The organism is Embleya sp. NPDC020886 (assembly GCF_044333915.1).
Classification (GTDB): domain Bacteria; phylum Actinomycetota; class Actinomycetes; order Streptomycetales; family Streptomycetaceae; genus Embleya.
On sequence record NZ_JBIRRX010000020.1, the window covers coordinates 43,331 to 99,724 of the forward strand.

At 72.6% G+C, this 56,394-nt stretch carries 53 protein-coding genes, 2 pseudogenes and 1 riboswitch (1 of these 56 running past the window's edge); of the genes and pseudogenes, 21 read left to right on the forward strand and 34 right to left on the reverse strand.

Translation table 11 applies throughout. The annotated features are described in order from the left end of the window. Positions 1–142: 142 nt before the first annotated feature. Entirely contained in the window at positions 143–727 is a 585-nt protein-coding gene (locus ACH4U8_RS40880; RefSeq protein WP_360323019.1) for a TetR/AcrR family transcriptional regulator, read from the reverse strand. Between the two features lie 126 nt (positions 728–853). Here ACH4U8_RS40880 and ACH4U8_RS40885 point away from each other — a divergent pair, with 126 nt between their 5' ends. Continuing rightward, positions 854–1,159 (forward strand): hypothetical protein, encoded by a 306-nt coding sequence (locus tag ACH4U8_RS40885; RefSeq protein ID WP_395783271.1) that lies wholly within the window; start codon positions 854–856, stop codon positions 1,157–1,159. Positions 1,160–1,198: 39 nt separating this feature from the next. On the opposite strand, the gene ACH4U8_RS40890 is transcribed toward ACH4U8_RS40885, so the two are convergent. Beyond that, positions 1,199–2,458, reverse strand: coding sequence for a glycosyltransferase 87 family protein (locus ACH4U8_RS40890; RefSeq protein WP_395783273.1), 1,260 nt, complete (start codon positions 2,456–2,458; stop codon positions 1,199–1,201). A gap of 248 nt (positions 2,459–2,706) precedes the next feature. Between ACH4U8_RS40890 and ACH4U8_RS40895 the strand changes: the two genes are divergently transcribed. From ACH4U8_RS40895 to ACH4U8_RS40920, 6 genes are all read left to right on the forward strand, one after another. Continuing rightward, positions 2,707–4,128, forward strand: a complete 1,422-nt coding sequence (locus ACH4U8_RS40895) for a glycosyltransferase family 2 protein (RefSeq protein ID WP_395783275.1) — start codon at positions 2,707–2,709, stop codon at positions 4,126–4,128. Positions 4,129–4,245: 117 nt separating this feature from the next. Continuing rightward, positions 4,246–5,379: a non-hydrolyzing UDP-N-acetylglucosamine 2-epimerase gene (wecB, locus tag ACH4U8_RS40900; RefSeq protein WP_395783277.1), complete on the forward strand. Its 1,134-nt coding sequence runs from the start codon at positions 4,246–4,248 to the stop codon at positions 5,377–5,379. 141 nt (positions 5,380–5,520) lie between these two features. Further along, the gene (locus ACH4U8_RS40905; protein ID WP_360323009.1) at positions 5,521–5,847 is read left to right on the forward strand and encodes a nuclear transport factor 2 family protein; all 327 of its coding nucleotides are present in this window, start codon (positions 5,521–5,523) and stop codon (positions 5,845–5,847) included. Between the two features lie 429 nt (positions 5,848–6,276). Further along, a complete protein-coding gene (locus ACH4U8_RS40910) occupies positions 6,277–6,804 on the forward strand; it encodes a hypothetical protein (protein WP_395783279.1) in 528 nt (175 codons plus the stop codon). A 138-nt stretch (positions 6,805–6,942) separates the two neighbouring features. Continuing rightward, a complete protein-coding gene (locus ACH4U8_RS40915) occupies positions 6,943–7,512 on the forward strand; it encodes a hypothetical protein (protein ID WP_395783281.1) in 570 nt (189 codons plus the stop codon). Beyond that, positions 7,509–8,879 (forward strand): cytochrome P450, encoded by a 1,371-nt coding sequence (locus ACH4U8_RS40920; protein WP_395783283.1) that lies wholly within the window; start codon positions 7,509–7,511, stop codon positions 8,877–8,879. The genes ACH4U8_RS40915 and ACH4U8_RS40920 overlap by 4 nt, the downstream gene beginning before the upstream one ends. Before the next feature lie 58 nt (positions 8,880–8,937). Here the strand turns inward: ACH4U8_RS40920 and ACH4U8_RS40925 are convergent, their stop codons facing one another. Beyond that, a complete protein-coding gene (locus ACH4U8_RS40925) occupies positions 8,938–9,546 on the reverse strand; it encodes a hypothetical protein (protein ID WP_360323003.1) in 609 nt (202 codons plus the stop codon). Positions 9,547–9,595: 49 nt separating this feature from the next. Then, entirely contained in the window at positions 9,596–10,510 is a 915-nt protein-coding gene (locus ACH4U8_RS40930; protein WP_395783285.1) for an aldo/keto reductase, read from the reverse strand. 137 nt (positions 10,511–10,647) lie between these two features. Between ACH4U8_RS40930 and ACH4U8_RS40935 the strand changes: the two are divergent. The 3 genes and pseudogenes from ACH4U8_RS40935 to ACH4U8_RS40945 form a co-directional block, all read left to right on the forward strand. Then, positions 10,648–11,235, forward strand: a pseudogene (locus ACH4U8_RS40935) (DUF5937 family protein); the annotation flags it as partial. Between the two features lie 157 nt (positions 11,236–11,392). After that, positions 11,393–11,455: pseudogene (locus ACH4U8_RS40940) on the forward strand (hypothetical protein); the annotation flags it as partial. A gap of 224 nt (positions 11,456–11,679) precedes the next feature. Then, a riboswitch (guanidine-III (ykkC-III) riboswitch) is annotated at positions 11,680–11,742 on the forward strand. A 14-nt stretch (positions 11,743–11,756) separates the two neighbouring features. Continuing rightward, the gene (locus ACH4U8_RS40945; protein WP_360322995.1) at positions 11,757–12,071 is read left to right on the forward strand and encodes a multidrug efflux SMR transporter; all 315 of its coding nucleotides are present in this window, start codon (positions 11,757–11,759) and stop codon (positions 12,069–12,071) included. 61 nt (positions 12,072–12,132) lie between these two features. Here ACH4U8_RS40945 and ACH4U8_RS40950 read toward each other — a convergent pair whose 3' ends face one another. From ACH4U8_RS40950 to ACH4U8_RS40960, 3 genes are all read right to left on the reverse strand, one after another. Further along, positions 12,133–12,456 carry a putative quinol monooxygenase gene (locus ACH4U8_RS40950; protein ID WP_379992340.1) on the reverse strand — a complete coding sequence of 108 codons (324 nt, stop codon included), beginning with the start codon at positions 12,454–12,456 and terminating at the stop codon, positions 12,133–12,135. 9 nt (positions 12,457–12,465) lie between these two features. Further along, positions 12,466–13,311, reverse strand: coding sequence for an SMP-30/gluconolactonase/LRE family protein (locus ACH4U8_RS40955; RefSeq protein ID WP_360322991.1), 846 nt, complete (start codon positions 13,309–13,311; stop codon positions 12,466–12,468). 121 nt (positions 13,312–13,432) lie between these two features. Then, positions 13,433–14,287, reverse strand: a complete 855-nt coding sequence (locus ACH4U8_RS40960; protein ID WP_395783287.1) for an alpha/beta hydrolase family protein — start codon at positions 14,285–14,287, stop codon at positions 13,433–13,435. Between ACH4U8_RS40960 and ACH4U8_RS40965 the strand changes: the two genes are divergently transcribed. After that, on the forward strand, positions 14,286–14,609 hold the full coding sequence (locus ACH4U8_RS40965; RefSeq protein WP_395783289.1) for a hypothetical protein: 324 nt from the start codon (positions 14,286–14,288) through the stop codon (positions 14,607–14,609). The two genes, ACH4U8_RS40960 and ACH4U8_RS40965, sit on opposite strands and share 2 nt — an antisense overlap. 108 nt (positions 14,610–14,717) lie before the next feature. Here the strand turns inward: ACH4U8_RS40965 and ACH4U8_RS40970 are convergent, their stop codons facing one another. From ACH4U8_RS40970 to ACH4U8_RS41000, 7 genes are all read right to left on the reverse strand, one after another. After that, positions 14,718–15,161, reverse strand: coding sequence for a GNAT family N-acetyltransferase (locus ACH4U8_RS40970; RefSeq protein WP_395783291.1), 444 nt, complete (start codon positions 15,159–15,161; stop codon positions 14,718–14,720). 59 nt (positions 15,162–15,220) lie between these two features. Beyond that, positions 15,221–16,828, reverse strand: a complete 1,608-nt coding sequence (locus ACH4U8_RS40975) for a glycoside hydrolase family 13 protein (RefSeq protein WP_360322985.1) — start codon at positions 16,826–16,828, stop codon at positions 15,221–15,223. 102 nt (positions 16,829–16,930) lie between these two features. Continuing rightward, positions 16,931–17,782 (reverse strand): sugar ABC transporter permease, encoded by an 852-nt coding sequence (locus tag ACH4U8_RS40980; RefSeq protein WP_360322983.1) that lies wholly within the window; start codon positions 17,780–17,782, stop codon positions 16,931–16,933. Next, positions 17,779–19,395, reverse strand: coding sequence for an ABC transporter permease subunit (locus tag ACH4U8_RS40985; RefSeq protein WP_395783293.1), 1,617 nt, complete (start codon positions 19,393–19,395; stop codon positions 17,779–17,781). The genes ACH4U8_RS40980 and ACH4U8_RS40985 overlap by 4 nt, the downstream gene beginning before the upstream one ends. Positions 19,396–19,418: 23 nt before the next feature. After that, on the reverse strand, positions 19,419–20,678 hold the full coding sequence (locus ACH4U8_RS40990; RefSeq protein ID WP_395783295.1) for an extracellular solute-binding protein: 1,260 nt from the start codon (positions 20,676–20,678) through the stop codon (positions 19,419–19,421). Then, positions 20,675–22,078: an alpha/beta hydrolase gene (locus ACH4U8_RS40995; protein ID WP_395783297.1), complete on the reverse strand. Its 1,404-nt coding sequence runs from the start codon at positions 22,076–22,078 to the stop codon at positions 20,675–20,677. The genes ACH4U8_RS40990 and ACH4U8_RS40995 overlap by 4 nt, the downstream gene beginning before the upstream one ends. Positions 22,079–22,137: 59 nt before the next feature. Beyond that, the gene (locus ACH4U8_RS41000) at positions 22,138–23,883 is read right to left on the reverse strand and encodes a glycoside hydrolase family 13 protein (protein ID WP_395783299.1); all 1,746 of its coding nucleotides are present in this window, start codon (positions 23,881–23,883) and stop codon (positions 22,138–22,140) included. Between the two features lie 256 nt (positions 23,884–24,139). On the opposite strand from ACH4U8_RS41000, the gene ACH4U8_RS41005 reads away from it, so the two are divergent. Continuing rightward, positions 24,140–25,156: a LacI family DNA-binding transcriptional regulator gene (locus ACH4U8_RS41005; protein WP_395783301.1), complete on the forward strand. Its 1,017-nt coding sequence runs from the start codon at positions 24,140–24,142 to the stop codon at positions 25,154–25,156. 65 nt (positions 25,157–25,221) lie between these two features. Here the strand turns inward: ACH4U8_RS41005 and ACH4U8_RS41010 are convergent, their stop codons facing one another. From ACH4U8_RS41010 to ACH4U8_RS41020, 3 genes are all read right to left on the reverse strand, one after another. Next, the gene (locus ACH4U8_RS41010; protein WP_395783303.1) at positions 25,222–27,213 is read right to left on the reverse strand and encodes a GTP-binding protein; all 1,992 of its coding nucleotides are present in this window, start codon (positions 27,211–27,213) and stop codon (positions 25,222–25,224) included. A 434-nt stretch (positions 27,214–27,647) separates the two neighbouring features. Further along, a complete protein-coding gene (locus tag ACH4U8_RS41015; RefSeq protein ID WP_395783305.1) occupies positions 27,648–29,474 on the reverse strand; it encodes a hypothetical protein in 1,827 nt (608 codons plus the stop codon). Between the two features lie 4 nt (positions 29,475–29,478). Continuing rightward, complete coding sequence (locus tag ACH4U8_RS41020; protein ID WP_395783422.1) at positions 29,479–30,435, reverse strand: helix-turn-helix transcriptional regulator; 957 nt, start codon at positions 30,433–30,435, stop codon at positions 29,479–29,481. 544 nt (positions 30,436–30,979) lie between these two features. Between ACH4U8_RS41020 and ACH4U8_RS41025 the strand changes: the two genes are divergently transcribed. The 3 genes from ACH4U8_RS41025 (at position 30,980) to ACH4U8_RS41035 (ending at position 33,761) form a co-directional block, all read left to right on the forward strand. Then, positions 30,980–31,504 carry a GNAT family N-acetyltransferase gene (locus ACH4U8_RS41025; RefSeq protein WP_395783307.1) on the forward strand — a complete coding sequence of 175 codons (525 nt, stop codon included), beginning with the start codon at positions 30,980–30,982 and terminating at the stop codon, positions 31,502–31,504. A gap of 210 nt (positions 31,505–31,714) precedes the next feature. Beyond that, a complete protein-coding gene (locus tag ACH4U8_RS41030) occupies positions 31,715–33,358 on the forward strand; it encodes a GMC oxidoreductase (protein WP_360322963.1) in 1,644 nt (547 codons plus the stop codon). Positions 33,359–33,449: 91 nt separating this feature from the next. Then, positions 33,450–33,761 carry an NIPSNAP family protein gene (locus tag ACH4U8_RS41035; RefSeq protein ID WP_360322961.1) on the forward strand — a complete coding sequence of 104 codons (312 nt, stop codon included), beginning with the start codon at positions 33,450–33,452 and terminating at the stop codon, positions 33,759–33,761. Positions 33,762–33,768: 7 nt separating this feature from the next. Here ACH4U8_RS41035 and ACH4U8_RS41040 read toward each other — a convergent pair whose 3' ends face one another. The 12 genes from ACH4U8_RS41040 to ACH4U8_RS41095 all read right to left on the reverse strand — a co-directional run bounded on the left by ACH4U8_RS41040 (position 33,769) and on the right by ACH4U8_RS41095 (position 44,008). Continuing rightward, entirely contained in the window at positions 33,769–34,860 is a 1,092-nt protein-coding gene (locus ACH4U8_RS41040) for a lanthionine synthetase LanC family protein (RefSeq protein ID WP_395783309.1), read from the reverse strand. Positions 34,861–34,950: 90 nt separating this feature from the next. After that, positions 34,951–35,085, reverse strand: coding sequence for a hypothetical protein (locus ACH4U8_RS41045; RefSeq protein ID WP_360321648.1), 135 nt, complete (start codon positions 35,083–35,085; stop codon positions 34,951–34,953). Between the two features lie 3 nt (positions 35,086–35,088). Then, positions 35,089–37,692, reverse strand: coding sequence for a class IV lanthionine synthetase LanL (gene lanL / locus ACH4U8_RS41050; RefSeq protein ID WP_395783311.1), 2,604 nt, complete (start codon positions 37,690–37,692; stop codon positions 35,089–35,091). Between the two features lie 271 nt (positions 37,693–37,963). Further along, positions 37,964–39,067 (reverse strand): glutamate--cysteine ligase, encoded by a 1,104-nt coding sequence (locus ACH4U8_RS41055; RefSeq protein ID WP_395783313.1) that lies wholly within the window; start codon positions 39,065–39,067, stop codon positions 37,964–37,966. 263 nt (positions 39,068–39,330) lie between these two features. Next, positions 39,331–39,552 carry a hypothetical protein gene (locus ACH4U8_RS41060; RefSeq protein WP_360321657.1) on the reverse strand — a complete coding sequence of 74 codons (222 nt, stop codon included), beginning with the start codon at positions 39,550–39,552 and terminating at the stop codon, positions 39,331–39,333. 214 nt (positions 39,553–39,766) lie between these two features. Then, the gene (locus ACH4U8_RS41065; protein ID WP_395783315.1) at positions 39,767–40,597 is read right to left on the reverse strand and encodes a SigB/SigF/SigG family RNA polymerase sigma factor; all 831 of its coding nucleotides are present in this window, start codon (positions 40,595–40,597) and stop codon (positions 39,767–39,769) included. A 107-nt stretch (positions 40,598–40,704) separates the two neighbouring features. Continuing rightward, positions 40,705–41,100 (reverse strand): GNAT family N-acetyltransferase, encoded by a 396-nt coding sequence (locus ACH4U8_RS41070; RefSeq protein WP_395783317.1) that lies wholly within the window; start codon positions 41,098–41,100, stop codon positions 40,705–40,707. 111 nt (positions 41,101–41,211) lie between these two features. Further along, positions 41,212–41,715 (reverse strand): hypothetical protein, encoded by a 504-nt coding sequence (locus ACH4U8_RS41075; RefSeq protein WP_360321666.1) that lies wholly within the window; start codon positions 41,713–41,715, stop codon positions 41,212–41,214. Further along, a complete protein-coding gene (locus tag ACH4U8_RS41080) occupies positions 41,712–41,999 on the reverse strand; it encodes a helix-turn-helix domain-containing protein (RefSeq protein ID WP_360321673.1) in 288 nt (95 codons plus the stop codon). The genes ACH4U8_RS41075 and ACH4U8_RS41080 overlap by 4 nt, the downstream gene beginning before the upstream one ends. A gap of 198 nt (positions 42,000–42,197) precedes the next feature. Continuing rightward, positions 42,198–42,722, reverse strand: a complete 525-nt coding sequence (locus ACH4U8_RS41085; RefSeq protein WP_395783319.1) for a hypothetical protein — start codon at positions 42,720–42,722, stop codon at positions 42,198–42,200. Continuing rightward, on the reverse strand, positions 42,719–43,198 hold the full coding sequence (locus tag ACH4U8_RS41090; protein ID WP_360321679.1) for a SigE family RNA polymerase sigma factor: 480 nt from the start codon (positions 43,196–43,198) through the stop codon (positions 42,719–42,721). Before ACH4U8_RS41090 ends, ACH4U8_RS41085 begins: the two co-directional genes overlap by 4 nt. A 273-nt stretch (positions 43,199–43,471) precedes the next feature. Continuing rightward, positions 43,472–44,008: an LAETG motif-containing sortase-dependent surface protein gene (locus ACH4U8_RS41095; protein WP_395783321.1), complete on the reverse strand. Its 537-nt coding sequence runs from the start codon at positions 44,006–44,008 to the stop codon at positions 43,472–43,474. Positions 44,009–44,366: 358 nt separating this feature from the next. On the opposite strand from ACH4U8_RS41095, the gene ACH4U8_RS41100 reads away from it, so the two are divergent. Beyond that, positions 44,367–45,713, forward strand: coding sequence for an MFS transporter (locus tag ACH4U8_RS41100; RefSeq protein WP_395783323.1), 1,347 nt, complete (start codon positions 44,367–44,369; stop codon positions 45,711–45,713). Positions 45,714–45,755: 42 nt separating this feature from the next. On the opposite strand, the gene ACH4U8_RS41105 is transcribed toward ACH4U8_RS41100, so the two are convergent. Next, the gene (locus tag ACH4U8_RS41105) at positions 45,756–46,526 is read right to left on the reverse strand and encodes a LysR family substrate-binding domain-containing protein (RefSeq protein WP_360321688.1); all 771 of its coding nucleotides are present in this window, start codon (positions 46,524–46,526) and stop codon (positions 45,756–45,758) included. 58 nt (positions 46,527–46,584) lie between these two features. Here ACH4U8_RS41105 and ACH4U8_RS41110 point away from each other — a divergent pair, with 58 nt between their 5' ends. Continuing rightward, the gene (locus ACH4U8_RS41110; protein ID WP_360321691.1) at positions 46,585–47,025 is read left to right on the forward strand and encodes a DUF5997 family protein; all 441 of its coding nucleotides are present in this window, start codon (positions 46,585–46,587) and stop codon (positions 47,023–47,025) included. A 49-nt stretch (positions 47,026–47,074) separates the two neighbouring features. Here the strand turns inward: ACH4U8_RS41110 and ACH4U8_RS41115 are convergent, their stop codons facing one another. After that, entirely contained in the window at positions 47,075–47,890 is an 816-nt protein-coding gene (locus tag ACH4U8_RS41115; RefSeq protein ID WP_395783325.1) for a phosphatase, read from the reverse strand. 252 nt (positions 47,891–48,142) lie between these two features. On the opposite strand from ACH4U8_RS41115, the gene ACH4U8_RS41120 reads away from it, so the two are divergent. Together ACH4U8_RS41120 and lanL (ACH4U8_RS41125) are read left to right on the forward strand one after the other, a co-directional pair. Beyond that, on the forward strand, positions 48,143–48,313 hold the full coding sequence (locus ACH4U8_RS41120) for an SflA family class IV lanthipeptide (protein ID WP_360321697.1): 171 nt from the start codon (positions 48,143–48,145) through the stop codon (positions 48,311–48,313). Positions 48,314–48,601: 288 nt separating this feature from the next. After that, on the forward strand, positions 48,602–51,217 hold the full coding sequence (lanL, locus tag ACH4U8_RS41125) for a class IV lanthionine synthetase LanL (RefSeq protein ID WP_395783327.1): 2,616 nt from the start codon (positions 48,602–48,604) through the stop codon (positions 51,215–51,217). On the opposite strand, the gene ACH4U8_RS41130 is transcribed toward lanL (ACH4U8_RS41125), so the two are convergent. Then, entirely contained in the window at positions 51,196–51,480 is a 285-nt protein-coding gene (locus ACH4U8_RS41130) for a hypothetical protein (protein WP_360321703.1), read from the reverse strand. The two genes, lanL (ACH4U8_RS41125) and ACH4U8_RS41130, sit on opposite strands and share 22 nt — an antisense overlap. Positions 51,481–51,623: 143 nt before the next feature. After that, positions 51,624–52,079: a hypothetical protein gene (locus ACH4U8_RS41135; protein ID WP_395783329.1), complete on the reverse strand. Its 456-nt coding sequence runs from the start codon at positions 52,077–52,079 to the stop codon at positions 51,624–51,626. Between the two features lie 204 nt (positions 52,080–52,283). Here ACH4U8_RS41135 and ACH4U8_RS41140 point away from each other — a divergent pair, with 204 nt between their 5' ends. Next, positions 52,284–53,387 carry a hypothetical protein gene (locus ACH4U8_RS41140; RefSeq protein WP_395783331.1) on the forward strand — a complete coding sequence of 368 codons (1,104 nt, stop codon included), beginning with the start codon at positions 52,284–52,286 and terminating at the stop codon, positions 53,385–53,387. Positions 53,388–53,528: 141 nt separating this feature from the next. After that, positions 53,529–54,701 carry a serine hydrolase domain-containing protein gene (locus ACH4U8_RS41145; RefSeq protein WP_360321712.1) on the forward strand — a complete coding sequence of 391 codons (1,173 nt, stop codon included), beginning with the start codon at positions 53,529–53,531 and terminating at the stop codon, positions 54,699–54,701. A 220-nt stretch (positions 54,702–54,921) separates the two neighbouring features. Here ACH4U8_RS41145 and ACH4U8_RS41150 read toward each other — a convergent pair whose 3' ends face one another. Next, positions 54,922–56,394: the 3' portion of an AAA family ATPase gene (locus ACH4U8_RS41150; protein ID WP_395783333.1), read on the reverse strand. 486 nt of this gene lie beyond the right edge of the window; only the last 1,473 of its 1,959 coding nucleotides appear in the window; its start codon lies off the right edge, out of view; its stop codon occupies positions 54,922–54,924.

Sequence of the window (56,394 nt, forward strand, 5' to 3'; positions counted from 1 at the left end):
GCCCACTGCGCGGGCGCCCTGCGCGGCGGGGCCCCTGGGGGGCGGCGCCCGCCCGGGGGGGCCGGGGGGCGGGGGGGGGCCGGGCCCCCCCGGGCGGGGGGGGGGGCCCCCGGGGCCGGGGGCCCCCCCACCCGCCGTCCGCTCAGTCGCCGTTCGCCGGTGCCGGCTCCAGCAGGGTCAGCATGTCCTTGACCGCCTGCTCCATGTCGATCGAGCGATCGTTCAACCACTGCAACTGGATGCCGTCCGCGATCGCGATCAACAACACCGCGAGCCGCTCCGGCGGGATCGCGCTCGCGATGGCGCCCTCCCGCACCCGCTCCTCCATCACGTTCAGCACCGACTGCCGCGCCCGCGGATACCGCTCGGCGAAGAACGCGTGTGCCGGATGCTCGGGATCGCTGCCCGCCGCGGCCATCGACACGTACAGCTCGATCAGGCCGGCCGCGCGTGCTCCCGCCCGGACCATCTCCAGGTGCGGATCCGACCCCTGGTAGCCCTCCCACAACCGGCGATTCTCCTCGTCGCGGGCCCGCAGCACCTGGGTGAGCAGGTCCTCCTTGGAGGCGAAGTAGTGCATCAGGCCCGGCAGACTCAGGTTGCAGCGCGCCGCGACCTTGCGCAGCGAGGTGCCCCGGTAGCCCTCCTCCGCGAAGACCTCCAGGGCCACCCGCAGGATCTCCCGCCGCTTCGCCTCGCCCTTCTCGTACGGGCCCCGTTTTGCCATGCCGCCCACCTTAATGCGCGCCCGCAGACCCCCCGCGCCACCGGTGGGAGTGACACAAAGGCAGTCGATCGGATGGTGTGCCGGCGCACGCCGTTGCGAGCGACGGTGGGGGCTCGTTGATCCGTCATGACCACATCCGCGTCGTTCGACGAGGCATTGGGCACACTCGCCACGGCGATCGAGGACATCCTGGACCTCCTCGCCCCCTCCTCCACCGCCGCGCCGGCGTCGGCGCCCGAGCCCGCTCCCGCACCCGAGCCCGCTCCCGAACCGGAGCCTGCTCCCGCGCCCGCGCCTGCACCCGCGCCTGCAACCGCGCCGGCCCGGTGCGAGCCCGATGCCCCCGAGCGGACCGTGCCGGTGCTGCACCTGGACCCCGGGATCGACCCGAACGCCCTCGTCCAAGCCCTCCGACACGCCCTGCACCGGTAGTTCGAGTCCCGTTGCGGCGGGCCCGAGTTCGCCGTCGGTTCAGCCGGAGAGGGCCGCCGCCGACCTCGCCCGCCGGGCCGGCTCGGCTCCGGGGCGCGCGGCCACGAGCAGGAAGGCCACCCCGAAGGCCACGTAGCACGACGAGCGCAGCAGTTCGAAGCCGGTCAGGTGCCATTCCTGACCGGGCAGGTGCGGTACGGACCAGACCAGGAAGCTGGGGAAGACGAACAGACCCGCGGCCGACAACGTCTCGGCCCGCGAGTGTGCACCCCGCAACCCCGCCCACAGCAGGATCGCGATCGGCACGCACCACACCCAGTGGTGGCTCCAGGAGATCGGGCTGGCCAGCAGCCCGGCCACCGCCGCTCCGGGCAGCCCCCACGCGTCCCCGCGCCGACGGTGGGCGATCACCGCGCACAACATGCCGAGCACCCCCGCCGCGACGATGGTCGCCGTCCCGCCGATGCCGGGATCGAACAATCGGGTCACCCGGGTGAGCAGCCCGCGCACCGACTGATTGGCGGCGTTCTCCACCCGCCCCACCCGCTCGGGATCGAACACCAGGTCGGTCCAGAATCGCCGGGTGGCCCCGGGCAGCAGCGCGGCCGAGAGCGCCACGGTGCCGGCCGCGGTGCCGATCGCGGTGAGCGCCGCGCGGCGGCGTCCGGTGAGCAGCAGATAGGCGATGAACACCGCCGGGGTCACCTTGATGCCGGCCACCAGCCCCAGCGCCACGCCGCGCAGCCGTGCGCCGGGTGGGCGGGTGAAGTCCCACAACACCACGGCCAGCACCGCGAGGTTGACCTGTCCGTAGCGCATCGTGGTGAACACCGGCTCGCACCAGATGGCGAAGGTGGTCGCGGCCGGCAGCGCCCACGGCGGCAACCGGCTCCCGTCCGGGTCCACCAGGCGCATCGAGAGCCGGACCACGATCGCCACGAGCAGCAGGTTCGCCGCCACCCCCAGCCCGAGCAGCAGTTCCTCGGGCAGGTAGGTCAACGGGACGAACAACAACGCGGCGAACGGCGGATAGGTCGCCCGGAGGTCGTGCGGCGTGTCCAGCGGGCCGTACAGGTCGATCCCGTCCCGCACCGCCAGCCCCTCCGCGCGGTAGACCACCAGGTCGACCATCGACGGGTGGCTGAGGTGCCGGACGAACAGGTAGACGCCGATCGACGCGGCGCAGGCGAGGGTCCACAGGCACACCCGGCGGGCCGTCGGGGATGCGCTCGGGGTGTTGCCGACGACACCCCGCAGCGGCGTACGAGATCGGCCGCCGAAACCGCTGGGGCGTCGCATACGACGACGCTAACCCGCGCGCCGGCCCGTCCCCGGCGCTTGTGGCTGGGCCATCAAGGTGGTGTCGGACGCCCGGTCCGGACCACCCGTCGGGCCGGCGAGGTGAGGCTCGCCACTGTGGATTGGGTTTCATTTTGTCCGGATTTACCTTAGATTCGATGGCCTGATAGGTACTTTTCTCACCTATCGGCAAGCACAAGGGCCGAGGCGCCTTTGATCCATGTGGAGGTTGTTCCATCCCCGGCGCTGTGCGTGAGTACGTCCTGGCCCATCAGAGCGGCATCCTGTGGTTCGCCACCGCGCTCTCGCTGGGGCTGCTGGTGTACATGCTGTTCGTCTTCGGCCGCTTCCTGATCTATTGGGCCGGCACCCGGCACGCCTTCCGGCACAACCGGCCGGACCGACCCGGCGACCCGGCCGCCTTCACATGGCACCTGGTGGTGCCCTGCCGCGACGAGGAAGCCGTGATCGCGCAGACCCTGACGGGACTGCGCCGCGCCGCCCCCGAGGCGCACGTCTGGGTGGTCGACGACGACAGCTCGGACCGCACCCGCGAGCTGGTCCTGGCCGCCGCCGAGCACGACGAGCGGGTGCACCTGGTGCAGCGCCGTCGGCCCGACGCCCGGATCGGCAAGGGCGCCGCGCTCAACGCCGCCTACCGGCGGATCTCCGCGTGGTTGCCCGCCGACACCGACCGCTCCCGGGTGATCCTGGGCGTGGTCGACGCCGACGGCAGGCTCGACCCGGGCACCCTGGCCCGGGTCTGCGCCGAACAGGCGATGGGCCGGCCGGACACCGGCGCCGTGCAGATAGGCGTCCGGATGCGCAACGCGGACGACCGGCTGCCGCTGCCCGAGCGAGGCCGCCTCGCCAACGCCGCGGCCCGGGCCCTGGTGCGCATGCAGGACATCGAGTTCCGCGCCAACAACGCCGGCATGCAACTGTTGCGCCGCCGCACCGGCAGCGTGGGACTGGGCGGCAACGGCCAGTTCGTCCGACTCGTCGCCCTCGACGCCCTGGACGCGCCGGCCGGCGCCCAGGGCCGACCCTGGCCCGAGCGAGCGCTCCTGGAGGACTACGAGTCCGGGCTCGAACTGCGCCTGAACGGCTGGCGGCTCACCCACATCACCGAGGCCGAGGTCTCCCAGGAGGGGCTGATCTCGCTGCGCCGCTTCCTGGCCCAGCGCACCCGCTGGGCCCAGGGCAACATGCAGTGCCTGCGCTACACCCGCCGGGTCCTGACCTCGCCGCACTACCGCTGGTCCGGCCGGGCCGAGGTGCTCTACACCTTCCTGCAACCGGTGGTCTGCGTGCTGCTGGTGCTGCTCACCCCGCTGTCGATCGGGATCACCGCGGTCGGCCTGATCCTGTTCCCCGAACAGACCGCCGACTTCCAGTTCCGCTTCGGACCGTTGATGGCGGGCGTCTTCGTACTGGCCGCGCTGCCGATGGTGGGCTGGGCACTGGCCTACCGCAAGATCGTGCACCCGGACCGGTCCTGGTTCACCGGGCTGATCTGGGGCCTGCTGATGTGGTTGTACACGTACCACCTGTTCGTGGTCGCCGTCCGGGCCGCGACCCGACTCGCGCTCGGGCGCAACGGCTGGGCCAAGACCCGCCGCAACGCCGAGGTCGGCATCGCCGGCGTACCCACCGCGTTGGAGGTCTGACCGCGCCGGGTACCGGCCTCCCGCCGCGATCCGCCGCACCGCGGTCCGCCCCCGAGCCCGTCGTCCCGACTTCCCACACCCGCCGGCCGCCCACCGGGCCGGCACGGAGAACCACACATGAGCACCGCCCACCTGCCCCCCGCCAGTGTCGCCGTCGTCCTCGGCACCCGCCCCGAGCTGGTCAAGCTCGCCCCACTGATGCACGAACTCGGCCCCGCCGCACGGCTGTTGCATACCGGCCAACACTGGGACGAGGCGATGTCCGGGCGCTTCCTGCGCGAACTCGCGTTGCCCGATCCCGAACTGCTCACCGGTGTCGGCGGCCGACCCCGCGCCGGGCAGATCGCGCACTCCCTCGACCAGCTCGACGACGCGTTCGTGCGGCACCGCCCGGTCGCCGTCGTAGTCCAGGGCGACACCAACGCCACCCTGGCCGGCGCGCTGGCCGCCAACGCCCGGGACATCCCGCTCGTGCACGTCGAGGCCGGGCTGCGCAGCTTCGACCGCGCCATGCCCGAGGAGCACAACCGGGTCATGGTCGACCACGTCTCCGACCTGCTGTGCGCCGCCACCGCGACCAACGCGGCCAATCTGCGCGCCGAGTCGGTGGACGAACACCGGATCACCGTCACCGGCAACACCGTGGTCGAGGTCGTCCGCGCGCAACTGCCCACCGAGCCGGCCCGCGCCGCGCTGGTGGCCGGATACGGGCTGCGGCCCGACGGCTACGTCCTGGCCACCGTGCACCGTCCGGAGAACACCGACACCGCCGCGGCCCTGCGCGCGGTGCTCACCGAACTGGACACCATCGCCCGCTTCGGCACCGAGGTGCTCTTCCCGATGCACCCGCGCACCCGGGCCGCCGTGGAACGCTTCGACCTGACCTCGCTGACGACCCGGATCACCACGATCGAGCCGGTGGGCTACGCCGAGTTCCTGGCCCTGGCCCGGCACGCCGCGTTGCTGGTCTCCGATTCCGGCGGCATCCAGGAGGAGTGCACCGTACTGGGCCGCCCGCTGCTGGTGGTGCGTCGCTCGACCGAACGCCCGGAGGCGGTGGACGCGGGCTTCGCCGCGCTGGTCCGGCCCGGCGCCGAGCTGGGCGAGACGGCGCACGCCTGGCTGGCCGACAGCGCGGAGCGCCTGGCCCGCCTGGCGACCACGCCGAGTCCGTACGGCGACGGCCTGGCCTCCGCCCGGATCGCCCGACTGACCGCGCAACTGGCCGAATCGCCCGTGCTCGCGGCCTGATCGTCCGCGCGACGGGGGCGGACCCGCCGCCCGAGGCACCCGGACACGCCGTCCTGCGGCAAACGGGTGAGGGTCGGCGACCTCGGGCCGGCCGTGTTGTTCCCTGGTGGGGCAACCCGCCCATCCCTCCAGGAGGTTCCCGTGGCCATCGCCCCCGGCAAGTTGTCAGAACCCGCGGTAGGCGCGTTCGTCGCCGCCGTCAACGCGCACGACAAGGCCGCCTTCGACGCGCTCCTGACCCCCGACGCGACGATGTCCGACGACGGCTCGGACCGCGACCTGCAGGACTGGGCGGATCGGGAGATCTTCTCCTCCAACGGCCACATGGACGTGGTGACCGAGTCCGACGGCGGGCGCGCCCTGGTGGTGGGCTACCGCAACGACACCTGGGGCGAGATGCGCACCGCCTGGCGCTTCACCATCACCCCCGACGGCCGGATCAGCCGCTTCGAAACGGGCCAGGGCTAGGACCGGGCCAAGACCCTGGCCCCCCGGCCGGGGTCGCATCCGCACCGAGTCGACACCCATCGCACCTCACTCGGCTCGGCCGGACGCGTGGTCCTCGTCGAAGACCAGGCCCGGCAGGTGCGCCGTGACGAAGCCGGGGTGGGACAACGCGGGGCGGACCTGGCGATCCGCGCCGCCGGGCAACCGTCGTCGGCGAGCATGCCGGTCGCAGTCGACACCGCCGCCACCCGGCGGATCGCGCCGGGCGGCCCGGTCCGTCCCGCACCCGGACCACCCCGAGCCCACCGCCGGCGTCGACCCGGCCGGTCGAGGGCCGAGCCACCAGGGGTGGGTCCCGCGAGCCGCGGCGCCGAAGCCGCTGTGGCGAGCCCCGCGCGGCTCCTCGTCCGCCCGGATCCGGGCCGGGGTCGGCGCGTGCGCTGAGCCGCCATGAACCCCGAAGCCGACGACCGCGCCCGGGCGTTGCGCCGGGAGGTGCACGCCGCCACGTCGGCGCGGCGCAACGCGCTCGCGCTGATGTCCGCGTGCTGCCTGATCCTCATACCCTGGACCGGCTACCTGCTCGTCAGCCTGCCGATGCACTGCGAGGCCCGCCGTTGGCGGGACGCGTGGGCGGGCTTCGACGTCGGCCTGCTCGTCGCACTGGCCTGCACCGCGTACCTCGGGTGGCGACGCCGCCAGGCGCTGATCCCCGCCGCACTGATCACCGCGACCCTGCTGGTCTGCGACGCGTGGTTCGACGTGATGCTCGCGTGGGGCACGCCCGACCTGTGGCCGAGCATCGCCTCGGCCGTGCTGTGCGAACTGCCGCTCGCCGCGTTCCCGGCCACCCGCGCCCGCCGGCTGCTGCGCTACACGTTGCGGGCACACTGGTACGAACTCGGCCTGCCCGGCGAGCCACCGCCGCTGTGCCGCCTGCCGCTGCTCGGCCTGCCCGACCCGCGCCATCGGCCGTAGCCCCGCCCCGCGCCCGGGTGGCACGGCGCGCGTCGTGCCACCCGGGCGATCGGATCGGACGGCGTCACGCCTGGGCCCCTGGCCTCGAACACGCTGGGCTCGGCCCTGTTCGAGCAACCCGAGCGCAATCTGCTCCGGTTGCTCTTCCTGGATCCCGACGGCCGGGCGTTCTACCCCGATCGGGAGAAGGCGGCACGCAACACCGTCGCGTCGTTGCGCTCGGGTGCGGGCGACGATCCCGGCGATCCCGTGCTGATCTCGCTGGTCGGCGAACTGAGCGTGCGCAGACCGGACTTCGCCCGGCTGTGGGCCCGGCACGAGGTGCGCGCCAAGAGCGCCGAGGCGAAGCGATTCCGGCACTCGAAGGTGGGCGAACTCGTCCTCTCCTACGAGTCGTTGACCGTCAACAGTGCCCCCGGTCAACAACTGGTCGTCTACCAGGCCGAGCCGGGCAGCCCGACCGAGGAGTCCCTGCGCCTGCTGGGCAGCCTGTCCGCCACACCCCCGAACCGACCCTGCGGCCCGGCGGATCGGCAGAACGGCGGAACGGCGAATCGGCGAACCCGCGGGGGCGACACGCCCTCGATCCGGGAAACGTCCCCCCGCGCCCGGCCCGACGCTGCTGGAATGGCAACGGACACCGCAGGAGACCACGACGGCGGGCACCGGCTCGCCGCCGCGCGTCAGGCGCGAGGGAGCGACCCATGACGACCGCACATCCGCCCCGTCCCTCGACGCCCACCGCCCCCGGGGCGCGCGCCGGCCGGGCCCCCGGCGCGTGGCCCGGACTGGGCCATCTCCCGCACCTGCTCCGGGCGCCGCTGCGGTTCCTCGGCTCGCTGCCCGCGCACGGCGATCTGGTGGAGATCCGGCTCGGCCCGCGCCCGGCCTTCGTGTTGTGCGATCCCGAACTCGCCCGGCTGGTGCTGGCCGACGGCCGCGGCTTCGATCGCATCGGGCCGCTCTACGAGGGTTCGCGCGCCGCGCTGGGCAACGGCCTGGCCACGTGTCCGCACGCCGACCACCGTCGGCAACGGTTGATGATGCAGCCCGCGTTCCGCGCCGAACACCTGCCCGGCTACGCCGACGCGATGCACCGCGAGATCGGCATGGCGCTGGATCGCTGGCGGCCGGGTCGGGTGGTCGACATGGTCGACGAGATGTTCGCGCTGACCACGACGGTGGCGGTGCGTACCCTCTTCGGTGCCGGCATCGCCGATCGGGACATCGCCGAACTGCGCGACAGCCTGGACACCTTCCTCAAGGGCGTCTATCTGCGAGCCCTGTTGCCCGCCGTCGACTCGCTGCCCACGCCGGGCGCCCGGCGCTACACCCGGGGGCTGGCCACCTGGCGGGCGCACGTGACCCGGATCATCGCCGACCGCCGCGCCGGCGACCCCGACGATCGGGATCTGCTGGGCCGACTGCTCGCCGCCCGGGACGAGGCGGGCGGGGCGATGACCGAGGCCGAACTGCACGACCAGGTGGCCGTGTTGATCCTGGCCGGCGCCGAGACCACGTCCTCCGCACTGGCCTGGGCACTACACCTGATCAGCACTCACCCCGAGGCCGAGGAGGCCCTGCACGCCGAGGTCGACGCCGTGCTCGACGGGCGGGTGGCCGGTCCGCAGGACCTGCCCCGGCTGCCCTGGACCGGCAAGGTGCTCCGCGAGACGTTGCGGTTGTACCCGCCGGCCTGGGTGCTGCCGCGCACCACCACCCGCGAGATCGAGGTGGCCGGCCGCCGACTGGACACCGGCAGCACCCTCGTGTTCAGCCCGTACATCCTGCATCGCCACCCGGGGTTCCACGCCGAGCCGGACCGCTTCCGGCCCGAGCGCGAACATGCCGACGGGCTCGGCCCGGGGGCCTGGTCGCGCAGTTCGTTCGTGCCCTTCGGCAGCGGTCCGCACAAGTGCATCGGCGACACCTTCGCGCTGACCGAGGCCACCCTCGCGCTGGCCTCGATCGCCTCCCGCTGGCGACTGCGGCCGGCCTCCGCCGTGCCGGTCCGCGCCACCCCGCGCAGCGTGCTGACACCGCGCACCCTGCCGATGCACCTGATCCGCCGCTGACCCGAGGGTGGACGGGCCCGGCCGCGAACCGCCGCCGACCCGCGCCTCGATCCGCCGCTCAGCCGTGGGCGGTCACGCACTCCCCCACCGGGGCGAACAGCAGGTTCCAGTTGCCCGGCACCCGCCGCACCGCGGAGTCGAGGTGGAATCGCACCACCGTCCACTCGTCCGGCCGGGCCGCCGCGCCGTGCGCCCGGACCGCCTCCAGGCTGCCGTCCAGCGCCTCGACCTGCTCCTCCTCGTCGAACCCGAGTCGCTCGTAGGCCCGTTCCACTTCCGCCGGCTTGGACAACGACTCGTCCCAGCCGGCGACCGCGTCGAGCAGATAGAGCAGATGACTGCCGGGGAGCGGGAGTTCGGCCCGCAGTCGGGCCGAGTCGAACTCCCGGTCCGCGTCCCGCGCCACCAGGTCCGAACCCCGCACGGCCCAGCCGACCAGGTCCACCCAGTAGTCGGGCGCGTGCCGGCCGTCGCTCTGTCGAATGTGCTCGCTCGCGAACGCCGCCATCAGGTCCGGGTCGTCGATCAACGGCGAGACGGCCAGGTCGCTCCGGCTGTCGAAGCCGAAGAAGTAGCGACGCCCGTCGAGCACGAGCGACTCGATGCCGGCCACGTGGCCGGTCCGTCCGGGCAACGGTTCGATCTGCCTGCTGGAGTCCGGGTTCATGCCGACGACGGTAGCGAGAACCACCGACGCGCGGGTGCCCGGCCCGTGGCTACCCGCCCACGCGTCGATGCAGGTCGCCCAGGACGGCCAGGTCCGCCTCCGTCAGGCGCAGCGCACCGGCGGCCACGTTGGCGACCAGGTGCTCGGGGTTGCCGGTGCCGGGAATGGCCAGCACGTGCGGCCCCTGGTGCAGCGTCCAGGCCAGCCGCACCTGCGCCGGGCTCGCGTCGTGGGCACGCGCCACGTCGAACACCTCCGCCGCGTCGTCGCCGACGACCCCCACCTGGCCCGCGGCCCCGGCGATCGCGTAGAACGGCACGAACGCGATGCCCTGTTCGCCGCAGGACCGCACGAACTCGTCCTGATCGGCCCGGATCCCGATCCCGTACCGGTTCTGCACGCAGACCACCGGCGCGATGGCCAGCGCCTCGGCGAGCTGATGCGGGTGGACGTTGGAGACGCCCAGGTGTCGGATCAGACCGGCCTCGCGCAGGTCGGCCAGCGCACCGAAACGCTCGGCGATCGAGTGGGTGCCCAGCACCCGCAGGTTGACCACGTCGAGGTGGTCGCGACCGAGCTGGCGCAGGTTCTCCTCGACCTGTCCGCGCAGTTCCGTCGGCGTGACCGCGTGCGTCGCCCACTGGCCCGCCGGGTCCCGGGCCGGTCCGACCTTGGTGGTGATCACCAGATCGTCCGGGTAGGGCGCGAGCGCCCGGTTGATCAGTTCGTTGGCGGAGCGCAGCGAGGAGAAGTAGAAGGCGGCGGTGTCGATGTGGTTCACCCCGAGTTCGACCGCGCGGCGCAGCACCCCGATCGCCCGGTTCCGATCGCTGGGCACCGCGTCGGCGTCGAGCGCCGCGCCGTCCTGGGTCAGGCGCATCGCACCGAAGCCGATGCGATTGATCGTCAGATCGCCGAGCGTCCAGGTCCCCGATCCCGCGGCGGTACTCGTTGATGAAGTCATGGACGCATGATCGCGACGGACCGGGCCGATGACCATCGATTAAGCTGTGTGCGAATCCTCGGGGGCGACTGACCGTGTCGGCGGAACTGGCTTTCTCGGCGGGCGATCCGGCCCGGATGCGGTTCGCCGTCTCGCCGATGTGGGAGGTCGGCCCGAGCTTTCGGCTGCTGATTTCGGGCGCCGCCCATCCGGTGCACCGGCCGTGGATCGAGCAGGTCCGCCCCCGGGTGACGGCCGCCGGGCTGCACCGGGGCCGACTTGCCGAACTGATCCCGCCGGTCGGCTACGTGCCCGACTTCCTCAATCCGACGCCACCGGGGCCGGCCCCCACCCTGGCGGCGGAGCCGGCCGGGATCGTGGCCACTCCGGTGGCCGTCGTGCGGCGCGATCTGGACCGGTTGCGGCACGAGCGCGGCGGGCTGGGCCCCGAGTCGGAGGCGCTGTACGCGGACCCGCGCGCTCGGCCGGCCCGGGTCGCGGCCGAGGTCGAGGCGTATTGGGAGTCGGCGCTCGCGCCGTACTGGGCGCGGATCCGCGCGGTGCTGGAGGCCGATGTCTTCCATCGGGCCCGGCAGGTCGCCGAGCGTGGCGCGGGCGAGGTCCTCAACGAGCTGCACCCGTCGGTCAGTTGGCACGAGGACGCGTTGCGGCCGGCCCGCCGGCAGCGGGCGCTGTCCCGGCGGACGGCGGGCGCGGGGCTGCTGTTGATCCCGTCCGTGGTCACCGGGCCGGATCCGTTCACCCGGGTGGCCCCGCCGGAACCACCGCAACCGGCCTATCCGGCCCGGGGCATCGGCACGTTGTGGACCCGGCGCCCGGTCGAGCCGAGCGCGCCCCTGGCCGCCGTACTGGGCCGTTCGCGAACGCTGCTGCTGAACGAACTTGCACACGCCTGCCTCGACCACCGAACTGGCCCACCGGACCGGCCTCTCCCCCGCCGGGGTCTCCCAACAACTGACCGCGCTGCGCGACGCGGGCCTGGTCACCGCCCACCGCGCGGGCCGCACCGTCCTGTACGCCCCACCTCGACCGCCGAATCCCTCCTCGCCACCCCCCGCCAGTCGCGGGCGCAGCGGTGCGGATGGTGACCCGAACCACCACGATCGCCCGCCGCGAGGGTGGACGGATCGGGGATTTTGTGCGCCGGATCGGGCGTGCGAGAGTGGTTCACGGAGCCCGAACCGGCTCCCGGACGAGGCACGCCGTACCCGGTCCAGACAAGACGGTGTCAGGGAGCGTGCCTGTCATGGCCTGGATCGTCCTGATCATCTCCGGTGTCCTGGAAGCCGTCTGGGCGACGGCACTCGGCAAGTCCGAGGGATTCAGCCGGATCGTGCCGACCGTGGTGTTCGGCGTCGGTCTGACCGCGAGCATGGCGGGCCTGGCGTTCGCACTGCGCGAACTGCCGGTCGGCACCGGCTACGCGGTGTGGGTGGGCATCGGCGCGGTGTTGACCGTCTCGTACGCGATGATCTTCGACGGCGAGGCGTTCTCCGTCGTCAAGGTGCTGCTGCTGGCCGGCATCGTCGGCAGCGTGGTGGGCCTGAAGGTCCTGCACTAGTCGCGCACCGGCCCGGCGGCCGACCCTCGTCGAGGCGTGGGTGGGCCGCCGGGCCGGCCGGTCAGTCGATCTGCAGTTCGCCCATCGCACTCCACCCGTTCGCGTCCGGGATCACCGTGCTCACGATCTCGGGTGTGTGGCGCAGCAGCGGACGGAAGCGTTCCAAGGCCGCCTTGAAGTGGTCCGAGTTCACGTGCGCCGCCGCCGCGTCGTCCCGGAACGCCTCGACCAGCACGTAGGTGCTCGGGTCCTCCAGGCTGCGCGACCACTCGAACCACAGGTTGCCCGGTTCGCCCCGGGTGGCCTCGGTGAACGCCGCGGCCTGCTCGGGCCACCCGTCGGCGTGCTCGGGTTTCACCGGAAACTTCACCACGATGAAAATCATTGGGTAACTCTAGGTCATCGCGCCGGTCGCACAGGGGACCGCGACGAGTCGACCGGTACGCGGGTCCGCCGGCGGAGCGTCCAGGCCGCGCCACTCGGTGGCGACGACGAACAACGTCGTACCGTCGGCGCCGCCCAGCGCGCAGGAGAAACAACCCCGGTCGAACTCGACCGTGCGCAGCACCTCGCCGCCCTCGCGAACCCGCACACAACACTTGTTGGGTACGTCCGCGTACCAGACGGCGCCCTCGGCATCGACGCAGATCCCGTCCGGGACCCCGTCGCCGAGGTCCGCCCACACCCGGCGCCGGGACAACCCGCCGTCGGGCGCGATGTCGAACGCGGTGAGCCGGTGGCCGTACGACTCGGCGACGATCAGTGTCGAGCCGTCCGGCGTCACCGCCATGCCGTTGGGAAAGACGACGTCCTCGGCCACCCGGCGCGCCGAGCCGTCCGTATCGATCAGCGCGACGAACCCGGGCCGGAACGCCTCGCCCGCCTGCATGTCGAACCCGATCGCGTTGACGTAGACGTGGCCGCGTTCGTGCACCACGATCTCGTTGAAGCCGGTCCCGAGCGCGCGCAGATCCGCGTGGGTGACCAGCGATCCGTCCGCTTCGAGACGGACCACCCGTGCCTCACTGGAGGAGACGATCAGCAGCCGCCCGTCCGGCAACCAGTCGATGCACATCGCCATCGACGGAAACGGCACCCCCACCACCACCTCGCCGACGCCCTCGGGGCCGATCGCGACGATCTCCCGGGCGCCCCAGTCGCAGAACCACACCCGATCCCGATGCCACCGCACCGACTCGCCGAAAGCGATGTTCTCCCGCAGGACGGTCCACTCGGCCATGAGCCACGACTCCTTCGTCGACTCCGAGACGGTCCACCGGCGAGGTCGACGGCGGATCCCTGCTCCCGTGTAATGGACCTGCGCATACCCGAAAACTCATCGCCGCCGGACCGGGCCCGGGCTAGCCGCCGTGCACGAAGGCCACCTCCGGGAAGCCCGCGGCCGGCCCGTCGAAGAGCCCACTCGCCCGGCCGCGCAGGTGCAGATCGAAGAACGCCGTCGTATACGCCCTGGTGATCGCGGCGGCCCGATCACCACCCAGCGTGCCGTACTGCCACGCCGCGTCGTCGGGCGGCACCCGGTCGCGGATCCCGAAGCGGTCCACGATCCACGGCATGTCGCAGAACGTGTAATGGCCACCGCCGGGCACGTCGAGCCACCGCCGCCACCCGGTCAGCCGCTCCCACATCCGCTGCCAGTCGGCATGCTCCGGGCCGGCCGTGACCCGCTGCGCCCCCAGCAACAACACGGGACGGGCGATGCCCTCGGCGGGCGGCTCGGTCCAGAAGTTGCCGTCCAGGTCGATCGCGGCGTCGACCCGGCGATCCGTGCGCAACGCCTCGACCGCCGCCGCGCCACCCATCGAGTGGCCGGCCACCCCGATCCGGTCGCGATCGACGAACAGCCCCGTGCCGGGTCCGGTCAGCCGGTCGACGACGTAGCGGATGTCGGCGGCGCGGGTGCGCACCACCAGCGCGTCGTCCGGGATCGTGTCGCAGATCCGACAACGCTCGATCCGGCCGCCCGGAAACTCCACCGGCGCCTCGTAGGTGTGGTCCACCGCGGCCACCACGTATCCGCGCGAGGCCAACTCCTCGGCCAACGCGGTCAACGAGGTGCGGCTGCCGCCGAATCCCGGGGACAGCACCACCAGTGGCGCGGGTACCGGCCGGGGCAGCGCGTACGCCGCAGCATGCGTGCGCACGTCGGCCGACAACGCGGAGCCGAACACCACGCGCGACAGCTCGGGTGACATGTACGGCGCCCGGGCGCCGCTCGACCCGAGCGACGGATACCACAGCGAGACCATCAACTCCCGGGCCCGCGCCGCCGGATTCCACGGATCGGATCGCGAACGATCCACCATCCACACCGACGTCGTGCCGATCGCCGAGGCCCCCGAAGGCGCCGGCACCTCGACCGGGACGGGCAGCGACCGCGGCACGTGGGCCGAGGCCGACGGCGCGACCGACCACGCCGACAACACGGCGAGCACGAGCGCCGCGCACATCACAAGCCGCGAGACCCGCGCCCCGATCACCGGCCGTACCGAATTCCCGACATGGGCAGCACGGTAGGAAGCCGGCCGCCGCCGAACATCACCCCCGGGGCCGATGACGCGCGGAGCACATCCCGGCACAATGGACGGCCGCTTCGCGCTCTCGCACCGGGCGGGCCGACACCGCTCAGGCCAGCCGCTTGGCGAAGATGTACTCGGTGCTGCCCGGCGGGTAGTCCGGCACGGTGCCGACGAGTTCGTAGCCCTGTTTCCGGTAGAACCCGGGGGCCTGGAACTCCCAGGTCTCCAGGCGCACATGACGGCAATCGCGCTCGGTCAGCGCGATCTTCTCGGCCCGCTCCAGGAGTTCGGCACCGAGCCCGGTGCCGCGCCGGGTCGGGTCGACCCACAGCAGGTCCACATGCAACCAGTAGGCCCAGGTGTATCCGGCCAGGCCGCCGACGATCGTGCCTTCGTCGTCCAGCGCGAACAGGTGCAGCGCCATCTCGTCCTCGGCGTCGGTGCCCCGAAGCCTCGCCAGGTGCGGCGATGCCGCCACGTTGTCGGCACCGAGCCGCTGCGCAAGCCAGGCCCGGCGATCCGCGTCCACGTTCGCTTCGAACTGCACCACACACCCACCCTAGCCGGACGCCGACCCCCGCAGGGAGCCGACGCCCGTCCGGGTCGCGCTCAGCCGCCGTCCACCGCGTACCAGACCGCCGCGTCGCCGGGCAGCACGCCGTCTCCCGGCAGGTCCGCGCCGGCCAGCAGGACCGCGCCGTACTCCGGCAGGCGCACCGGCTCCGCCCGCAGGTTGACCGCGCACACCAGCGACTCGCCGCGGCGGAAGACCAGGGTGCCCGCAGGCGCGTCGAGCCAGCGCAGTGGCGCACCGTCACCCAGTTCCGGATGCGTGCGCCGGATCGCCAACGCGGCCCGGTACAGCGACAACATCGACGTCGGATCGTCCCACTGCGCCTCGACGCTCAGCTCGCGCCACTCGCGCGGCTGCGGCAGCCACGGCGCGGCACCGCCCGGCGCGCCGAATCCGTACGGCGCCCGCTCGCCCGACCACGGCAGCGGTACCCGGCAGCCGTCCCTGCCGCGTTCGGTGTGCCCGGAGCGCTCCCAGCGCGGATCCTGGAGCACGTCGTCGGGCAGGTCCAGCACCTCGGGCAGGCCCAACTCCTCACCCTGGTAGACGTAGACCGAGCCGGGCAGCGCGAGCGTGCACAGCGCGGCGGCCCGCGCCCGCCGCACGCCGATCGCACCGCCGCCGTAGCGCGTCACGTGCCGGTGCACGTCGTGGTTGGACAACACCCACGTCGCGGGCGCACCCACCTCGGCCGCTCCGGCGAGCGAGGCGTCGATCACCTCGCGCAGTGCATCGGCGGACCAATCGGTGCCCAGGTAATGGAAGTTGAACGCCTGGTGCAACTCGTCCGGGCGCACATACCGCGCGGTGCGTTCCGGGCCGGGCGTCCATGCCTCCGCGACGGCGATCCGGGCGCCGGGATACCCGTCGAGGATGCGCCGCCACGCGCGGTAGATCTCGTGCACCCCCTCCTGGTCGAAGAACGGGAGTTCGGCGCTGCCGAGCAGTTCGATACCCGCGCCGGTGCCGATGTCCGGCAACCCGGGCGCCTTGACCAGGCCGTGCGCCACGTCGACCCGGAACCCGTCCACGCCCAGATCCAGCCAAAAGCGCAGGATGTCCTCGAACTCGGCCCGGACCTCCGGGTGTTCCCAGTTCAGGTCCGGTTGCTCGGGGGCGAACAGGTGCAGATACCAGTCGCCGTCCGGCAGCCGGGTCCAGGCTCGCCCGCCGAACACCGACTCCCAGTCGTTGGGCGGTAGTTCGCCGTCTGCGCCACGGCCGGCGCGGAAGTGGTAGCGCTCCCGGGCGGCCGAGCCGGGACCGGCCGCCAACGCCTCGACGAACCACGCGTGCGCCTCGGAGGTGTGATTGGGCACCACGTCGACGATCACCCGCAGATCGTGTGCGTGTGCGTCGCGCACCAGTGCGTCGGCGTCCTGCAACGTCCCGAACAGCGGGTCCACGGCCCGGTAGTCGGACACGTCGTAGCCGTGGTCGGCCTGCGGGGACGCGTAGAACGGGGTGAGCCACACCGCGTCCACCCCCAGCTCGCTCAGATAACGCAACCGGCTGCGCACCCCGAGCAGGTCGCCGATCCCGTCACCGTTGCCGTCCGCGAAGCTGCGCACGTACACCTGATAGATCACCGAATCGCGCCACCATCCGGTGGTCGTACGGGAGTTCGTGGTCGAGACAGTCATCGATGAGCATCCTTGACGGGATCGGAGAGCGAGAACGCGAACAGGAACAGGAACAGGAACGGGACGAATACGGAAACCGGGCCCACCCGGCGCAACCGCACTTCAGCTCTTCACCGCCCCCGCAGTCAGGCCGCCCACGATGAACCGCTGGAGGAACTGGAACAACACCAGCACCGGCACCGCGGCGATCAGCACCCCGGCGGCGAACACACCCCAGTTCCGGCCCACTCCGTAGGAGATGAAGTGGTACAGCCCGACCGCCAGGGTCTGCTTGTCCGGGTCGTTCAGCACCAGGCTCGCGATCACGAAGTCGTTGAGCGTCGCGACGAAGGACAGCAGCGCCACTACCGCCAACACCGGCGCCACCAGCGGCAACACGATCCGGAAGAACACCTGCGCGTGGGAGGCGCCGTCGATCCGCGCGGCCTCGTCCAGATCGCGTGGCACGGTGTCGAAGAACCCCTTCATCAGGTAGGTGTTCACCCCCAGCGCGCCGCCCAGGTAGATCATCACCAGGCCCAGCCGGCTGCCCAGCCCGATCGCCGGGAACACGTCGTCGAACGTGGACAGCAGCAGGAACAACGCCACGTAGGCGAGCAGTTGCGGGAACATCTGGACCAGGAGCAGGGTGGTCAGCCCGGCCTTTCGGCCGCGGAATCGGAACCGGGAGAACGCGTAGCCCGCACACGCACCCAGGAACACCGACCCGATCGCGGTGGCCAGGCCGACCACCATCGAGTTGACGAACCACTTGCCGAACGGATGCAGTGGGTCGTCGAACAACTCCCGGTAGTGCGTCCCGGTGGCGTCCGCGAACAGCTCGTTGGAGCCGGTCAGCGTGCCGCTCGGGTTCAACGACGCGGACAACACGAACACCAGCGGGAAGACCGCGACCAGCACCGCGAGCACGCCGATCAGGTGCCGCCAGCCGATCCGGACGAACCAGCGGATCATGTCTGCTCCTCGAACGCGCGGCTGCGACGCAGGCCGATGACGGAGATCGCGGCGACCACCACGAAGATCAGGATCGAGACGGCGCAGGCCATGCCGTACTGGCGGTTGCTGCCGCCGAAGGCGAGCTTGTACACGAGCGAGATCAGCAGGTCGGTCGAGCCGACCTCGATCGGGGCGTCGGGATCCTTGGGGCCACCGCCGGTGAGCATGTAGATGACGTTGAAGTTGTTGAAGTTGAAGGCGAAGGTGGCGATCAACATCGGGGTGACGGCGGTGAGCAGCAGTGGCAGCCTGATGTGCCGCAACACCTGCCATCGCCCGGCACCGTCGATCCGGGCCGCCTCGGTGACCTCGGCCGGGATCGCCTGCAGCGCGCCGGTGCAGATCAGGAACATGTACGGGAAGGAAATCCACACGTTGACCGCGAGCACGCTCAGCCGGGCGAGCCAGGGATCGGTGAGCCAGGGGATGTGCGCGCCGTCGAGCAACGAGACGTTGACGTAGCCGTAGTCGGTGTTGAGCATGCCCTGCCAGACCAGTGCGGCCAGGAACGCCGGGAAGGCGTAGGGCAGCATGATCAACGAGCGGTAGATCCGGTGCCCGCGCAGGCGTTTCCCGTTCAGCACGGTCGCCAGCAGCAGGCCGATCCCGAACGGCAGCGCGACCGAGACGCCGGCGAAGAAGAACGTCCACACCAGCACGCCCAGGAACGGCCCGCGGATGTCCTCCTCCGTCAGGATGCGTCGGAAGTTGTCCGCACCGACGAAGACCTTCCAGCCCGGACTGAGTCGGCTGCCGTCCGGCGCCGCGAACACGCCGTCCGAGGTGGGCCGGTAGACGACCCCGCGGGCCCGGTCGGTGATCGTGTCCGCGGCACGGTCGTAGGCGAGTGTGGATCGGTAGGCGGCGGCGCTGATCCCGTCCGCGGTGCGCAGGCTGCCGCTGTTCGGGTCGCCGGTCACCGGCACCCGCAGGGCGCTGATCTCCTGTTGCCGGCCCGCGATTTGGCTGTAGGTCAGCGGCCGCCAGCCGGGCGCGGCCACCGCGCGGCCGGCCGGGTCGCGCACGGGTTGTTCGACCGGCTCCAGCGGGTGGCCCGGCCAACCCAACCGCACGCTGCGATCGGGCCCGGTCACCAGCAGGCCGAGCCGATCGCCGCGCGCGACGACCGAGGCGGGCCGCACCGGCGAGTCGGGGACGCGGGTCTCGCTGTGCGCGAGGATCGCCGCGACCGCGTCGGGCTTGTCGCTGTTGTGTCCGTCGCCGTAGTTGGTGAAAGCCGCGACGCCGGTGTACAGCACCACGTAGACCTGGTAGACGAGCAGCAGCGCGATGCCGGGCGCGAGGTACTTGGCCGGCACGTGCCGTTTGGTGGCGTAGACGATGTTCACCGCGACCGTGCCCACGAGCAGGGCGCCGAACATCCACCACGAACGATCCGCGGCCAGGGCGAGCAGCCCGTAGACCGCGAGGGCGTCGACGACGGCGAGCAGAACGATCCGGGCGGCGAGGCCGCCGAGGCCGCGGCGGCGGGCCAAGGCGGGCCGGCCTTCGGCCGGGGGCCGCCGACCGGGTGGGGCGTGCGGCGGCCGGGTGGGCAGGGTGTGGGTCACGGTCTCTCCTCGTCCGCTCCGCGTCAGCCGGCGGCGATCTTGGCGCGGATTCGGCCGGCCATCGCGGTGGTCAGCTCCGCCGGGTCGCCGCGGCCCTGGACGATGGCCAGTTGGGTCAGGCCCCAGTCGGCCCAGACGCTGTCCATCGCGGGCAGGTTCGGGGTCGGCACCCCGGCCTGCGCGGCGCGGGCGAAGCCGGCCACCACCGGGTCGTTCGCGACCTGGTCCAGTACCGCGGTGGTCGCCGGGACCCGGCCGCCGGTGTCGTACAGGGCGCGCTGGGCCTGCGGGGTGGACAGGTAGTTCAGGACGAAGTCCTGGGCCAGGATCGGGTTGGCCGACTTGGCGCCGACGAAGAAGCCCTGTACGCCGACGAACGGTCGGGCCGGGGCGGTGTCCGCGCCGGGCACCGGGTCCACCGCGAACGGAACGTGTGCGGCCTTGAAGGTGGCCGCGTCCCACGGGCCGGCGAGCAGGAACGGGGTCCGGCCCTTGAGGAACGCGTCGGTGGCGATGTCGGCGGTGAGCGAGGTGGAGAGCACGCCGTCCTTGCCCAGTTCGCGCAGCCAGGGGGCGAAGCGCAGGCAATCGGGGCTGTCCAGTTCGAGCTTGGTCGGGTCGTAGGCGCCGTCCGGCTTGTTGCCGAAGACCCGACAGCCGAACGAGGTCTGCAACGGGTAGAGGTGGTACGGCGATCCGCTCTTGGCGTCGACCGGCACCGCGACCGGCAGCTTGGCCTTGCCCTCCTCGACCAGGCGGCGCCCGGTGGCGAGCAGTTCCGCGAACGAGGCGGGGGCCTGCGGCGCCAGTTCGGTGTTGCGCAGCAGCGCGATGCTGTCCAGCGCGTAGGGCAGCCCGTAGGTCCGACCCTCGTAGCGCATCGCCTCCAGCGCGACCGGGGAGAACGCCGCGGCGCGGTCGCCGAGTTCGAGCGGCGCCAGGACGCCGTTGTGGACGAGCTTGCCCAGCCAGTCGTGCGGGCCGACCACGACGTCGGGGCCCTGGCCGGTCGGGGCCTGCGACACGAAGTCGTCGCGGATCTCGCCCAGTCCCTTCTGGACGACCTTGACCTTGACGCCCTTGTCCCGGGTGAACGCGGCGGCGATGTCCTGGAGCGGCTTGGCCCGGGCGTCGTCGGCCCAGACGGTGAGCGATCCGGTGGCCGCGGCCGGGCCGGACGCGGCGGGCGCGGCGCTCTTGTCGCCGCCGTCGCCGCCACCACCACAGGCGGTGGCGAGCAGCGTCGCGGCGAGTACGGCCGGCAGCAACAGGCGTGATCTCACTGGGTTTCCTCCTCGGATGTGCGCGCGTCGTCGGCCGGGGCCGTGGCGAGGACCGGTGCCTGCTCGGCGTTCGGGTCGCTCCAGGCCGGTACGTGCAGCCGGATGTGCCGGTCGCCGTCGTGATGGAACGGGTCGCGGATGGTGCTGCCGTCCTCGTGCAGGCCGTCGCAGCGCCAGCCGCGCCCGACCGCGCCGTTGAGTCCCACCCCGCGCGGCAGTCGCCAACTGCCGTGATAGCGACCGGCGGCCACTCGGGTGGTGACCAGGCCGGAGTAGTACACGGTCTCCTCGGCGGGCAGGTCGGCCGCGGTGGTCAAGGTGACCTCCAGGAGCGCGTCCGCGCCGCCCTCGACCACCTCGATCGTGCCGTGCGCGGTGTGTCCCTCGACCGTCGCGGCGAGTTCGACCACACCGGGCCGGACCGGCGCCACCCGGGCCGATCCCAGCGCACGCAGCGCGTCGGCCGGTGTCCAGGTCGGCTCGACGCCGAGCACCGAGTAGACACAACCGTCGGCGCGCACGCCCACCGGCGCCACGCTCGCCTGCGGCTGCCCGGTGGCGAGCACGATCCGCTCGGGCAACCGCAGTCGCCGCAACGGCGATTCGGCGTCGCCGAACAGGTGCAAAAGCGCGCTGCCGACCCGCTCGGCCCACGCGCTCTCGTGGTGCGGCGCCTGCGGATCCTCGTGGAAGCGCACCTCGCGGTCCGGCGCGTAGCCGAGGTCGGTGATCAGGTGGTCCACCAGGTCGCGGGTGTGCCGGACGGTGATCAGGCCCTCCATGCCGCCGATGTCCGCCCAGATCCGGGCCGGCCCGCGGGCCTGCTGCCGCCGGTAGACCGGCGTCTCGGCGAGCGTGACCGGATCGACGAAGACCAGGAACGGCGAGAGCACCCCGGCCAGCCCGAACACGTCCGGGCGACGGAAGGCCAGGTGGTAGCTGACCAGGGCGCCCATCGAGGAGCCGAGCACGGCGGTCGCGGCCGGATCCTCGGTGACCGCGTAGCGGGCCGCGATCAGCGGGCGCAACTCCTCGATCAGGAACCGCTCGTACAACTCGCCGCGGGCCGACGCGCGCGGGTCGCGCGGGTAGGGCACGTGGTGGCTGTACTCGGCCCCGCGCGAGTCGCGGCCGTTGTCCACGGCCACCGCCACCAGCGGCGGCAGCAGGCCGGCGCCGATCAGCCGGTCCAGCGTCTCCTCGACCCGCCAACTGGGTTCCCGGCCGGTGCGGGCGAACACGTGTTGTCCGTCGTGCAGCCACACCACCGGGTAGGGGCCCGCGAGCGGGTCGTAGCCGGCCGGGAGGTACACGTGTACGTCGCGGGTGTTGTCCAGGTGCGTCGAGCGCACGTCGGTCAGCGTCTCGATCACGCCGGTGTCGGCCGCGGTCGCGGTCATCGTCGGGTGCTCTCCCGTCTCGGTGCCAGATGCCGGGGTGCCGGCGGGGGTTGCTCGGGTCACGGCTGCTCCGCCCGCCAGACGTGGAACGCGGGCCCGTCGCCGGGCAGCGGTTCGCCCGCGCGCAGGTCGGGGCCGCCGGTCAGGCTGCGTGCCGTCACCGGCGCCGCGATCGGGGTGTGTCCCGCGCGATTGACCTGGATCAGCAGCGTCTCCTCCGGCAACCACCGCTCGTACAACACGGTGTCGGCGGCACAGTGCAACCAGCGCAGCCCGCCCGTGCGCAGCGCGGGATGCGCGTTGCGCAGGGCGATCAGGTCGCGATAGGTGCGATACGTGTCCCGGTCCCAGCGGTCGCGGTCCCAGGGGAAGGGCCGCCGGCCGTCCTCCAGGTGCACGCCCTCCACCCCGACCTCGTCGCCGGCGAACACCATCGGCAGCCCGGGCAGCGTGAACATCAGGGCGGCGCCCAGGTGTTGGCGGTCGCGGCCGGCCATCGACCGGAACCGCTGGGTGTCGTGCGAGTCGAGCAGGGTCAGGTTGTGGGTGTACGAGCGCCACGGCAGCAGCGCGGCGAAGTCCCGCATGACGGCTGCCAGTTCGGCGCCGCCGTAGCCGGGGATCGGACCGGGCACGCCCCAGAACTCGGTGAGCGGCGCGTCGGCGAGCCAGCCCCAGACCGGGCGGGTGAAGCCGGAGTAGGCCATCGTGCCCTGCCAGCCGTCGCCGCGCAGTGCGGCGGACGCGTCGTGCTGGTGCTCGGCGAGCAGCAACGCGTCCGGCGCGGCGGCGGCCAGGGTGGCTCGGGTCGCCCGGGCCACCTCGGCGTTGCGGTCCTGGGTGCCGTACCGACCGGCGGACTGCGCGACGTCGATCCGCCAGCCGTCCAGGCCGAAGTCGCGGGGGTAGCGGGCGACCACCGAGTCGGGCCCCTCGTACAGCCGGGTCCGCAGTTCGGCCGAGGCGTGGTCGAACTTGGGCAGCGTGTCGACTCCGCAGAACGACGCGTAGCGGCTGCGGTCGTCGGCGTCGAAGTAGTAGAAGTCCGCCTCGACCGAGTTCGGTTCGGTCTGACCGCGGCGGAACCACTCGTGTCCGTCCCCGGAGTGATTGAGCGTCAGGTCGCCGATCACCCGCATCCCGCGCCGGTGCGCCTCGGCGGTCAGCGCGCGCAGCGCCTGGTCGCCGCCGAGCAACGGGTCGACCCGGTCGAAGGTGGTCGCGTCGTAGCGGTGGTTGGAGCGGGCCGGGAAGAACGGCGTGAGGTAGAGGACGTTCGCGCCCAGTGCCCGGATGTGGTCGAGCCGGTCCAGGACTCCCCACAGGTCGCCGCCGTACATCTGTTGCAGGGCGCCTTCGCTGCCCCAGCCCACCGGGTCGTGCCATGCCGCGGGCCGGGCCCAGTCCGGCATGGCCGCGTCGCTTTGCCGGGCGGAGCGGGCGAAGCGGTCGGGGAAGATCTGGTAGACCACCGCGTCGGCCGCCCAGGCGGGCGGCGCGGGGTGGGTGGTGAGCGTGAAGTCGCCGGTGTCGGGCACGTCGCGGGTGGCGACGCCGGCGGCGGTGAGCCAGCGGTTGCCCTCGGGAGTGCCCAGCAGGAAGCGGTAGCCGAACTCGGTGCTGCCGACCTCGACGCCGACCCGCCACCAGGTCTCGTCACCGACCACCCGGTCCACCGTCGCCTCGGTGAAGACCGGTTCCCCGTCCAGCTTGGTCCGCACGTGTACGCGCCCGGTGCCGGCCGCGGTGCGGGTGCGGACGAAGAGCTCCACCTGGTCGCCGGGCTGCGGCGACGGGTTGCTCACGTAGCCCGGCGAACCGTCGTGATGTGCCGCTGTGTTACATGGTGTTTCCGGTGGGTGCATGGTGTTTGCGACTCCGAAACATGCCGTTCATCAGGTCGAATGCCGAGGAGCGTAAAAGCAATCCGCGAACGACTGCAACACTCTGCAACATGTTTCAAAGATTTTGTTGCAGCGGCGAAACGCGTTTCGATACCCTGAGCGTGCCGCCAGGGGCTTCGGGGAGAGGCCCCGACACAGAGGGGGAGGTGACTGTCGCGTGACACCGGAGCGACCTTCGGTCCGTAGGATCGCCGACCGGATCGGGGTGAGCGCGGCGACCGTGAGCCGGGTGCTCAACGACAAACCCGGGGTCGCCGAACACACCCGCACCCGGGTCCTGGACGCCATCCGCGAGCAGGGCATGGTCGCCCCCGCCCCGGCCGGCCAACCGTTCGTGGGCATCGTCGTCCCGGAATTGGAGAACCCCGCCTTCGCGCTGCTCGCCGGCGCGATCGAGGCGCGGCTGAGCCAGTACGGCGTCACCGCCCTGATCGGCAGCTCGACCAAGCACGGGCCCACCGAGTTGGACTACATCGAAACGCTGTTACGGCGTGGCATCGAGGGGCTCGTCCTGGTCTCCGGGCGGCACGCCAACCCCGAGGCCGACCACGGCTTCTACTGGCACCTGCACCGCAAACACGTGGCGATGGTCCTGGTCAACGGCGGTGTCCCGGGCCTGCCGGTATCCACCGTCACCACCGACGAGGCGGCCGGCGCCGCGATGGCGGTGGCCCACCTGCACAGCCTCGGACACACCCGGATCGCGCTGGCGGGCGGCGAGGAGTTCTATCGCCCGTCCCGACATCGACTCGCCGGCTACCGGGCGGCGATGAAGGCCGCCTTCGGCGGTTGCGACGACGCGCTGTACGTCGAATCCACCTACTCGATCACCGGCGGCCAGGCCGCGGCGCGCCGACTCCTGGACGCCGGCGCGACCGCGATCGTCACCGGCAGCGACCTGATGGCGCTGGGCGTGATCTCGGCCGTGCGCGAGGCCGGCCGCCGGGTGCCGCAGGACATCTCGGTGGTCGGCTACGACGACTCCTACCTGGCCGCACACAGCGATCCACCGCTGACCACGGTGCAACAGCCGATCGAACAGATGTCCACCGCCATCGCCACCGCCATGTGGCAACAACTCCAGGGCTACCACACCCCGCACGTCGACCACCGGTTCGCGCCGCGCCTGATCGCCCGCTCCTCCACCGGACCCGCCGAGCCGGACCGGGCCTGACCCGAGGCGGCGACACCCACCGGCACCGCCCCGACCGGGATCACCGGTCGGGGCGGTGCCGTCCCTCACGTGCCCCGGACCCGGCCCAGGGTGTGCAGCAGGTAGTGGGCGTTGTCGTAGGGGTTGGCGCCGGTGTGCGGCCGGGTCGGGAGCGGGTGTCCGGTGAAGGGGCGGTGCCCGTCGAACTCGCTGACCAGCACCCCCTCGCCGCTGGTCGACTCCGGAAGCCGTCGGGTGACCCCGTGCACCTCGGCCGCCGGGATCGTGCCCCGCAGCAGGCACCGGTCGCCCCGGGGCACCTGCTCCTCGGGGACGGCCCGCGCACCCGTCAGCAGCGCGACCACCGCCCCCACACTCGCCGCGGGCGCCTCCAGTTCGAACCGGTGGATCGGCTCGAACACCCTGGTCCCGGCCTGCTTGAGCGCGTCGCCGAGCACCAACGGCGTCACGTTGCGGAAGTCGCCCGCCGCACTGAGCGGGCTCGCGTAGCCGGTCCGGGTCAGCGTCACCGCGCAATCCAACACCTCCCAGCCGTGCACACCCTGCCGCAGCGTGCCGTGCACGCTCTCCTCGATCGCCCGGTGGAAGGCGAGCGGCAACCCGCCGAGCCGGACACCCAGCCGAAAGACGATCCCGGCCCCGGGTGCCGCCGGCTCGATCCGCAGACCCACGGTCGCCCAGAAGAAGTTCACCCCGTCACCGGCGATCTCGCGCACCGCCTCGCCCACCCCGACCGGCTTCTCGAAGTACAGCGGACGCGACGGCGCGAAGGCGACCCGAAGGCCGAACGTGTCGGCCAACGTCGCGCCGATCACCTCCTTCTGCACCTCGCCGTACAGGCGCACCGAGATCGCCCCGGTCTCCTCGTCCGCGCGCACGTCGATCATCGGATCCTGCTCGGCGATGCGTTGCAACGCGGCGTACAGCGCGGGCCGTTGCCGGGGGCTCTCCGGCATCACCCGCGACTCCAGGGTGGGCGGGGCGAACAGACCCCGGGTGGGCAGCCCGTCGGCGGATCCCAGTTGGTCGCCCACCCGCACCTCGGCCAGACCACGAACCTTGGCGATCGTGCCCGCGATCGCGTCCGCGTCGCGCAGCCGGGTGCCCTCGTCGAACACCTGGACCGCGGAGGTTCGTCCGGTCAGTTCGATCACCGCGCCGCCGTGGTCGCGACGGTGCAGGGTGACCTCCGCACGTGGGCGAAGGGTGCCGCTTCGGGTCCGGACGTACGCGATCTTCTCCCCCGCGCGACCGCGCTCGATCTTGAGCACCACACCCCGCAACGGCTGCTCGGCCGCCTCCGCGCCGACCCGGGGCAGCAGTTCGGCAATGCCCCGGACCAGATGCTCGACGCCCTCCCCGGTGATCGCCGAGCCGAAGAACACCGGGTACGCCCAGGCGTGTTCGACATGGCGCGCCAACTCGCGCCGGTAGTCGGCCTCGGTGAGGATGACCCGGTCGTCGAGATAGGAATCCACGAACGCGTCGCCGTGGTCGGCGAAGGTCTCCGCGAGCCGGGCGGTGAAGCCCTCGTCGCTGCCGGTGAACGGCAACCAGCGGGCGCCCGGAGTGCCGAGGTCGTCGACCGAGCCCATCGCGACGCAGTTCGGGCCCAGTTCGGCGGCGATCGCGTCGAGTACCTCGGCATACCGCGCACCGCGGCGATCGATCTTGTTGACGAACACCAGAACGGGAATGCGCAACCGGGCAAGTGAGCGGATCAGTACGCGCGTTCGGGCTTGCACACCCTCGACCGCGGACACCACGAGCACCGCGCCGTCGAGCACCCGCAGCGCCCGCTCGACCTCGGCGACGAAGTCGGAGTGGCCCGGCGTGTCGATCACGTTGACCCGAAGGTCCCCGATCCGAAACGCCACCACGGCGGACTGGATGGTGATCCCGCGCCTGCGTTCGAGTTCCAGTGAATCGGTCTGGGTACTGCCGGCGTCGACGCTGCCGATCCGGGTGATCACACCCGCGTCGAACAGCAGACGCTCGGTCAGGCTGGTCTTGCCGGCGTCAACATGCGCGACGATCCCGATATTCAAGTGGTTCATGACGGCCAGTGGCTCCCGCGGCGGCGTTGATGGGACGAACTCCGTTGAGACCGCTGGTCTTTCGGCGCATGATTCGCTGCCTTCCACGTCGATTCGTCCCATGCAATGCGCTCCGACCCTAACACCGCCCCCGGCCGCCCCCGGATTCCCGCTCCCGGCCCGGCGCGGCGTCCCACCGGCCGTCACCACACCCGGCCCCGCGCGCCCGCGCGCCGCGCACAACACGCGCACCGCATCGCGAAACCACTCCCGCGCCACCCGCCGCTGCGTGCCGCGCTCCCGGCCCCGCTGTCACCGCCGCTGCGTGCTCGGTACCGCCCTCCGCTCCTCCACGCGTCCCATGTCCCGTTGCAGCTCGCGTCACAGCTCCCGTTGCAGCTCGCGTCACAGCTCCCGTTGCAGCTCGCGTTGCACGTATGCTCCGACCTGCACTGTTACTCGGAAAGCAGACTCCCCGAGCGGCCCGAAGCCGCAGCGGCGGCGGTGGCCAGAAGTTGCGGCAGGGTGCCGACGAAATCGGGCAGCATGCGCGCCGCCACCACCCAGGCCTCCGGGTCGGCACCAAGCGTGCGGCCGGTGTGCTCGGCGACGACCTCGCGCGCCGCGCGCGCTTCATCGGGGAGGAGCACGGCCAGGACGTCGACCGTTTCGAGCAGGCGGCCCGCGGGGTGGAAACGTTCGACCATGTCCCGGACGTCGAGCCGCCGGTCCGCCAACACGTCGACGAACCACGGCAGCAGGGTCGGCGTTTTCCAGGCGTGGGGCATCGGGTGGTCGAGCGCGAGGAAGGCGTGTCGCGGCGAGCGGCCGGCCAGGCGCAAGGCGAGGTACGGATCGGATCGACAGGCGGGCAGGCTCAGTTCCTCGGGGCAGTCCGGGTGCATGGCCAGGTGTGCCAGGGTCGCGGCCGGCAACGGCTCCCGGTCGTGCGCCGCGACCGCCGCGGGCCACAACTGCGGCGCCGGGTGACGCACGGCGAGCGTCGGCGCCTGGCGCATCGCGGCGACCAGTGCGTCCGGCCGCTCGTGGCGCGCCACTTCGGCCCGCAACCGCTCCGGCCCCCGCGAATCGATCGCGATCGAGCGCGCGAACCGCGCGATCTCGCCGTCCGGACCGAGCCGGTACAGCAGATGCGGATCCGCCAGCGCCGACGGCCCGCGCGCCTCACAGATGCCGAGCAGCGCGCGCAGCACCCCGGCGACGCCCAGTTCCGTGTGATAGAGCCCGAGGGCGCGACGGATCAGCTCCGGGTGGTGTCCGAACACCGCCTCGGCACACCCGTCGCGCACGATCGGCGCCGGCCGCTCCCGGCTCCCGGCGGGCAGCGGCACCCGTCGCGGAGCGTCCCGCCGGGTGGCCCGGAAGATCGCGTCGCGGGTTCGCCGGTCGGCGCCGGCCTCCAGCAACGCGGCGTTGACACCCGAGTGATGCAGCGCCAGGAACTCCGGAGCCCGCGCCGGGCACGTATCCAACCGGTCGGGCAGGTCCTCGGCCCGAATCACGCCCGTGCGCAGCAGCGGGCCGATGACACTCGGGCCCAACCTCTCGCGCGCGGCCAGGAATTCGTGGATCAGGCCGACCGGGAGCATCGCGATCACGCGGGCGGCCACCGGCGCGGGAACCCGACTCAGCAGACCCAGCGGGGTCAGCACCGTCGGGCCGGCCGCGGGCCGACTCCCGCTCCCGGTGGACCACACCCCGCGCTGCGGAACGCCGGCCCAGGAGGCGTTCGTGGCGTCCGTACACAGTCGACCGAAGGTGTACGGATGGCCCGGTGCCCGGTCGATCAACCACTGCCAGGCGATCGGTTCGTCGCCGGGCAGCAGGCCCGCCGCCTCGTCCAGCACCCGCTCCACGGGCCCGTTGCGCCGGCCGCCGGCCCAGGACGTCCAGCACGCCACGGTGCGCACCGCCGCCCATCCGGGGGTGCCCTCCAGGGCCACCTGACGGAGCGTCACCACTCGGTGCGCCAAGGCCGCACCGAGCGCCAGGCAGGTGGTCTCGGCAAGGGGGACCACGACCAGCGCGAGCAGGGCCGCACGGGGGCAGTCCGCCCGCACGACCAACTCCGCGCGCACGGCGTCGGCGAGCGGATTCCGGCGGTGCTCGCGCACGACCGTGTCCCAGTCGACGGCCGGGAGCCGGGCCGGGGGCACCTCGACCCGCCCGAGTCGGTTCCGCACCCGGGCCGCGAGCCCGTCGTCGGCATACCCGAACAACGATTCCTCGGCGACCGGGTCGGCGCCGTCCCCGTTCCCCATCCGCTCACCCCATGGACTGATCACCGAGCACGATCCGCGCGATCAACGCGCGTCGGCTGCTCACCCCGACCTTGGTGAAGATCGCCTTGAGATGATCCTGGACGGTGTACGGCGTCATGGCCAGGGCCCGGGCGATCTCCTTGGTGTCGTTGCCGCGGATCGCCCGCAGCGCCACCTCCTGCTCCCGGCCGGTCAGCCCGTACGCGGCCAGATACAGCGGCATCGTCTCGGCCGGGGACGCCGGCGAGGCGACCACCGCGACGTGGCCGTCGGCGAGGCCCTCCAGCAGCGCGGCGTGCAGCACGAACCAGCGCCCGTCCCGGGTCCGCACCCGCGCCTTGGCCTGCGAGGTCGGCACCCCCGACGCGGCCAGCCTGGCATGTTCGGAGACCATCGCGAACGCGGTCGGCACCGCGAGCACGGGCAGCGCGTCGTCGGCGAGATCGGCGAGCAGGCCCTGCCCCCGCTCGTCGGCCGCGACCAGGCTGTTCCCGGGGCCGAGCACGATCGTCGCGGGGACCTGATCGGCGGCCGGCGACCATGGACTCCCGCTGTGGCAGGTGCGCAGCGCGTTGCCGATGTGCCGGGCCGCGACGTCCGCCAGGTCGCGTTGTCGGCCCAGGTACAGGCCGCGGTCGGGCGCCCGCATGAACGCCGCGCACCCCCACATGCCGCCCTGGGTGTCGAACACGGTCCGCATCTCGTCCCCGAAGCCGGCCGGTGAGATCTGTTCCCGAAATCGCAGACTGCGCTCGGGCCGGCCGCGGGTCGCGCGACCGATGGTCTCCGCCCGGAACCCGCTGCGCCGAATCTTGGTGAAGGTGGCCACGTCGTCGTGCCACACCTCGAACCGCACCGCGTCGTGGAAGCCCTCCAGGCTGAGGTCGTCGCTTTGTACCGAGGTGACCAGACCGGTCGCCGGATCGGCGGTGTGCCAGCAGACCGCGTCGAACTCCAGCACCTCGCGCAACAGTTCGTCGCACCGCCGGAAGATCTCCGCCGCCTCCAGGCCCGCCCGGCCAGTTCGCGCAGTCCTTCGATCGCTCGCTGTGCGCTCGCGCCGCGTAATGCCATGGCGCGAACGTAACACGCAGAGAGCAAGCCGGTCCGTAGCGCGATCATCGTTGCTTCGCTGTCGACCGCTTCCCGAAAACCTCCCAGAAATCTGGGATTTCCCCGAACCCGTCGACATCGCGAGGATGACCGGGACGCGTTCCGTGGCGCCGTGATCGACCGGCAGCTTCCCCCGGGGCGTCGGACCGCCCTGTGGATCCCCGCCCCGGACCGGGATCCGCAGGGCCGCTCCACCCCGTACCCGCGCCGCCTCGCCGTCGGGGAAGGCCCGTCGGGCCCCTCGCCGGAACCGGCCCGCTGCTGCGACGATCCTGGGGCGCCGGGCATCCGCGCGGCGTACGGTCGCGCCCGGTCGGCCGCATCCGGCGACCGGGCCGAGGGGCTGGAGGTCCGGCATCACCGGGAATCACGACATCGACACATCACGTCACGTGCACATCCGCACCGTGGACACCACCGCGCTCCCGATCGTGCTGGGCATGCTCGATCGCGCGGTGACCTGGCTGGTCGCCCACGGCCGCGAGGGCCAATGGGGCACCGAGCCGTGGTCCACCCGTCCCGAGGCGGTGCAACGCGTGGAGACGACCCTGCACGGCGGACACATCCGGCTGGCCGAGATCGGCGGCGAGCCCGCCGGCGTCTGCGTCGCCTCGGACACACCCTCTCCCTACATCCCCGCGGTCGACGAACCCGAGTGGTTCGTCAACCTCCTGGTCACCGATCGCCGTTTCGCCGGCGCGGGGGTGGGCGGCGCCCTGATCGAGGACGTACGCCGCGAAGCGGCCGAGCGGAAGGCCGAGTTGGTCCGAGTCGACTGCTACGCGGGCGGCGACGGCGCTCTGGTCCGGCAGTACCGGGCACTGGGCTTCACTCCCGTCACCACGTTCCTCGTGGAGCGCCCCGGACAGCCGCCCTGGCCCGGCCAGTTGCTGGAGTGGCGACCGAACTCCCGGTAGCCACAGGGGATCGTCGACGCGCCCGCGCCCGCGGCCGACCGGCAACGAGGCGGATGTTTCGAGGTCGCTTCGGTGACCGCACATCCACGCTCCGCGACGCGGGCGCAACTACCCATCCCCAATAGCAAGTTACTCGCGAGTATGCCGTGACTTGTTGCGCATTCACGCCTAGAACTTGTTCTCACTCCGTCCCAGAGTGAGGAACGTCACATGAGCGCTTCCCCCATGCGCAGCAACGATTCCAACGGTTTCTCGCGCCGCACCTTCATCGCTGGAACAGGTTCCATCCTGGGCGTCGCGGCCGTAGCCGGTCGCGCCGCCGCAGCCCCGTCGACGGCGGGTGCCGCGGCCGCCTCGATCCCCGCCGGGGCGCACGTACCGGCCCTGGTGATCGGCACCGGGTACGGCGGCTCCGTCGCGGCGCTTCGGCTGGCCCAGGCCGGCGTCGACGTACACATGATCGAGATGGGCATGTCCTGGGACACCCCCGGCCCGGACGGCAAGATCTTCGCCAACACCACCTCCCCCGACGCCCGTTCCTTCTGGCTGCGCACCAAGACCAAGCAGCCGCTGAGCAACTTCCTCGGTTTCCCGATCGACCGGGACATCCCCAAGTACACCGGCATCCTGGACGCCGAGGAATTCGCCGGCATCACGGTCTACCAGGGCCGAGGGGTCGGCGGCGGCTCACTGGTCAACGGCGGCATGGCGGTCACTCCCAAACGGGAGAACTTCGGCGCCATCCTCCCCTCGGTGAACGCCGACGAGATGTACAACACCTACTACCCGCGCGCCAACGCCGGCCTCGGCGCGGCCACCATCGATCCGGCCTGGTTCGAGAACACCGCGTGTTACCAGTACGCCCGGGTCGGTCGCAAACACGCCCAGCGCGCCGGCTTCCCGTTCGTCTTCGTGCCCACCGTGTACGACTGGGACTACATGAAGCAGGAGGCGGCCGGCGCCGTCCCCAAGTCCGCCCTGGCCGGCGAGATCCTCTACGGCAACAACTACGGCAAGAGGTCGCTGCAGAAGACCTACCTCGCCCGCATCAAGGAGACCGGCCGGGTCACCATCTCCGCGCTGCACAAGGTCACTTCGGTCACCCCCGCGGCCGGCGGCGGCTACACCGTGACGATCGACCAGATCGACACCACCGGCGCCACCACACTCACCAAGACCGTCACCGCCGACAAGGTCTTCTTCGCCGCCGGCAGCGTCGGCACCAGTAAACTGCTGGTCAAGCTCAAGGCCACCGGCGCACTGCCCAACCTCAACGCCGAGATCGGGCAGGGCTGGGGCGACAACGGCAACGTGATGTGCGGGCGCGCCAACCACATGTGGGATGCCACCGGTGCGCTCCAGGCGTCCATCCCCACCGGCGGCATCGACAACTGGAACGCCGGCGGCGCGTTCGCCGAGGTCGCCCCGCTGCCCACCGGCATCGAGACGTACGCCTCGTTCTACCTGTCGATCACCAAGAACCCCAACCGCGCCCGGTTCTCCTGGAACGCCGCGACCGGCAAGGTCGAGCTGAACTGGCAGGCCGCCTGGAAGCAGCCGTCGATCGACATGGCCAAGACCATCTTCGACAAGATCAACGCGAAGGAGGGGACGATCTACCGGACCGACCTCTTCGGCGCGTACAAGATCTGGGGCGACCACCTCACCTACCACCCGCTCGGCGGCGCCGTATTGACCAAGGCCACCGACAACTACGGCCGCCTGTACGGCTATTCCGGCCTGTACGTGATCGACGGCGCGCTGATCCCGGGCAACACCAGCGTCAACCCGTTCGTCACCATCACCGCTCTGGCCGAACGCAACATCGAGAAGATCATCGCCACCGACCTGTGACACCGCCCGGATCGGGTCGCCGGCCCCACCCCGGGTCGGCGACCCACCGGCCGTGCTCGCACCGGCGGACCCTCTCCTGCATCATGTGGGCGTGATCACCATTCATCTGAAGTACGAGATCGACGCCGACAAGCTGGCCGACTTCGAGGAATACGGTCGCCGCTGGGTCGGCCTGGTCAACCGGTTCGGCGGCACGCACCACGGCTACTTCCTGCCCAGCGAGGGCGACAGCGACATCGCGTACGCGCTCTTCTCCTTCCCCAGCTTCGCCACGTACGAGCAATACCGCATCGACAGCGCCACCGATGCCGACTGCCGAGCGGCCATCCGACTGGCCCGCGACACCGGCTGCATCAAGCGCTACGAACGCCGCTTCCTGCGCCCTCTCGACGACGGCTCCTGAACACGCCCTAGGCGAGAAGCAACGCCCGATCCCACCGGGGCAGGGTCGCGGTGGTGGCGGCGAGCAGCGCGAGGATCACCCCGGCCGCGCCGTCCAGCAGACCCGGGCCCGCGTCGCCCGGTGTCGGGTGCCGCACGAGCAGTTCCTCGGTCAACCGCGTGGCGGCAACACCCCACCTCGGATCACCCGTGTCGTGCGCGAAGCGCACGGTGACCTGGAGCAGCCCGGCGAGGCCGTGACACAACCCCGGCGCCCGGTCGACCAGCCGCTGCCGGTCCGGCCGGGCCAGGACCGCCGCCAGCGCGTCGACCGCCAGGGCGCGCGTCGCCTCGTCGTCCAAGGCATCGCCGGCCAACCACAGTGCCCGCGCGATGCCGGGCGCACCCGCGCACCAGGAGCCGTGTGCGGCCCGGGAGTCCGCCCCGGCCCGCCAGTTCGGCCCCCACGCGTCGTCCTGCCGGTACTCGCCGAGCAGCGCGATCAGGCGCTCGATCGCGGCGCGTTGCCCGTTCACCCGCAGATCCGCGGCAAAGGCCAGCGACAGCAGGGCCAGTGGACCGGCGACGCCGTGCGCCAGGCCCGACCGGGTCCACACCCCCGGCTCCGCGGACCGGCACAACACCGCGAGTCCCGCGCGCAGCGCCGCCCCGGCGGCCGGGTCGGCGGCGCGACCCAGCAGGTTCGTACAGGTCCCGGTGAGGCCGGAGATCAGGTCGAGTTCGGGACCGGCGCGCGGATCGTCGACCCGGGGTGCGATCGCCGTCGCCCGCGCCGGCCGCTCGGGTCCGAGCACCCACGCGGCGAACACCGGGCCGCCCAGGCCGCCGAACAGACCCGGAGCGGTGACCTGCGGCCGATCGGCGCCCGCCTCGGCCGCCGCCAACCAGCTCTCGGCCATCGCCCGCCAGCCCGCGCCGGGCCGGCAACGATCCAACTGCTCGCACACCACCGCCAACCCGGCACCCCCGCCGCCCAGATCGTGCCGAACGCGTCGCGGCGTGGCCCGCGGCCGGCCGGCCAGCAGCGCGACCCGCTCCAGCGCGGCCACCACGATCGGCCCCGACACCACCGGCGCCCACCCCTGGGACTCGCTCGACACGATCCCCACCCGCCGTCCGCTCGTGCCGAAGGACCGCCGGACGTTCCGTGCGGGTGGCCCGGCCACCCGCACGGAACCCTCGACGCCGAATCAGTCGAGCGCCGCCACGCACAGCTCGGTCCACTCGTAGCTGTGGTGACCCGTGTCGCAACACATCATCGGTTCGAGGTCCTGCTGCTCATCGGTCTCCGGCAGTTCCTGAAGTTCCAGTACGGAGCTCTCCATGCCTCATCTCCCCTTTCCGGGGTCGCGGTCGTGCCCGGTGGCCGGTCGGTCGACCAGCCACGAACGAGGTCCGCCGTGCGTCAGGCGGAGCAGGAAATCCAGCACGCCGGCCATCCCGACGCCGTACGCCGCGCACATCTCGCGCAGCGTGTCGTCCGGGACCAGCCACCGACCGTGCCGATGGGCGGCGCGCACCGAGATGCAGCCGGCGAGCTCGTGCGCCCGGGAGCGGTGCCGCTCGTCCCCGGTGGCCGCGTACAGATCGAGCAGCAGCTCCGCGTTGCCGGCCACGCCGTGACACGAGCCCGGCCCGATCCGCCAACGGTCGGCGTACACCGCGTGGGCCGCCCCCTCGGCCAGGTCCAACCACCGGTCCGTGCCGGTGACCTGCCACAGCCGGATCAGGAACGTGCCGACGCCGGAGGTGCCGTTGCACCAGAAGTCCAGTCCCGGCCGCTCGGCCCGCCCGGGGCCCTTCGGCCACATCACCACGCCCCCGCGCCGGTCGGCGATCGCCGCGAGCGCGTGTCCGCCGCCGAGCGCGACGTCGATCAGCTCGGGGCGGTCCAGGTCCCGGCCCGCCGCCAGCAGGAACGTCGCGTTGCCGGCCACCCCGTGCCCGAAGCCGTACAGCGCCGACCCGGCCAATTCGCCGCGCACCTGCGGACCCACCGGCCAGTCCACCCCGCCGTCGGCGGTCGCCAGCAACCGCAACACGGCGTCCGCGCACTCCCCGGCCCGCTCGGCGAACCGCCGGTCGCCGGTGGCGTGCCACAGGTGCAACTGGGCCGTGCCCGCACCGGCCAGACCGTGACACACATCGGGATTGCCGCCGGTCAGCGGGATGGCCAGGGCGTAGTCCGCCGCCCGCCGCGCCAACGTGTCGTCGGCCAGCGTCCGGGCCGCCTCGTACAGCGCCCAGGCGGTGCCGGAACGCCCGAAGTACAGCCCGGGCAACACCCGGTCCGGCCGGGTCAACCGGCGGTCGAGCCAGTCCGCGGCGGTCCGCAGCGCGGGCTCCGCGTCCCGTCGACCGCACCGCACCGCCCGGTCCAACACCGCAAGCACGCCGGCCGCGCCCAGTTGCACGTTGCACGGATCGCCGTCCGGCAACGCGCGCGGCGCGGCCCACAGCCGGTCCGCGTCCGGGTCCATCGTGTCCGCCAGGTGCCGCAACCCGTCCGTGAGCAACCGCTCCGGGTCGGCCGGCGCGGGCGGCCCGGCCCCGAGCCGGCGGGTCGGCTCGGGTTCGGCCCGCAGGAAGTCGGCGGCCTGTGCCAGGCTCCACCGCTCGCCCGCCTCGCCGGTGAGCCCGACGATCAGCGGCGCCAGGGCGCGCACCATCGGCAACCCGGGCGCGGCGGCGGCCACGATCGCGGCGATCCGCTCGCCGACCGGCCGCGCGGGCTCGGTCTCGGGGGCCAACACCGGGTTGATCCCGGCGCCGACCTGGAGCAGGGTCGCGCCCAGGCTGAAGCAGTCCGCCGCGAAGTCCGCCGCCGGGGCGACCCGGTCGGCTCCGGCCGAGCCCAGGTATTCGGGGGCGGTGAAGCCTCGGGTGCCGACCACCGGAACCCGGCTGCCGACCGGCACCGCGCTCTCCAGGTCCACCAGCACCGGGCAATCCTTGGGCGTCATCATCACGTTGCCCGGCTTGAAGTCGCGCAGCACCAGGGACTCCGCGTGCACTTGGGCCAGCAACCGGGTGAGTTCGCGGGCCAGTTCCCAACCGGCCGCGACCGGGATCCGGCCGTCGTCGCCGTGTCGGCGCTCCAGCCGGGCCGAGGTCCATCGGGTCAGACCGACGCCCTCGATCAGGTCCTCGACCAAGAAGACGTGGCCGCCGCTGTCGAATACCTCGCGCACCTCGGGCGCGATCCTTCGCGGCGCCAGGCGCGCCAACATCCGCGCCTCGTGCCGCAACCAGTCCCGCGCGTCGCGGCCGTCGGGCCCGGCCCCGACATGCGGACGGGCCTCCTTGATCAGGACCTGTTCGCCGGTGCGCTCGTCGCGCGCCCGGTAGACCCCGCCCCGGTTCGAGTGCCGGATCGCCTCACGGACCCGATACCGGCGCGCGAGCATCACCGCGTCGCCGCGACGCCGCGCGAGCAGCGCCGTGGGCGGCACCGCCAACGGGTCCACCGCCCAGGGCGGCGGGGAGAACCAGGGCTCGCGGCGGTCGGTCTCCGACGTGCCGTCGGGTGCCTGCAATCGGCCCTCGTAGAACCCCTCGTCGTTGAGTTCGCGCGGGCGGGCGAAGCAGCCGAACCGGTAGTGCACCACGCTGCCCGGCCGGTAGCGCCGATCCGAGAGAATGGCCGGTCCCGGCAGGCCCTCGGTCGCCGCGTGCAACTCGGCGGCGAGCAGCACCAGTTGCTCGTCATCGGCAGGGTAGGCGGTGATGAACTTGCCGGACAGGGCCCGGGCCGCCCGGACCCCGTTCAACTCGGCGGCGATCTGCGGATCGGCCGCGAACTTGAACGCGCACCCGTGGGCGAGGAGCACCCGGACCGCGCGCTCCAACACGTCCGGCGCGGATCGGGCGGTGCACGACAGGTGCAACTTCCAACCCTGGCGCCGTCGTACGTGCCCGGGAGGCGACACCATGCACCAGGGATCGCCATGCCATACCCGCCATGAATCGATGCGGTTCGTCTCGGTCAGAACCCGGGAAACCAATAACCGGTAGCTCGACATCACCGGCCCAGCCTGCCACCGCGATCGGGCCCCGACCAGAGTCGAACCTCGATATATCACCCGATTGCCGTACGCACTACGCCGTCGATCGACGGCACGCCCTCCCGCCTCCGGGCCCACGCCCGCACCCACCGCCCACACCCGCCGCCGCGATCCGCCCGCACCCGCGTCGGCGCCGCGCTCATCCGTGCGTGGACATCCCCTCGGACACCAGCAGACGCACCAACGCGTCCCGACCGCCGAGCCGAAACGCCGCCCGCTGCCGATCGGCCCCCGCCCCCTCGCGCAGCAGTCGGTGCACGAGCGCGTCGATCTGCCGATCGTCCCCGGCGTCCGCGAGCGCCGGTGCGACGTAGTCCAGCAGGCGGCCGACCAGTTCACCGGCCTTGAGCCGACGCGGCGCGTGCGGGTCGATCAACGCGTCGGTCAGCCCGTGCCGCGCGGCGTACCACTGGGCCGCCGCGACGAATTCGGGGGCCGATCGGGGCGGTGGTTGACCGGCCGTCGCGTCCCGCAACACCGTGGTGACCAGGGCCCGGACGAGCCCGGCGAGCATCACCGCGTCCTCCACCCGCAGTTGCACGTCCATCGCGCGGATCTCGACCGTGGGGTAGCGCTCGGAGAGCCGGACCTGCCAGTAGACCCTGGCCCGGTCGCGCAGAATGCCGGCGGCCAGCAATTCCTCGATCCGGCGGTCGTAGTCGAGCGCGTCGACGAACTCCGGCGGCATGCCGCTGATCGACCAGCGGCCGAACACGATGGTGCGCCAACTCGCGAAGCCGGTGTCTCCGCCCTCCCACATCGGCGAGTTCGCGCCCATCGCCACCAACAGCGGCAACCACGGGCGCAGCCGATTGAGTACGATCACGCCCGCGTCCCGGTCCGGGACGCCGACGTGTACGTGCATCCCGTTGACGAACATCTCGTCGACCAGGCGTGGCGCGTCCGCGTGCAGCGCGTGATAGCGCACCCGGTCGGTGAGCGGGATCGGCGTTTCGGAGCGGAACGGCGCGGTACCGGAGGCGACGAGCCGGCATCCCGCCTGTTCGGCCGCCGCGGCGACCGAGTGGCGCAGCCGCAGCAGGTGTCCGCCCACCTCGTCGAGGGCCGCGCACACCGGCGTCGCCACCTCGACCTGCACCTGCATCAACTCGGGCTGGATCTCGCCGCCGGTCACCGCCGGTTGCAGGTTCGCCGCCGCCCGGACCGTCTCGGCGACCGGCATCGGCCGGCCGTCGGCGGGATCCACGAGCAGGTACTCCTCCTCGACCCCGAACGTGATCATGCCCGGTCACCGACCGCCGGCCCCGCGCCGAACGCGGACCCGCGACCTGTCCAACGAAATCCGGAAGCCGTCCCGCGCCCCGCGGTCGAACCGGATACCGGGGCCGGTACAGGCCCCGCAATCGCACGCACCATCGTGCACTCCCTGACGCCGTGTCCGGCGGCGAGGCGCCCGTCCGGAGCGGCGTCGCCGGCCCGAGAGCCTTCGGCCCACATGCCGAGGGGCGCCGCCCGGCGCGACGCCCCTCCGGCGGGATCACCGGGTCAGACCGGCGTCTCCTCGTCCGCCCGATCGCCGGATCCGGCCACGGGATGCATGGTCCGCTCGACCTCGCTCATGCACGGGACACAGAACGTCTCCCGTCGCCGGGTGCCGTCCACCTCCCGGCCGGCCGGCAAGGTCTCCCCGCACATGGCGATGTCCTCGCTCTCCATGGCGTGCCACACCACACTCTGTGCGTCCTGGACCGCTCTCATCACGTGCATGTCCGCTCCCGTGTCGTGAGATCCATCGACCTCACCATGTAATCCGCTGCCGGCCGACCCTGCACTCCCAGGGCCTCCCGCGCCCGGGTCGATCCGGCCCGGCCGGGCGTCCGAGCAGGGAGAATCCCCGGTCCGGCCCCTGGGCCGCGCGGGTGACACGGGAGATCGGCGGCGCGCCGGGGTCACCACCGGCGGCGGCCTGGCGGTGCGCGGGTCAGTCCGCCAGCAGCCCGGTGCGCAGGCCGGCCAGGGTGCGCCCGAGCAGTCGGGAGACCTGCATCTGGGACAGGCCGAGTCGCTCGGCGATCTGCGACTGGGTCAGTTCCCGGCCGAAGCGCAGCGCCAGAATGGTCCGCTCGCGTTCCGGCAGGGCGGCGATCAGCGGCTTGAGCGCGTGCAGGTCCTCGACCCGGGCGAATCCCGGATCGACGAACGAGGCCCGCGCGGCATGCGCCGGCAGGGGCCCGTCCTCGGAGGCGGGGGCGTCCAGCGACTCGGCGGTGTAGCCGGCCGCCGCGGTCAGGCCCTCGGTCACCTGGGCGACGTCCAGGCCCAGGCGCGCGGCGAGTTCGGCCGCACCGGGCTCGCGATCGTGCTCGGCGGTGAACGTGTCCCGGGCCTCGGCCAGTTCGATGCGCAGTTCCTGAAGTCGGCGCGGGACGTGCACGGCCCAGGTGTGGTCCCGGAAGAAGCGCTTGATCTCGCCGGAGATGGTGGGCACCGCGAAGGTGGGGAACTCGTACCCGAACGCCGGGTCGAAGCGGTCGATCGCCTTGATCAGGCCGATCGTGCCGACCTGCACGATCTCCTGGGTCTCCTCCCGGCGCGAGCGGTAGCGGGACGCCACGAAGCGCACCAGCGGGAGATTGAGTTCGATCAGGGTGTTGCGTACGTACTGGCGCTCGGACGTGCCCTCTTCCAGGGACTTCAGCCGATCGAAGAGCACCCTGGACATCGCCCGCGCGTCGCTTGCGGCCGATGGTCCGGCGGTGTCCTCCACGAGAGCGGTGTCGGCCGGGGAGTCGGTCGCGATACCAAAGGTCATGCCACGTCCTTCCGGTGCGTCTCGCGCGGTGGGTTGTCGCCGCCCCACCCGATTCATGCACCATACACACGTTCCATCGGCGGCCGATGGGGTGGGCGTGGCGGCGCTCAGAGTCGGATCAGGCCCGCGTCCGTCGGGCGGAAGCCGCACGCGTCGACGTAGAACCGGCGCAGCCCGTCGTCGAAGTCGACGTGCAGCCACTCGCACTTCGCGGCCCGGGCCTCGCGCACCGCCACCGCGATCAGCTCCGCGCCGATCCCGCTCCGCCGATTGCGCCGGGCCACCACGGTGTCCAGGACGAACGCGTGCACTCCCCCGTCCCAGGCCACGTTGACGAAGCCGACCAGGCGATCGTGCTGCCACGCGCACACCCAGCCCAGGCTGTGCCGCTGCAACTGGGCGCGCCAGTCGATCGGCAGCGGCGGGTGCTCGAATCCCTCGGCGTGCAGCGCGTTGACGGCGGCGTTGTCGAAGTCGCCCCGCCATTCGAAGGTAACCGTCATGCGGCAATCCTAGGAAGTGCCAAGGCCGTTACCGGTGCTCGTCCGGCCCGGATCGCGGCACGGGAGGGAAATCCCGTGCCGCGCCGAACGGTTCGGACCGAGGCGCTCGCGCTACGGCGTGTTGCCCAGGGCCTGGCGCAGAGGCAGTGCGCCGGTGGCGATGTGGATCCCGCGGGACACGATCCGCGCGTTGGTCGAGTCCAGCAGCGACAGTTGGGACAGCGGCGCCGGTCCGTCGTCGTGCAGCGAACAGCACAGCAGCAACATCGTGCGCAACGCCCCCGGCGGGAACGGCGCGTCCGGCGCGGTGACCACCGCGCGCAGGGTGCGCCAGCGCACCGCCGCGTAGCGGCCGTCGTCGGACCAGTCCAGGCACACCGCGTACAACTCGGGACGGCGGACGAACGAGCCTTCCTCGGTGAGGATGTACGTGGTCGCCTGGGTCGAGTGGCTGCCCTCGGCGGCGCGGTAGAGCGCGGCCTCGACCACCTCCGAGGACATCGCCGGTACGGAGGCGCCGTCGTTGTGTCGGGCGGGGCGGGCCGCGACGCGGTCCACACGGTGCTTGGCGTCGGCTCGGTTGCGCCGGCTGCTCGGGCGACGATCGGTGCTCATGAGACAACCCTTCGGGCCGGGTCCGGAGCCCACGTGTGGGCGGGAGCGAGCAAATGCGCCGGTTCCACCTGGAAAAGCTGGGCCAGGCGTTCCACATCGTTGAGGTCGAAGGGGAGTTCGCCGGTGAATCGGCGCCAGGCCCAGGACCGGCCGTGGCCCAGTGCCTCGCCGATGGCGCCGTCCGTGTAGCCGTCCCGCCGTGCGAGCATCCGCACGTTGCGCACCACGATCATCCGGATCGGTTCGTCGGTGTCCGGGTCCGGGTCGGGTATCGGCTCCGCCATTCTGGTCCCACGCACCCCAGGCGCAACATCTCTCATCCGGGCAGCGTAGATCGCCGATTGCGGGAGCGGTAGTGCGGGAGAGGGACAATCGTCCCTCCCTGCGGGAAAGTTGCCGCGTTGCCGAACGTGCGGCCGAGTCGAGGTCGCGGGCGCGGGCCGGGTGCGCTCGGCGGCTCGGCCGACACGTCGGCCCACACGTCAGCCCGCGCGCCGGCCCTCGCCGGTGGCGGGCGGCGGGTTGCGCGCCGGGTTGTCGGCGCCCACCGTCCGGCGCGCGCTGGGTCCGGTGGCCGGGGGACGGACCGGCGCGTCGGACCGAGGGATCCCGGCCGCCGGAGGATCCACGGGTGGTTCGGGCGCCGACGGTGTCGCCGACGGGTGGTCGGGCGCGGACCCGGACACGCTCGGCGGCGTCGACACACCGATCGGCGGAGCGGGCACGGCGGGCGGCACCCGCACCGGGCGCGGGGCGTCCGACCCGCCGATCGAGCCGAGCAGCGCCCAACTCGCCGCCGCCGCGGCCACCGCCGCCATCGGCAGCGCCAGGCGCAGCGGGACGCGACGCCCGCGCACCGGCCCGGCGGGCAGCGGCACGTCCCGGGTCCGGAGCGTCCCGGGTGTCACCGTGTCGGCCCGCCGGCCCATCCAGTCGCGCAGTTCGGCCTCCAACGCGGCATGTTCGGGCGTGCCCGACCGTAGGGGTTCCGCACCGTGTCGGGTCACGTGTCGTCCTCCATAAGCAACCGGTGCAGCGCGGTCAGCCCGCGGCTCGCGGTGGATTTCACCGTGCCGGACGGGATGCCCAGCGTGCCGGCGATCTCGGATTCGCTGAGGTTCTCCCAGTAGCGCAGCACCAGCACCTCGCGTTGGCGCCGGGTCAGTCGCCCCAGCGCGTGCCGCAACCGCCGGTCGCGTTCGGCCCGCAGCGCGTCGTCCTCGGGCGAGGCCACCGGCGGCGGCACCGGCGGGATCCAGGCCCGGGCGGTCCGTCGTCTGCGCAGCACCGATCGGGCGCCGTTGACCACGCAGCGCCGCAGGTAGGCGGGTGGGTCGTCGAGTTCGCCCAGGCCCGCGCCGTAGCGGCGGAAGGCGGCCGTGAACGCCTCCTGCACGACGTCCTCGGCGGTCTCCTGGTCGTCCACCAGCAGCGTGGCCAGGCGCACCAGGCGGATCCGGTGCGCGTGGTAGAGCTGCGTCATGGTCGGCGGCGGCTCGCCGGCCGCCCGGGTCCGACGTCGGAACAGACCGAACGCACGCCGGCGCGGCGGCGCGGCCTCGACGGGCGGCGCCGGGTGGGCCGGGCTCGGGTCGTGCTGGACCCGGACGTGGGAATCCTGGATGGCGGTGAACTCCTCGGGTGCGTACCGATGGGGCGCGGTGCCGTGGGCCGGTGGTCTCGGTGGGCGCCGCGGCCGGCCGGTGTATCGGGGACGTCGACGTGCCCGATACACCGGCCGGTTCCGGGCTTCGGATCAGGCCGCGGTACGCCCGCGACGTCGGCCGAACACGATGGCGCCGCCGCCGAGCAGGAGCAGCCCCGCGGCGCCGCCTACGTACAGCGCGGTCTTGTCGTCACCGCCGGTCTCGGCCAGGCGCGGCGGCGCGGTCGGCGAGCCGGGCCGCGCGCCGGGCGGCGAGACGGCCGGGTCGCTGCCGGCGGGTCGCCCCTCGTCGGTCGGCGGCCGCGACGGGTTGCCCGGTCGGGCGGTCGGGGGTACGGACGGCGAACCCGGACGGTTGGCCGCGGGCGCCCCGGGGTCGGCGGGCGGGGTCGGCGTCGCGGCGCGGGGCTGACCGGGCGCGGTGGACGGGGCGACCCGGCCGTCCGAGGCGCGGGCCGAGCCGGCCGGCGCGCCGTCTGCGGCCAGCGCCGGGCTCGGCGCCACCAGCACGGCCGAAGCCGCCAGGACGAGGCCGGCGCCGAGGACACGGCCGACCAGGACCCGGGACCGGCCGCCGTGCGGCGCGGCCGTCGTGCGGCGCGGGGGACGCGGGGAGGGAATGAACACCGTTCTCCTTGTGGGGCATCGAACGGACCACCGGGCTTCCGGAGGCCGCCACCATCGAGTGACGGACATCCAGACGCGCGGCCTCGCGCCGGGTTCCCGATCCGGGAGAACTTTTTTCACCGGGCTCGAAATCGCCGAGCCGCGAACCCCGGCGACAACCCGGGCCGCGAACCGGGCAGGGACCGCCACCGCGTCGCGGGTGGCGCACCTTCATACCGAGACGGGTATAGCGAACCGCGAATTCGGCATTTGTATGTGATGTCTCCCGGGGTCAGGATCCATGTTAACGCGCTGTGAACATCGGCCGCCGCAACGGCTTTGCGGAGTGTCCACCCGCCCCCGAGTGAATAGGTCACCCATGCGTAATTCGGCTCCGACAAAGAGCGTGGACGACGGCGGAAAGGCCGCACGCAGAACGGCCGTCGCGACATTGGCCGGCACCACCCTGGAGTGGTACGACTTCTTTCTCTACGGCACGGCCGCCGCACTCATCTTCGACAAACAATTCTTCCCGTCCCTGAGCCCGGCGGCGGGCACGCTGGCCTCCTTCGGCACGCTCGCGGTGGGATTCGTCGCCCGACCCTTGGGCGGTCTGGTCTTCGGCCATTTCGGCGACCGTATCGGCCGCAAGGCGACCCTGGTGGTGTCGCTGCTGCTGATGGGCATCGGCTCGACCCTGATCGGCGTCATTCCCAATTACGACACGATCGGCTATTGGGCACCGGTCCTGCTCGTACTGCTGCGCATCGTCCAGGGCATCGGACTCGGTGGCGAGGGCGCCGGCGCGACGCTGATGTCCATGGAGCACGCGCCCGCCGGAAAACGTAACCTGTACGCGGGATTTCCGCAGATGGGGACGCCTGCGGGGCTGGTTCTGGCCAACCTGGTGTTCCTCGCCGTCAGCACCGGGATGAGCGATCACGCGTTCACCGGGTGGGGCTGGCGCATCCCGTTCCTGATGAGTTTCATCCTGGTCGCGGCGGGCCTGGTGATCCGCCTGCGGGTCACCGAATCCCCCTCCTTCAACGAGGCACGCGAACAGGACCACGTGGTCCGTTTCCCACTCGCCGAGGCATTCAAGGTCGGCTTCCCTCGACTCGGTCTCACCCTGCTGGCCGTGGTCGCCAATTCGGCCGTCGCCTATGTCTTCATGGTGTTCACGCTGTCCTACGGCACCAAACACCTCGACTACGGAAAGCGCTTTTTGATCCTGAGCATCTCGGCCGCCGCCGTGCTCTGGTTCGCGAGTATTCCGCTGTGGACCCGAATTGCCGACCGATACGGCCGGCGCACCATGTTCATCGGCGGTTCGGCCGCGATCCTGGTCTGGTGTATCGCCTTCTTCCCGTTGTTGAACACCGGGAATTCGGCGCTCGCCGTTCTGGCCCTCGCCGGCATGGGGCTCATCATTCCGGTCACGCACTGTGTACAGGGCGGCATCATCGCCGACACGTTCCCGGTGCATGTGCGCTACTCGGGGTCCTCGCTGGTCCTGCAACTCGGCGCGGTACTGGGTGGCGGGCTGGCACCGACGATCTCCACCGCGCTGTTGAACTCCGGCGACTCCTCGACCGGGGTCACCTGGTACCTGGTGGCGATGTGCACGATCAGCCTGGTCGGCGCGATCGCCCTGTTCCGGGTGGTCCCGGAGGGCGTGCCGGAACCGGCCCTCCGTCCCGCGCCGGCTGCCGCCGCGAAGGCGTGAACCCGGCCGGCGAAATCGCCGTCGCCCCGGCGGCCGCTCGGGTCAGGAGCGGCCGCGGGGCTTGCCGCGCTTGCCGCCCTTGCCCGCGCCGGGGCCGCCGCGGGCACCCTTCCCGGCCGACCCGCCGGCCGCGCCGGGCTTGCGCCTGGCTCCGGAGGCGTCGGGGCGCTGGGACTTGGCCTTCGGCTGTGGCGGAGTCGGGGTCCGGCCGCGCGAGCTGTTGACCGTGCGGCCCCGGACGATCCCGATGAACTCCTCCACCAGGTCGGTGGTCCGGGCCTCCGGCCAGGCCAGCGCGACGCGCGATTCGGGCGCGTCGGTCACCGGCCGGTAGGTGAGGTCCTTGCGGTGGTGCAGACGGGCGAGGGACTGCGGGACGACGAGCAGACCCACCCCGGCCGCCACCAGTTCGACCGCGTCCTCGGTGCTCGCGGGCCGCTCCTTCGCGGGCTCCCCCGGGCGCTGCGCCCACTCCAGGGTGTCGTCGAGCGGATGCAGGACCACGGCGTCGGCCAGGTCCTCGGCGACCACCTCGTCCACTCCCGCGACGTCGTGGTCCTTGGGCACCACGACCACCGTGGTCTCGGTGTACAGCGGGATCGCGCTCAGGTCGGTCCGCTCGATCGGCAGCCGCACCAACCCCGCGTCGGCCTCGCCCGCGCGCAGCAGGTCGGCCGCGTCGGCGGCGGACACCGCGATCAGGGTCAACGGGACGTCGGGCAGCCGCTCGTTCCAGACCCGCACCCATTTGGTGGGGGTCACCCCCGGAACGTACGCGAGCCGGAACGGGGTGGGTACTTCCGAGCCTGTCACCACGTCAGGTTACCGGCCATGATCGGAGGCACCGCACACGGTCGCTACTCTGGACACCATGACGTCGCACAAGACCACCCAGACGATGAAGCCCGCGACCGCGGCGAAGAAGCTGGGCGTGTACCTCCAGGCCACCCCCGCCGAGTTCCAAGAGGGTGTCGTCTCCCGCGACGAGTTGAACGCGCTGCAGGCCGACCCGCCCGAGTGGCTGCAGGAACTGCGCCGCAACGGCCCGCACCCGCGACCCGTCGTCGCGAACAAGCTCGGCGTCTCCATCGCCGGCCTCGCTCGCGGCGGCATCACCGACGCCCTCACCACCGAGCAGATCGACGCGCTGAAGGAAGACGGTCCGGAGTGGCTGCGCCAAGAGCGCGCCACCCAGGCCGAGGTCCGGAAGGAAACGATCCGGATCAAGGAGAAGAACCAGGAGAAGAGCGCGGAGCAGAGCGCCGAGAAGAGCGAGAAGCGCCCCGCGAAGGCGCGCCGACCGCGCTCCTGACCCGCCGTCCGGCGGTCGCCCCGAAGACCGGGCGACCGCCGTTCGTGTGTCAGCCCTCGGCCGGCAGGCCCGCGGCCGCCAACAGGTAGGCGGTCATCGGCGCGTAGTCCCGGGCGTCCACGATGTGGTCGTCCAGCGGGACGGTGACCGTGACGGTGCCCTCGGCCTCGCCGAGGAACAGGGCCGGGTCGTTGCAGTCGGCGAACGCGACCGTGGGAATGCCGTATTGCCCCGCGCGACCGGCCCAGCCGTGGTCGGCGACGACCAGCTCGGGCCGGGGCCGCCCGGCCGCGTCGAGGGCGTCCAGGATCGCGCTCATCGGCTGCGGCGCGTGTGTGTGCCACAGCGTGGCACCGCGCTCCAGCACCGCCACGTCGCCGAACTGCCGCACGTTGCCGCTGGTTTCGTCGTCGCCCTCGGTGGTGTGCAGCCCGCGTGGGATGTCCAGGATCTCGGCGCCGGCCGCGCGCAGTGCCCGGCCGACGGCCCGGTGTACGTCCAGCAGGCCGCCGGGGTGTCCGGTCGCGAGCAACACCCGCAGCCGACGGGCGGCGGCGTCGCGCAGGACGGCGGCCATCCGGTCGAGCCCGGCCAGCGTGAGCAGTGGGTCGATGGTGTCCTGGCCGAAGTGGTGCTCGGGGTCGGGATGTACCCCTGCCCGCTCGACCATCACGGCGAGCACGTCCTCCTGGGTCCAGTGATCGCCCAGTTCCAGGCCCAGCCAGAAGCGCCGGTTGCCCTTCACCAGTTCGGCGTAGTGCCGCAGATTGACCTCCCGGGGCGTGGCCACCGGGCCGGAGATGCGCGTGGCCACCAGATGCCGAAGCAACTCGTCGCGGGACGGGGGGATGTTCGGCTTCGTCATGTCGACCATTGTGCCCACCCGCGCAGCGCACCGGAGCCTCGGGCTCGGCTCGTTCACCAGCGCTAAATCCCGCCATAAGCCGGCCGATTCGACACGTTCTCCTTTTGTTGTCCACCGTGGAGACTATTGGCGCGGTAACGACGACCCACCCGCCTCATCCGCACCGAGGCGTGATGGACGCCGACCGCGAACGACCGTAGGACGCAAGGTTCGTGTACTGATCTGCCCGCCTTTTTTGCAGGAAGGATCGATATGAGCCCCGTAACGATGGAGATCCGCGACGCCGGTCCGCTCGACGTCGAGGTCGAGGAGGAAGTGGTCGAGTTCGAGGACGAATCGAACCCGGACCGCCGGATCGAGGCTTGTCTGCCGGAGCCCTGGCCGACCGCGACGACCCGTGTCGGCTGCGACTTCAAGTCCTGACCGGACGGACGGCCTGACCCGACGGGCGGCTTGACCCGACGGGCGGCTTGACCCGACGGGCGGCTTGACCCGACGGGCGGCTCGGCTCGACGAACCGGGTCGGGCCCGCGGATCCGGACGGCTCGCTCGTCCGTAGGCACCCGGCACGCACGGCCCGATCGGAACCGCTCGACCCGATCGGGCCCGCGCCCCCGCCGGTGCCGCCCCGGCAGCCGCCCACCCCGGTGCCCCGGCCGCGCCGCCCAGTGACCGCAACGGATCGAGCGAACGGCACGAGCGGGAGGGGGCATGGTGCGTTCGATCCCGAACGGATCCGCACAGGAGCTGCGCAACCGGCTGCACACGCTGGTGGCCGGTCACGACCGCCGTTGCCGTGCGGACGACATCTGGCTGCACCTGTTCGACCCGCGCATGCCCACGCTCGACCACGGTTGGAAACTGCACGTCTCGGCCCGCCCCGAGGATTTCCCCCGGACGCTGGACCTGCTGGTCCCGGTGCTGCTGCGCTACCGCTGCCTGGCCAAGTTCGCGGCCGGCACCGCCGTCCTGGAGGAACTGAACGCCGGCGTACGCGGCCCGGCCGTGGTCGGCAAGGCGGTCACCGTCTATCCACGCACCGAGGACGTCGCGGCCCTGGGTCGGGAACTGGCCGACGTACTGACCGGTCACGGCGGCCCGCGTGTGCTCAGCGACCGCCGGGTCCGGCCCGACGCGCCCGTCTACTACCGCTACGGCCCCTTCCGGGCGCTCGGCGTCGGCGCCGCCGAATCGGTGATGATCGGCCCCGACGGGCAGCGCTTCCCCGGCCGGGCGAGCATCCGCTACCGCCAACCCCCGTGGGCGGCCGACCCGTTCGGCGCCCCCGCTCCCACGCCGGGGCGACCCGCCCGCCTGGTCGGCGGTCGTTATCGGCTCACCGCGGGCATCGCCCGTTCCCCGCACGGGGACGTCTACCGCGCGCTGGACACCACGACCGGCGAGCGGGTGGTGATCAAACAGGCCAGGGCGTACGCGGGCGAGGACGGCGACGGGGTGGACGCCCGAGGCCGGTTGCGGCACGAGCACGCGGTGCTGGCGACCCTGGCCGGGTCGGACGGTGTGCCCCGGGTGCTCGACCACCTGCGGCACGGCGAGGACGAGTACCTGGTCACCACCGACTGCGGCCCGCAGGACCTGCGCCGCGACGTGTCGGCGCACGGCCCCTACCCGGGCGACGCGCAACCCGGGCGCCGGGTGAGTGTGCTGGCCCGCCGCCTGCTCGCGATCCTGGACGGGATGCATGCGCTGGGGGTGGTGATGCGCGACCTCAAACCGGGCAACGTGGTGCTCGACACGGACGGCACCTGCAAGCTGGTCGACTTCGGCATCAGCGCGCTGGGCGCGGTCCGCCCGGCCGGCGGCACCCCCGGGTACACCCTGGCGACGGGCTCGGGCGAGGACCCGCCCGATCCCGCGGACGACCTGTACGCGCTGGGCGCGACGCTGTACTACGCGCTGACCGGCATGGATCCGGTGATCGTCGACCCCGACCCGGCCGTCGCCCGGGACCGCACGCTGGCCTGCCTCGCCGCCGCGCTGCCGGACGCCGCGCACCGGCCGGTCCGGGCCCTGGTCGCCGGGTTGCTCGACCTCGATCGTGCGGAGCGGATCGGCTGCGCCCGGCGCCTGCGGGCCGGCCTGCCCGAACCGCCGCGCGCCCGCCGGTTGCCGACCCCGCCCCGGATCACCGCCGGCCTCCTGGACGACGTGATCGGCCACACCGTGGCCGACTGCGTACGCACCACCGCCGACCTGCCCGCCGGATCCGGCCCACGGCCGGGATCGACGCTGACGCTCTACGCGGGCGCCGCCGGAGTGGGCCTGGAACTGCTGCACCACCTCGACCGGCCGGGCGTGCCGGAAGCGGTCGTCGAGTTGGCCCGGCGCACCGCGGCCCATCCCGAACTGGGCGCGCTCCCGGGCGCGTTGTACACCGGGCGCACCGGGGTCGAGCTGTTCCTGCGCGCCGCCGCCACGCTGCCGGGCGGCGACGTCGTACCACCGGTGTTCCCGAGCGAGCCGCTGCCGTACGACGACACCGGCGACCAGATCGGCGGCGCGGCGGGCACCGGCACCGGCCATCTCCTCCTGGCCCGCCAGGCACACGCGGCCGGGCGCGCCGAACAGGCCGCCGCGCACCTGGCCGCCGCGGCCGCCTGCGCCGGGGAACTCCTGGACCGGCGCGCCGACCCGGAACACGCCGAACTCGACCTGCCGCCGGCCTCCTCGCGTGCGGCCTACGCCCACGGTTACGCCCACGGCAGCGCCGGCATCGTGCATTTCCTGCACGCCTGCCGGGACCTTCCGGGCCACGCCGATCCGGCGTTCGCCCGCGCCGCTCGCGGGGGTCTGGATCGACTCGTCGCGCTGACACCGGAGTTGCTGGCCTCGGCGGCCCGCCCGGACGCCGCCCGGCACTTCGGGTCCTGGTGTCGGGGCATGGCCGGAATCGGCACCGTGTTGATCGCGGCGGGCGCACCCGCGCAGGATCCGGAACTGCTCGAACTCGGCCTGCGCTGCGCCCGGTTGTGCCATGTGCTCGCCCCGAGAATGAGCCTGGTGTCGCAGTGCTGCGGCCTGTCCGGAGTCGGCGAACTGCTCGTGGACGCCGCGCTCGCCACCGGTGACGACGAGCACTGGCGGGCCGCCGAGGACGTGGTGGCGCTGATCCTGGCGCGCAGCGGCGGCACGGTACGGCGCCCGTTGTTCCCGGACAACACCCTCGCCGGCACCGATCCCGGCTGGGCCACGGGCGGCAGCGGCGTGTTGTCCCTGCTGCGTCGCGTACGGGACCGGGGCGGCGAACGCCTGGTCGCACCGCCCGAGGCCGTCGACCGGAAGGTCTACGTGCCGGGGACCCAGTAGGCGTGCACCTCGGTGACCTGCGGCGGGGTCCCACTCTGCGGGAAGCCCAGCTCCTCGGCCGCCGGCCTCAGGAGAGCGCTGAAGGCATCCATCGCCGCCTGCGACTCCCACAGGTCGATGACCCGTACGCCGTCGCCGGTCGCGATCGCCACGTGCGCCAGGCAACCCGGCGCCGGGATCTCGCCGGACCGCACCCGCGCGGAAAGCTTGTCGTACTGTTCCTTGCCGACCCCCGCCAGATCGACCTGCATGAGAATGGCCATGACGGTCCTCCAGACGCGCCGCTGTCACCGATGCCACCGGTCGCATGGCATCACTTCCATCCTGGCCCGTCCCCCAACGCCCGCAACCGGGATCCCTGTCCTTCTCCCACCCGGCGACCGTCGGCGAGCGGGATCAGCCGGGATCAGAAACGCATGAGCGCCTGTTGCGCGGCGGCAAGGACGGCTTGACGGGCCTGTTCGAGCTGGTCCGGGGTTTCGTGTCGGCGGACGGCCTCGGTCAGCACGCGCGCCGCCCGGGTGACCTCGGGCGGTCCCTCCAACTGCACGGCGGCGAAAGCACGTTGCAGGGTGGGGAGGTCCTGGGGAGTCCCGGTGCCGGCACGTTGCGCCAGGATCGCTGTCTCCGCGGCCTCCAGGAATCGCACGTAGGTCTGGCGACGCAGGTCCAGGAGCCGCTCGACGCGCTGCTCGTCGAGCGTGGTGCGCACGGTGTCCAGGAGTGCGTCCGCCTGCCGATTGCCCGCGTGCCGGGCCGCATCGGCCTGGCGGATTCCGGCGCTGCGGGCGAACCAGCCGGTGATCAGGCCACCGGCGAGCGCCGATCCTGCTGCGATCAGCGCGATTCCCCACTCACTCATGAACCACATTGTGCACACGGGCATCGACACCCGCAGGCGGATGCGAGGATGCTCACGCGGGCTCCGCCTCCTGGTGCCCGGTTCCGAGTTCGACGGCGAGGCGCTCGCCGCGATCAAGCAGCGGCGGGCCGGAGGGCCCCCTGGGAGCGAGCGCCGGCGCGCTCGTACAGCCTGGTCCTGGGCACCGGCGCCCGCACCCTGCTCGTGCTCACCTCCACCTGGGGTCCGCAGTCGCTGCTCCGCCGCCGCCGCGGCCTGCCCGCCGAGTTGGCTGCCGAACTCCCGTATGACACCTACCAGTTGGCCCTGATCGTGCACCCCAACGAGCGCAGCCGGATCGGCACGTTCGACCTGGAGGAGCAGCTCGCCCCCGCGCTCGACGCCGGGATGATCCTGGCCGCGCCGCACGAGGAGTGGGCCGCGCTGTTGGTCGCCGCCGACGCGGTGATCACCGACCACGGCTCGACCGCGCTGTACGCGGCGGCCCTGGATCGGCCGATCATCCGCGCCCACGACGGCGGCGACGAACTGATCCCCGGCAGCCCGATGGCCGAACTGCTGGCCCACAGCCCGCAGTTGGCCGACCCTGGCGGGATAGGCGCGCTGCTGGCCGCGCACCGTCCCGGCACGGTCCGCGCCTTCGCGGCGGCCGCGTTCGCCGAGCAGGGCCACGCGTTGGAGCGGCTGCGTGGCGAGTTGTACCGGCTGCTCGACCTCACACCGCCTCCCGGGCCCGCCGCCGCCCGCGTGTTGCCGGTCCCCGCCGCGCCGCTGCGCACCCCCGTCGCCTTCGCGGTCCGCGCCCGCCTCGGCGACCACGAGGTGCACGTCGAGCGCCGCCCCACCCACGGCACGATGCCCGCGCAACACATCGCCGCCGAATACGGCCCGGCCGGCATCCGCCACCTGCAGAGCGCCGCACTCGTCTACCGCCGCCACACCCGACCCGCGCAGGCCGCCGGCCACCACCTCGACTGGACCCCGGCCGACTGGACCGCCCGAATCCTGGCCGACCTCCCCGGCTGCCGCACCGCCGCGGTGATCCTGTCCCCGTCACACTGCGTCGTCCGCACCCGCGCCGGCGCCCTGCTCACCGCGCACCTCGAACCACACCGAGAACACGGCAGAGTGCACCACCCGGACCCGGCCGCCGTCCTCGGCGCCACCCACGCATGGCTGGCCCGACACCCCGACCTCCCCGCCACCATCGCCTGCCTGATCGGCGACCACACCTTCCGCGTGCACCTCACGCCCACCGAACCGAGCGAGCCACAAGCCCCCTTCGGGAACCCGCCCGACGGACCTTGATGGCCCGCGCCGCCGCCGGATCGGGGTGCTGGCACCACCTCGACCGGCCGGGTGGCACGCTCGTTGCCGCCGGTCGCATCCGGACATGCTGGGTCCGGCAGACAACGCTGGTTCCCCAAAGATTCGGTAGGAGTTCGGCTCGTGCGAGAGCAGTCGTGGCAGAGGTTTCGTTTTTCCGGACGGCCGCAGGGCGGCGGGCGCAGAGCGCTGCCGGCCGTGACCGCGGTGGCCGTGGGTGTCCTGGCGATGAGCGTCCTCGTACCGCCCTCGGCGTCGGCCGGGTCCCGGCCGGACGCCGTCCAGCGGGGTCTGAGCGCACTGCTGCGTTCCGACGACCTGCCCGCCGGACTGGCGAGCGTCAAGGACCGTGACGGCCACACCCGCACCTACACCGCAGGCGTCGGCGATACGGCCACCGGCTCGAAGGTGCCCAAGGACGGCCAGGTGCGAATCGGCAGCAACACCAAGGCATTCACCGCGGTGCTCGTACTGCAACTGGTCGGCGAAGGCCGGATCGACCTCGACGCCTACATCGACACCTACCTGCCCGGCCTGGTCCGCGGCGAGGGTATCGACGGACGCCACATCACCGTGCGCCACCTCCTCCAGCAGACCAGCGGACTGCCCAACTACACCAACCACCTCGGGGACGAGGTCCGCTACTTCGAACCCCGCGAACTCGTGGACATCGCCCTGCAACACCCGGCCGACTTCGACCCCGGGAAGAAGTGGGCATACAGCAACACCAATTACGTACTGGCCGGCATGATCGTCGAGAAGATCACCGGCCGACCCCTCGCCCAGGAGATGGACCGGCGCATCATCAAGCGCATCGGGCTGCGCCACACCTACTTCCCCGCCCCCGGTGACGCGACCATCCGCGAGCCGCACCCCAAGGGCTACGACCGGGCATCGCCCGACGCGCCGCCGATCGACGTCACCGAGATCGATCCCTCCTGGGGCTGGGCGGCAGGTGCCCTGGTCTCCACCAACACCGACCTCAACCGGTTCTACGGCGCGCTCCTGGCCGGCCGTCTCCTCCCGCCGGCCCAGCTCGCCCAGATGCGCACCACCGTCGCCGGGGCCGAGGGCACCTTCGGCCCCGGTGCCCGCTACGGCCTGGGGCTGGTGAGCAGGCCGCTGCCGTGCAATGGGCTCTACTGGGGCCACGGCGGCAGTTTCCCCGGCTACGAGACCCGGGGCGGGGCCACCGACGACGGCCGTGCGGCCAATGTCGCGGTCACCATGCAGCTCGGCAACGAGGCGGCCCGGGACCGGGTCGACCAGGTCGTGTTCACGGCCCTGTGCCGCTGATTCACCCCCGTCGGGATCCGTCCGGCCGCGTGCCTCCGCGCACCCGGCCGGACGGATCCTCGTCGTCGGCCCACCACTCGGCCGAACAGGGCGCCCGAAACGCCGGCCCACCCGCCCGTGCCCGGCGCGCAGCGGCCGAAGCCCCGGCCCATCCGCCCGTCCCCGACACGCAGCGCCCGAAGCCTGGGCCCCCGCTCCCCGGCCCGCAGCGCCCGGAGCCTCAGTCCACCGGCCCCTCCCCCGCCCGCAGCGCCCTGGCCACCTCGCGGTGCTCGTCCGCCTCGACCCGGTGCCCGGCCGCCTCGGCGGAGCCGGCCAGCGCGTCCAGGATCCGGGCCTCCTCGGCACGGGCGCCCCGCGCCCGCGCACTCGCCAGCGCCGCCACGTACAACGCACGCGCCTCGCCCGCGCGCCCGAGTGTGTCCAGCACGGTGCCCAGGGCGAATCCGGTGCGGGCGGTCATCCGCTCCCGGCCCAGCTCGCCCGCCGCCGCGTGGGCACGCTCGAACAACTCGGCCGCGCGCCGCGATTCGCCCAGCGCCGCCGCGGCCTCGCCCAGGCGGTACGTCATCAACATCGCGCCGTACGGGTTGTCGATCGCCCGGTGCACCTCGCGGGCCGCCTCGAAATCCGCCGCCGCACTCGCCCAATCCCCGCGCGCCGCCCGCAACATGCCGCGAAACTCCACGGTCGACGCGCCGAGCTTGCGGTCCGCCGCCGTCGCCGCGCCCAGCGCCGCCACCGTGCCCAGCGCCCGCTCCAGTTCGTCCCCGGCCGCCGCGAAGTCCCCCTGTTCCCACAATGGGCGGGCCAGTTGGCAGCGCATCCGCGCCGCGGCGCGAGGATGGCCGGCCCGCTGCGCGGCGGCCACGCCGGTGCGGAAGGCGTCCAGCACGTCGGCGTAGTGCCGGTGGTCGAGGAAGTGTGTCCACAACGGCTCGCACAAGCCCCACGCCTCGGCGTCGAGACCGTGCGCGTACGCCATCCGCACGCACCCGTACAGCGCGTGCCGCTCCGTCTCCAGCCAGCGCGCTGCCCGCGCCTTGTCCGCGAACACCACGTCGGGCGCCTCCGGCAACGCGGGCACCCGCTCGGCCAGCGTCATCCGGGCGCCCGCCGCCGTCGCGTCCGCGATTTGCGCCTGCCGCAGGTACCAACGCACGATCCGGCGTTGCCCGTCGGTGGTTTCCGCCGCGCTGCCGTCCCGTTCGGCCCGCCGCCGGGCGTGCGCGCGCAACAGCTCCGGCAACCGCCGGTATTCGTCCCGGGCGTCCACCAGGCCCGCCGTCTCCAACTCCTCCAGCGCGTCCAGGCCGGCGTCCAGGCCCCGGCCGAGCAGGGCCACCGCGGTCTCCGGGGTGAACTCCGGGCCGGGGGCGCCGCCGAGCAACCGGTACAACCGGGCACCGTCCGGCCCGAGTTCGCGGTAGGCCGCATCCCACACCGCCTCGACCACCGGAAGTCCCTTCTCGTGCAGCTCGGCGGTCAGCTCGGCGAGCAGCCGCGACAGCGAGCGCAACCGATGCCGGCGCATCCAACGGCCCGCCACGTGCAGCGCCGCAGGCAACCCGGAGCACAACCGCAGCAACCCGTGGGCGGCCTCCGGTTCGGCGGCCAGTCTCGGGTCCGCGACCATGCGTTCGAGCAGTTCCATCGCGTGTTCGTCGTCCAGCGGACGCAGCGACAACTCGAC

Bases quoted from the DNA above. Each gene is read 5' to 3' on its own strand.
- ACH4U8_RS40880 (WP_360323019.1), bottom strand. From the start codon at position 727: ATGGCAAAACGGGGCCCGTACGAGAAGGGCGAGGCGAAGCGGCGGGAG.
- ACH4U8_RS40885 (WP_395783271.1), top strand. From the start codon at position 854: ATGACCACATCCGCGTCGTTCGACGAGGCATTGGGCACACTCGCCACG.
- ACH4U8_RS40890 (WP_395783273.1), bottom strand. From the start codon at position 2,458: ATGCGACGCCCCAGCGGTTTCGGCGGCCGATCTCGTACGCCGCTGCGG.
- wecB (WP_395783277.1), top strand. From the start codon at position 4,246: ATGAGCACCGCCCACCTGCCCCCCGCCAGTGTCGCCGTCGTCCTCGGC.
- ACH4U8_RS40910 (WP_395783279.1), top strand. From the start codon at position 6,277: ATGAACCCCGAAGCCGACGACCGCGCCCGGGCGTTGCGCCGGGAGGTG.
- ACH4U8_RS40920 (WP_395783283.1), top strand. From the start codon at position 7,509: ATGACGACCGCACATCCGCCCCGTCCCTCGACGCCCACCGCCCCCGGG.
- ACH4U8_RS40925 (WP_360323003.1), bottom strand. From the start codon at position 9,546: ATGAACCCGGACTCCAGCAGGCAGATCGAACCGTTGCCCGGACGGACC.
- ACH4U8_RS40930 (WP_395783285.1), bottom strand. From the start codon at position 10,510: ATGACTTCATCAACGAGTACCGCCGCGGGATCGGGGACCTGGACGCTC.
- ACH4U8_RS40945 (WP_360322995.1), top strand. From the start codon at position 11,757: ATGGCCTGGATCGTCCTGATCATCTCCGGTGTCCTGGAAGCCGTCTGG.
- ACH4U8_RS40950 (WP_379992340.1), bottom strand. From the start codon at position 12,456: ATGATTTTCATCGTGGTGAAGTTTCCGGTGAAACCCGAGCACGCCGAC.
- ACH4U8_RS40955 (WP_360322991.1), bottom strand. From the start codon at position 13,311: ATGGCCGAGTGGACCGTCCTGCGGGAGAACATCGCTTTCGGCGAGTCG.
- ACH4U8_RS40965 (WP_395783289.1), top strand. From the start codon at position 14,286: ATGTACGGCGCCCGGGCGCCGCTCGACCCGAGCGACGGATACCACAGC.
- ACH4U8_RS40960 (WP_395783287.1), bottom strand. From the start codon at position 14,287: ATGTCACCCGAGCTGTCGCGCGTGGTGTTCGGCTCCGCGTTGTCGGCC.
- ACH4U8_RS40975 (WP_360322985.1), bottom strand. From the start codon at position 16,828: ATGACTGTCTCGACCACGAACTCCCGTACGACCACCGGATGGTGGCGC.
- ACH4U8_RS40980 (WP_360322983.1), bottom strand. From the start codon at position 17,782: ATGATCCGCTGGTTCGTCCGGATCGGCTGGCGGCACCTGATCGGCGTG.
- ACH4U8_RS40995 (WP_395783297.1), bottom strand. From the start codon at position 22,078: ATGACCGCGACCGCGGCCGACACCGGCGTGATCGAGACGCTGACCGAC.
- ACH4U8_RS41010 (WP_395783303.1), bottom strand. From the start codon at position 27,213: ATGAACCACTTGAATATCGGGATCGTCGCGCATGTTGACGCCGGCAAG.
- ACH4U8_RS41015 (WP_395783305.1), bottom strand. From the start codon at position 29,474: ATGGGGAACGGGGACGGCGCCGACCCGGTCGCCGAGGAATCGTTGTTC.
- ACH4U8_RS41030 (WP_360322963.1), top strand. From the start codon at position 31,715: ATGAGCGCTTCCCCCATGCGCAGCAACGATTCCAACGGTTTCTCGCGC.
- ACH4U8_RS41045 (WP_360321648.1), bottom strand. From the start codon at position 35,085: ATGGAGAGCTCCGTACTGGAACTTCAGGAACTGCCGGAGACCGATGAG.
- lanL (WP_395783311.1), bottom strand. From the start codon at position 37,692: ATGGTGTCGCCTCCCGGGCACGTACGACGGCGCCAGGGTTGGAAGTTG.
- ACH4U8_RS41055 (WP_395783313.1), bottom strand. From the start codon at position 39,067: ATGATCACGTTCGGGGTCGAGGAGGAGTACCTGCTCGTGGATCCCGCC.
- ACH4U8_RS41060 (WP_360321657.1), bottom strand. From the start codon at position 39,552: ATGCACGTGATGAGAGCGGTCCAGGACGCACAGAGTGTGGTGTGGCAC.
- ACH4U8_RS41065 (WP_395783315.1), bottom strand. From the start codon at position 40,597: ATGACCTTTGGTATCGCGACCGACTCCCCGGCCGACACCGCTCTCGTG.
- ACH4U8_RS41070 (WP_395783317.1), bottom strand. From the start codon at position 41,100: ATGACGGTTACCTTCGAATGGCGGGGCGACTTCGACAACGCCGCCGTC.
- ACH4U8_RS41075 (WP_360321666.1), bottom strand. From the start codon at position 41,715: ATGAGCACCGATCGTCGCCCGAGCAGCCGGCGCAACCGAGCCGACGCC.
- ACH4U8_RS41080 (WP_360321673.1), bottom strand. From the start codon at position 41,999: ATGGCGGAGCCGATACCCGACCCGGACCCGGACACCGACGAACCGATC.
- ACH4U8_RS41090 (WP_360321679.1), bottom strand. From the start codon at position 43,198: ATGACGCAGCTCTACCACGCGCACCGGATCCGCCTGGTGCGCCTGGCC.
- ACH4U8_RS41100 (WP_395783323.1), top strand. From the start codon at position 44,367: ATGCGTAATTCGGCTCCGACAAAGAGCGTGGACGACGGCGGAAAGGCC.
- ACH4U8_RS41110 (WP_360321691.1), top strand. From the start codon at position 46,585: ATGACGTCGCACAAGACCACCCAGACGATGAAGCCCGCGACCGCGGCG.
- ACH4U8_RS41115 (WP_395783325.1), bottom strand. From the start codon at position 47,890: ATGACGAAGCCGAACATCCCCCCGTCCCGCGACGAGTTGCTTCGGCAT.
- ACH4U8_RS41120 (WP_360321697.1), top strand. From the start codon at position 48,143: ATGAGCCCCGTAACGATGGAGATCCGCGACGCCGGTCCGCTCGACGTC.
- lanL (WP_395783327.1), top strand. From the start codon at position 48,602: ATGGTGCGTTCGATCCCGAACGGATCCGCACAGGAGCTGCGCAACCGG.
- ACH4U8_RS41130 (WP_360321703.1), bottom strand. From the start codon at position 51,480: ATGGCCATTCTCATGCAGGTCGATCTGGCGGGGGTCGGCAAGGAACAG.
- ACH4U8_RS41135 (WP_395783329.1), bottom strand. From the start codon at position 52,079: ATGAGTGAGTGGGGAATCGCGCTGATCGCAGCAGGATCGGCGCTCGCC.